The sequence below is a fragment of the Kitasatospora sp. NPDC087861 genome (assembly GCF_044742585.1).
Classification (GTDB): domain Bacteria; phylum Actinomycetota; class Actinomycetes; order Streptomycetales; family Streptomycetaceae; genus Kitasatospora.
In genome coordinates this window covers 282,455-338,526 of record NZ_JBIUUS010000005.1, presented here as the reverse complement: position 1 = coordinate 338,526, position 56,072 = coordinate 282,455, and the positions used below count along the sequence as shown (strand labels likewise).

Genomic DNA, 56,072 nt, shown 5'->3' with positions numbered 1-56,072 from the left:
TCCACCCCGAAGGGCTTCACCGTTCGACTTGCATGTGTTAAGCACGCCGCCAGCGTTCGTCCTGAGCCAGGATCAAACTCTCCGTGAATGCTTACTCGTAATCGAGTAACACCCGCGTCGAGCGGCACGGCAACCACCGGAATAGGGTGATCCCGCGCACTGCGTCCTCGCTAGTGTTTTACTTCAAAAGGAATCTCCAACCCCGATCAGACGATCGAGGCCGGGGATGTCAACATATCTGGCGTTGACTTTTGGCACGCTGTTGAGTTCTCAAGGAACGGACACTTCCTTCGGACCGCCTTCCAGCAGGCCCTCCGGGTGCTTCGTTCTTTCGTGTTTCCAGCTTATCAGATGTTTTCCGCTCCATTTTCCGGAGTTTCATTCATCGGATTTCGCTTTCCGCTTGTCCCCGCTCTCTCGCGGCGACTCCGGAACTGTACGGGGACGGACCCGCCACATGCAAATCGTCCCGCCCTGCTGTCGCAGGACGGGACGATCCGTTGTTCAGGCACCGTCAGGCGCGGCCCATCTCCTCGACGATGGCCGCCGCGAAGGCGTCGATGTCGGCCTCCGTGGTGTCGAAGGAGCACATCCAGCGCACCTCACCGGTGTGCTCGTTCCAGAAGTAGAAGCGGTAGCGCTTCTGCAGCCGCTCGCTCACCTCGCGAGGGAGGATCGCGTACACCGCGTTCGACTGGACCGGGCGGACGATCTCGACGCCGTCGATCTTCCGGACCGCCGCCTCCAGCCGGCTGGCCATCGCGTTGGCGTGGCCGGCGTTGCGCAGATAGAGGTCGCCGGAGAGCAGCGCCTCGAACTGGACGGAGAGGAAGCGCATCTTCGAGGCGAGCTGCATCGAGGTCTTGCGCAGGAACTTGATGTTGCGCACCCGCTCGGGGTTGAGCACCACCACGACCTCGCCGAACAGCAGGCCGTTCTTCGTCCCGCCGTAGGAGAGCACGTCGACGCCCACGTCCGTGGTGAAGGCGCGCAGCGGCAGGCCGAGCGAGGCGGCGGCGTTGGCCAGGCGGGAGCCGTCGACGTGGACGAGCATGCCGAGCTGGTGGGCGTGCTCGGTGATCGCGCGGATCTCGTCGGGGGTGTAGACGGTGCCGAGCTCGGTGCTCTGGGCGATGGTGACCGCGAGCGGCTGCGCGCGGTGCTCGTCGCCGAAGCCCCAGGCCTGCTGGTCGAGCAGCTCGGGGGTGAGCTTGCCGTCCGGAGTGGGGACGGTGAGCAGCTTGATGCCGCCCATCTTCTCCGGAGCGCCGCCCTCGTCCACGTGGACGTGAGCGGTCTCGGCGCAGACCACGGCGCCCCAGCGCGGGAGCAGCGCCTGGAGGGCGACCACGTTGGCGCCGGTGCCGTTGAACACCGGGTAGGCCTCGGCCTTGTCCCCGAAGTGGCGGCGGAAGACGTCCTGCAGGTGGGCCGTGTAGTCGTCCTCGCCGTACGCGACCTGGTGGCCGCCGTTGGCGAGGGCGATCGCGGCGAGGATCTCCGGGTGCACGCCGGCGTAGTTGTCGCTGGCGAAGCCCCGGACGGCGGGGTCGTGCCGCCGTGCCGCGTCCGTGCGGGTGGGGTCGGTCATCGTGCTGTCAGCCACAGGTGCTGTCCGTTCAGTTCTGCTGCGGGGCGGTCCCAGAGGCCCGCCAGGTGTCCGGCGAGGTCGGCGGTGTCGGTGAAGCCGGCGAACTTCGCCTCCGGCTTCTCGGCCCGCATTTCGGGGCTGACCAGCGCCTTGATGACCAGGATCGCAGCCGCGGCGGTGGGCTCGCCGTCGGAGGCGGTGGTCTCCTTCTTGAAGGAGTCGGCCATGGCGAGGGTCCAGGCCTCGGTGGCGGCCTTGGCGGCCGAGTAGGCGGCGCCGCCCGCGGTGGGCTTGTGGGCGGCGGCGGCGGAGATCATCGCGTAGCGGCCGGCGGGGCTGCGGACCAGGGCGGGCTGGAAGGCCAGCGAGGTGTGCTGGAGGGTGCGCACGACGGTGTCGTGCAGGAAGTCCCAGTCGTCCAGGCGGGTGTCGAAGAAGGTCTTGCTGCCGCGCCAGCCGCCGACCAGGTGGAACAGGCCGTCGACGTGGCCGTGCTCGGCCTCCAGGTGGTCGGCCCAGTCGTGGACCTCCTGCGGGTCGAGCAGGTCGATCACCTGGCCGCTGACCTTGGCTCCGCGCACGGCGACGCGGGTGGAGTCCAGCGCGGACTCGAGGCGCCGGGCGTCGATGTCGGCGCCGATCACGGTCGCGCCGTCAGCGGCGAGGCGGCGCAGCACCGCCTGGCCGGCCGGGCCGCTGGCTCCGGCGACGGCGATGACCTTGCCGGCCAGCGGGGAGTTGGAGGTCGTGGTCACGCGGCGGCTCCCTGGATACCGGCGCCGGTGATGCCGGCAGTGGCGGCGATGACGCCGTTGAGCTTCTTGGACAGGGCTTCGTAGAACATGCTCAGCGGGAACTCGTCCGGGAGCACGGCGTCACACAGGGCCTTGTTGAGGGCCTTGCCGTCGATGAGATCGAGCGGGAGCGCGTCGGGGCCCTTCGCCCAGGTGGAGGCGGGGTGCGGGGTGAGGTAGCGGGAGACCAGCTGGTAGGCGGCGATCCAGTGGGCCGGCTTGGGCCGGTCGATGCCGTCTCGGTAGAGGGTCTCGATCTCGGCGCACAGCGCGTTGGTGACCTGCGGGGCCCGGTCCCAGTCGATGCTGAGGCGGTTGTCGCGCCAGCGCAGCGCGTCGTGCTTGTGCAGGTAGGCGAAGAGCAGCTGGCCGCCGAGGCCGTCGTAGTTGCGGACCCGGTCGCCGCTGACCGGGAAGCGGAACAGGCGGTCGAAGAGGATCGCGTACTGGACGTCGCGGGCGTGGGCGTTGCCCTCGGCCTCCAGCTTCACCGCCTCCTTGAAGGTGGTGAGGTCGCAGCGGAGCTCCTCCAGGCCGTACATCCAGAACGGGCTGCGCTGCTTGATCATGAAGGGGTCGAACGGCAGGTCGCCGTGGCTGTGGGTGCGGTCGTGGACGAGGTCCCACAGGACGAAGGTCTCCTGCGCGCGTTCCTGGTCCTGGAGCAGGCCCTCGGCGTCGGCCGGAATCTCCAGGCCGAGCTGCTGGACGGCGCTGGTGGTGACGGCGCGGAAGCGGGCGGCCTCGCGGTCGCAGAAGATACCGCCCCAGGTGAAACGTTCCGGCGCCTTGCGCACGGCGACCGTCTCGGGGAAGAGGACGGCGGAGTTGGTGTCGTAGCCGGCCGTGAAGTCGGTGAAGGTGATCGGCACGAACATCGGGTTGTCGAAGCGGGTGCGCTCCAGCTCGGCCAGCCAGTCGGGCCACACGACGCGCAGCAGGACGGCTTCCAGGTTGCGGTTCGGGTTGCCGTTCTGGGTGTACATCGCGAACACGACCAGGTGCTCCAGGCCGTCCTCGCGCTGGTCCGCGGGCTGGAAGGCAAGCAGCGAGTCCAGGAAGTCGGGCTCCCGGTAGCCGGTGTCGGCCCACTTCGCCAGGTCCGCGTCGACCGCGGCCAGGTAGGCGGCGTCGTGCGGGAAGAGCGGGGCGAGCTCCTCGACCGCGGCGCGGACGGTGGCCACCAGCGGGTCGACGGTGTGCCGCTGGACGGCGGACAGGTCGATCGAACCGTCCTTGGACTGCAGCGGGCGCAGCGTCTCGACGGCCTCCTTCAGGCGCAGCCAGGCCGGGTGGCCGGCGAGGGTCGAGACCGGGGCGTCGGCCGCCGCAGCGAGCCTTGGCGAAAGATTCTGCATCGGGGACTCACTTCGACAGGAGTTATTTCAACGGAGACACCATAAGTACGAAAGGTTCTCCTGTTCAAGGGGGCTGCGACCGACGAAGCTCCCGTCGAGGCCTCGCCGAGGCCAGAGGCGCGGCTCCGACGGCCGGGTGTCCGGCATGTGGACAGGGATCTGGATGTTCTGGACAGATGCGCCGTCGGGATGCGAACCTCCCGCCATGCTCCCGGCGGTGATCACGGTGGCCGAGCGCCACATCGGCCTGTTCCGGGTGCCCTCTCGTTGTCACGCCTGCTGTCGCGTGCGCGGCCTCTGCCGCCGCTGTCGCTGATCCGGCTCGGAGGGCGCCGCGGACGCGGGCCCGTACGCCGACCATGCCGTGTGTGTTCCGGCGCCGCCACCGGGGGGAAGTGACCCGCCGGGCCCGCGGCTGGCCCCGGCCCGCGCCGTCGCCCCCACTGTCCCGCCCGGTCCTTCCTCCCTGGAGCCCTGCCATGACCTTCCGCAAGCCGTCCGCCGTACTGCCCCTCGCCGCGCTGCTGGCCGCGGCCGCCGCACTGACCGCGTGCGCGCCGCAGGACGCCAAGTCCGACGGGGCCGCCGCCTCCGGCGCGTCGGGCACGGCCGGTGCGGCCGCGGGTTGCGCGCCGGGGGCGCTGGCGACCCGGACGGCGGGGACGCTGACCGTCGGCACCGACAAGCCCGCGTACGACCCGTGGTTCTCCGAGGACAAGCCGGAGAACGGCAAGGGGTTCGAGTCCGCCGTGGCCTACGCGGTGGCGGAGAAGCTGGGCTACCCCAAGGAGAAGGTCGGCTGGGTGGTCGCGCCGTTCGGCAAGGCCACCTCGCCGGGAGTCAAGGACTTCGACTTCGACATCAACCAGGTGTCCATCAGCGACGAGCGCAGGCAGGCGGTCGACTTCTCCTCCGGCTACTACGACGTGCGCCAGGCCGTCATCGCGCTGAAGAACTCCAAGGCGGCGGGTGCGAAGAGCATCGCCGACCTGAAGGGCACCAAGCTGGGCGCCCAGGTCGGCACCACCAGCCTCGACACCGTCACCAACACCATCAAGCCGAGCGTCCAGCCGGCCGTGTTCGACTCCAACGACCTCGCGAAGGCCGCCCTGAAGAACGGCCAGGTCGAGGCGCTCGTGGTCGACCTGCCGACGGCGTTCTACATCACCGGCGCCGAGGTGCCGGAGGCGCAGGTGGTGGGCCAGTTCGAGGGGGCCTCGCAGGGCGAGCAGTTCGGCCTGGTGCTGGACAAGGGCTCGAAGCTGACCGGCTGCGTGTCGCAGGCGGTGGACGCGCTGCGCTCCGACGGCACGCTCGCGAAGCTGGAGAAGCAGTGGCTCTCCGACGCCGTCTCGGCGCCGGTGCTCAAGTGAGCGGCGACACGGCGGCCACCGGGGCGGTGGTCGTCAAGGGCGACGACGACGCTTATCGCCCGTCCGAACGGCGGCTGGCGCACGAGGCGTACCGGCGTGGCCGGGCCCGCCGGTCGGCGCTGATCGCTGCCGGGTCGACCCTGGCGACCGCCGTCGCGCTCTACCTGCTGGTCGTCAACTCCCCCGGCTGGGAGGTGACTCGGAAGACCTTCTTCAATGCCGACTACGCCCGCCAGGCGCTGCCCGAGGTACTGAAGGGGCTGCGGCTCAACCTGGAGCTGATGCTCGGGTGCGGCGCGCTGATCCTGGTGTTCGGCCTGCTGCTCGCGGTGCTGCGGACGCTGCGCGGGCCGGTGTTCCTGCCGGTTCGGCTGCTGGCCACCGTGTACGTGGACTTCTTCCTCGGGCTGCCGATGATCATCTGCCTGCTGGTGATGATCACCGGAGTGCCGGCGCTGCGGCTCAGCGGGGTGACCACCGATCCGCTGCTGCTCGGCGGGGCCGCGCTGGTGCTGACCTACTCCGCGTACGTGTCGGAGGTGTTCCGTTCCGGGATCGAGTCGGTGCACCCGAGCCAGCGGGCTGCGGCCCGCTCGCTCGGGCTCACCAACGCGCAGGCGATGCGGTACGTGGTCCTGCCGCAGGCCGTCCGGCGGGTGGTGCCGCCGCTGCTGAACAACCTGGTCAGCCTGCAGAAGGACACCGGGCTGGTCTCGATCGGCGGGGCGATCGACGCGGTGTACGCGGCGAAGATCATCGCGGCCCGGTCGTTCAACTTCACGCCCTACCTGGTGGCGGGGCTGGTGTTCATCGTGTTGACCATCCCGCTGACCCGGTTCGCCGACTGGCTGACCGCCCGGACGAACCGTCGGCAGTTCCAGGGAGGTGCGGTGTGAGCGGGCGCGGCAAGGTGGTCGCACGAGGGGAGGTGGTCGTATGAGCGGGGCCGACGTGCTCCGGCTGGAGTCGGTGCGCAAGACCTTCGGCGGGCAGGTGGTGCTGCGCGACGTGGGGTTCACGGTGCCCGAGCACTCGGTGACGGCGCTGATCGGAGCCTCCGGCTCCGGCAAGTCCACGCTGATGCGGTGCGTCAACCTGCTGGAGGGGATCGACGACGGGGCGATCTTCCTGGACGGGGCGGAGATCACCGACCCCCGCGCGGACCAGGACGCCGTCCGACGCCGGATCGGCGTGGTGTTCCAGTCGTACAACCTGTTCCCGCACATGACCGTGCTGGAGAACATCACGCTCGCCCCGCGCCGGGTGCACGGCCGCGGGCGGGCCGAGGCCGAGACGAGGGCGCTGGAGCTGCTCGACCGGCTCGGGCTGGCGGCCAAGGCGAAGGAGTACCCGGACCGGCTCTCCGGCGGACAGCAGCAGCGCGTCGCCATCGTGCGGGCGCTGGCCACCGGGCCGCGGCTACTGCTGCTCGACGAGATCACCGCGGCGCTCGACCCGGTCCTGGTCGGGGAGGTGCTCTCGGTGGTGCGCGACCTCAAGGAGCAGGGGATGACGATGGTCCTCTCCACCCACGAGATGGGGTTCGCGCGTGAGGTCGCCGACCAGGTCTGCTTCCTGGACGGCGGGGTGGTACTCGAACAGGGGCCGCCGGAGCAGGTGTTCGGCGATCCGCGGGAGGAGCGGACGCGGCGGTTCCTGAGCCGGGTCGTCGCCTCGGGGCGGCTGCAGGGCTGAGCCGGGTCGGAAGCGGGGACCTTACGACGGGGTGCGCGATCGGTGTCCGCACACCGGTGGGCACCACCGTGCGCCCCGGTGCGCGCCTGGCTGCGCCCGGGCCGCAGCGGTGATCGTGGACGGGACGACCGTCCAGACCGCGGGCGGCGGGTGTCGGTGTGGCGGGCAGCGGGCAGCGGGCGACAGGCAGAGGGGCGGGAACGGATGACGGCGAACAGATAACAGATGACGTTATCTGTCATCTGTTATCTGTTCGCCGTCATCCGTCAGCCGTCCTCCGCGCCCTGTCCGCCACCGCCCACCACATCGACGCCGGCCGCCCGCCACCCGCCGCCCCGGGAGGCCGCCGTTGCACGGATCCGCGCTGATCAACTGGCTGCTCGCCCTCCTCACCACCGCCGCCGGGGCCTACTGCCTCGCCCGGCTGCGCCACTCCCCCTGCGCCGCCGGCGCCACGCCCCACTTCGGCTCGCACCGCCTGCTCGCCCGGGAGTCCGACGCCGCCGAGGCCCTGATGGGGCTCGGCATGGCCGCGATGGCCGTGACCGGGCACGCCGTCCCGGCCACCGTCTGGGCCTTGGTGTTCGGCGTCCCGGCCGCCGCCTTCCTGCTCGCCGCCGCGCACGGCCCGGCCCGCCGGGCGCACCGGCTGCACCACGCGGTCGGCGCGAGCGCCATGACGTACATGGCACTCGCGATGACCGCCACCTCCGGCGGCCATCACCACCACGCCGCCGACGCCGGCGCGCCGCTGCTGACCGGCACCCTCCTTCTCTACTTCGGCGGGTACTCCCTCTGGGTCGGCGCCCGGCTCCTGCACACCTCCTCCGGGGCCCTGGCGGTCGGCACCACCGGGTTGCCGCAGGCCTGCCGACTCACCATGGGCATCGGCATGTTCGCCATGCTCCTGACCATGTGAGGCCCGCCACGCGGGCCAAGACCCCACCCCCCGCGTGGCGTTGGTCACTGGCCGGTCGAAAGCCGTTCCTCCGGACGTCGACAGCGCATAGGTTGGCAGGGAGCGCGTTGTCGCGTTCCGTGCGTACTCGGGGAGCCCATGCGATGACTGCCCTGATCGGCCTGCTACTGCTCGGACTGCTGCTCTCGACCGTCGCGCCCCGGCTGCTGGCCCGGGCCCGCTGGGTGGAGCGCGAACCGGTGCTGGCGCTGCTGGTGTGGCAGTGCCTCGTGGTGGCCGTGCTGCTGTGCTGCGTCCTGGGCCTGCTGCTGGCCGCCTCCGCCGCCCTGCCCGAGCTGCGCGCCCTGCTGTTCGCGGGCGCGCCGCACGGTGTCGAGGCCGCGTACGGCCTGCAGAACGCCGAGGGCTGGGGCCGGTTGTGCGCCGCGGTGCTGGCGGCGGGCGGCGTGCAGACGGTGCTGGCGATCACCCGCGAGGTCCGTACCGCCAAAGCTCTGCGCAACCGTCGTCACGCCCAACTGACGAGCCGGGCCCCGGAGTTGCCCGAGGCCATCGCGGCCGCCCGGAGCCGACGGGAGCGGCTGGTGGTGCTGGAGAACGTCCGCCCGGAGGCGTGGTCGCTGCCCGGCCCGGACTCCCGCCTGGTGGTCACCACCGGAGCCCTCCAGCAGCTGACCGACCGGGAGTTGGCCGCCGTCCTGAGCCACGAGCGCGGGCACGTCCGGGCCCGGCACCACTGGCTGAAGCAGTGCGCGCAGGCGCTCGCGTCGGGCTTCCCCGGGGTCGGCGTGTTCAGCGCCTTCCAGCGCCAGGTGGACGACCTGGTCGAGCTGGCAGCCGACGACCGGGCGGCACGTCGGCACGGTCGGCACACCACCGCCCTCGCACTGGCCGAACTCAACCTGGACCGCGGGGTGTTTGGCTCCTGCCCGCCCGGTCTCGCACAGTCCCCGCGCCGGGTGGACCGGCTGCTCGCGGGCCGCCCGCGACTGTCCGTCCCGCACCGGCTGCGACTCACCGTCGCGGCCCTCGCCGCGCCGGCCGCCGCCGTCCTGCTGGCCGCCGCCCCAGGACTGGCCTCGATGTTCTGATTCCGCCCCAACCCGGCCGCCGGCCCGGTCAAGTGACGTCGAGTCAGTTCGACGAGGAGTCGTCCAGCGGCCCGATTGGGGCACCGAGGGTCAGTTCGAGCACCTCGCGATGGAGCGGCCTGGCCTGCTCGTACCGCTCCCGCCCGGCCTCGGTCAGGGTGATCACGATGCCCCGCCGGTCGCTCTCACACATCGCCCGGGTGACCAGTCCGCCCTTCTCCAGGCGGGCGATCACCCGGGACAGCGCGCTCTGGCTCAGGTGGACGGTGTGGGCCAGATCCTGCGCCCGCAGCGCCTGACCGCCGCCCTTGCATCCCTCCACCAGGCGCTCCAGCACCTCGAACTCGCTCATGCCCAACCCGCACTTGTCACCCAGCTCGCGATCGAGCATGCAGGACGTGGCGGCGTGCCGGGCCAGCAGGTCGCGCCACTGCGCCACAAGACCGGCCTCCGCCGGGGAGTCGAGATCAGCCACACCACCACCTTAGCATATGCGCCGTAAAATTATGCGTTCACATCTTATTCATTTGCATTGAATGCACGTGCATGTACTGTCCTCCCCATGACCACCGCGACCGTCACGTCACCCGACGCCTCGTCAACCAGCGGGATGAGCTGGACACCCCGCCTCTGGGGCACCCTGATCGTGCTCTGCGCCGCCATGTTCCTGGACGCCCTGGACGTATCCATGGTCGGCGTCGCCCTCCCGTCCATCGGCTCCGAGCTCCACCTCTCCACCTCCGCCCTGCAGTGGGTGGTCTCCGGCTACGTGCTCGGCTACGGCGGCCTGCTGCTGCTCGGCGGCCGCGCCGCCGACCTGCTCGGCCGCCGCCGGGTCTTTCTGATCGCCCTGGGCGCCTTCGCCGCCGCCTCACTGGTCGGCGGCCTGGTCGACGACGGCGGCCTGCTGATCGCGGCCCGCTTCCTCAAGGGCGTCAGCGCCGCCTTCACCGCGCCGGCCGGCCTGTCGATCATCACCACGACCTTCGCCGAGGGCCCCGCCCGCAACCGGGCGCTGTCGATCTACACCACCTGCGGCGCCAGCGGCTTCTCGCTCGGTCTGGTGCTCAGCGGCCTGCTCACCTCGGTCGGCTGGCGCTGGACCTTCCTGATGCCCGTCCCGGTCGCGCTGCTCGCCCTGGTCTTCGCGATCCGGCTGCTTCCCCGCCCGACCGAGGAGCGCGCCAAGGGCGGCTACGACGTGCTGGGCGCGATCACCGGCACCACGACCGTGCTGCTGCTGGTGTTCACCGTCACCGAGGCACAGGGCGCCGGCTGGCTGAGCCTGCGCACCGTCGGATCGCTGGCCGTGGTGGTCGCGCTCGCCGCCGCCTTCCTCGTGGTCGAGAGCCGCACCGCACACCCGCTGGTCCGGCTCGGCATCTTCCGCAACGGCTCGGTCGCCCGGGCCAACGTGATCGCCTTCACGATGACCGGCGCGTACGGCGGGTTCCAGTTCGTCGTCACGCTCTACCTGCAGCACCTGCTCGGCTGGTCCGCGCTGCAGATGGCCCTCGGGCTGCTGCCGGCCGGCGCCTTCATCGCGCTCTCGGCGCCGTTCATGGGTCCGATCGTGGACCGCTTCGGCACCGGTCGGCTGCTGCCGATCGGCCTGCTGGCCCTGGTCGGCGCGTTCGCGCTGTTCCTGCGGCTGGACGAGCACAGCTCGTACCCGGTCCTGGTCCTGCCCTCGATGCTGCTGCTCGGCGTGGGCTTCGCGCTGGCCTTCCCCTCGGTGAACATCGCCGCCACCGACGGCGTGAGCGACGAGGAGCAGGGCCTGGCCTCCGGTCTGGTGAACACCGCGATCCAGGTCGGCACCGCCGTGGTCCTGGCCGGGGCGACCGCGATGATCACCGCCGGCAGTGCCGGTGGCGACAGCCCGCAGGCGCAGCTGGACGGCTACCGTCCGGCCCTGATGTTCGTCACGGCGGTCGCGCTGCTCGGTCTGCTGATCGCTGCGGTGGGTGCCCTGGTCGACCGCCGGAGCAAGTCAACTCCCGTGACGGTGCCGGACTATGATTACCCTGCGGCCGGGTCGAATGCGGCCCGGACCGAAGTCCTGACCAATCGCTGACCGTCACCGCCATCGGGGGCCGACCCCCCGGCCACCGGGCAATGGCGCCGGCTCCACCAAACCCCCGTCTTGGTGGAGCCGGCCGTCTTCGTACCGGCCGCCCGAGCGGCGCCCACCGGCGCGCGGATCCACGGTGCGGCTGCGGCTCCGCCAGTATATTGGCTCGGAGCCAATGAACGTTCGGAGCAGACACGATGGCACCTCGCGGGGATTCGGTCAATGAGGAGATGCGGCAACGCTCCCGTCGGCGCATCATGCGAGCCACCGTCGAACTGGTCGACCAGCGCGGCTACGCGGGCACCACGCTGACCGACATCGCCGAGCGGGCGGGGCTCGCGCGCGGACTGCTCTCGTACTACTTCGACGGCAAACGACTGCTGATGCAGTCCGCGACGCACCGGATGATGCACCAGTCGCTTTCCTCCGCACTCGCCGAACTGACGCCGGACGCCTCTCCGGAGGCCCGGCTGGCCCGTGCGATCGACGCGGTCCTCACCCTGGCCCTGGACCACCCCCGCGTGATGCGCTCGCACCTCGCGCTGATCCTGGACCCGGACTCCGGTGCCTTCGTCCAGGACCCGGAGCAGCAGCAACTCGGCGCCATCCTCCAGGGCCTGCTGCTCGACTGGGGCGCGCCGGACCCGGCCGCCGAGCACGCGGTGCTGCGCAGCGCGCTGATGGGCGGCTGCATCGGGGTGCTGCTGCCGGGCGCCGAGCTCCCGCTGGCGCCGATCCGGGCGGACCTGTTCCGCCGCTACAACCTGCCCTGGGAGCTGGGCCTCCCGCCGCAGCCGCTGCCGCCGGAACGCGAACGGCCGCCGGCCCGCGGTTGACGGCGGGCGGGCGGCTGCTCGGTGTCGGACGGCTGCCGGCGGATCACCGGGGCCATCCCGGCTGAGCCGTGGCCGGGCGGAGCCTCAGCGCTCCTTCAGGATCGAGGCCAGCAGGTCTATGGTGCGCTCGGGCGTGAGGCTGTCCACGCAGAGCCGCTCCATGACCTGGATGTACGCGTCGACGTCGTCCCGCTTGTCGAGGTAGAGCGCGCTGGTGAGCTGCTCCAGGTACACGACGTCCGCGAGGTCCTGCTCCGGGAAGCGCAGGATCGTGAACGCCCCGGACTCCCCCGCGTGCGCGCCGAAGCGGAACGGCATGACCTGGATCACGACGTTGGTCTGCTCAGCGACGTCGATCAGGTACTGCACCTGACCGCGCATCACCTTGGGCCCGCCGACCGGACGCCGTAGCGCGGCCTCGTCGATCACGGCCCACAGGCGCGGGCTGGCGCCCTCGGCCAGCAGCTTCTGGCGGCGCAGGCGGAGGCTGACCCGCCGCTCGACCTCCTCCTCGCTGATGACCGGCCGACTCTGGCCGAAAACCGCCCGCGCGTACTCCTCGGACTGCAGCAGTCCGGGGATGAACTGCACCTCGTAGGTGCGGATCAGTTGAGCCGCCTCCTCCAGACCGACGTAGGTCTGGAACCAACCCGGCAGCACGTCGTTGAAGCTGTGCCACCAGCCGGACTTGTTGGCCTCGCGGACGAGGCCGAGCAGGGCCTCCCGCTCCAGGCCGTCGTCCACGCCGTAGAGGCTGAGCAGGTCGGCGACGTCGCGCTCCTTGAAGCTGACGCGGCCGAGTTCCATGCGGCTGATCTTGGACTCGGAGGCGCGGATCGCGTAGCCGGCGTCCTCGCGCGTGATGCCGCGCGTCTCACGCAGGCGACGCAGCTGCGAGCCGAGGAGGATCCGGCGGACCATCGAGCCGCCGCCCGGCTGAACTGTGGTCATGCGGTCGAAACCTCCACCTAGGGCAAACAGCGCACAGTCTGCCATCAGTTGAGCGCTCACGGTGCCGATACTGACGGATGTTCCTATCAGTTCCGCACTCCGAGCACCAGGATGCACGTGCATTCGGCGCTTGCATATGCCAATAGTGCGACTGCACGTGAATCGACTCTTGCATCTGCAGTGAGCGCACACCACCATGGTGCACGTGCACCTGCACATCCCTGGCATTCCCGCGGGCTCCGCGTCGACCCCACGCGCGACTCCGTGCACCGACCCGGCGGCGTCCCCCCGCGCCACCGGGCGTTCGAGTGCGCGCGCGCTGGTCGAAGGGGCGGCCGAGCGGCCGAGCGAGTCGGAGGTGACCGGCATGACCCCGGCGGGTCCAGCCGTGTCCGCCCCCTTATGGGAGGAGCTCTTCATGAGCACCGGTACGGCTTTGGCGATTGACCCCCATGTGGTCACCTGCACGCTCGCTCCTCGCTTCGAAGCCGTCAGAACCGCGCGCGACTTCGCCCGGACCTCTCTTCAGCGCTGGGGCCTGATGGAGTTGTTCGACGACGTCGCGCTGGTGGCCTCGGAACTGGTGACCAACGCACTACGGCATGCGATCGGCGCACGGCCCGACCCCGCGGGCGGCGCCCAAGGCGGGTACGACTTTCCCATACAGCCGACCGCTGAAGGCCGACTGCCGATCCGAATAAGCCTGGTCCACCGCTCTCCCCAGGTGGTCTGCGCGGTGAGCGATCCGAGCAGCATCGGTCCGGTCGCCCGGGAGGCGGACTTCGTCGCCGAATCCGGCCGCGGACTGCACCTGGTGGAGTCCTTCAGCCGCTCCTGGGGCTGGCACCCGCTGGGCAGCGGCAAGGTGGTCTGGGCCCTGTTCGAGGCGGAGCCGGCCACCGGTTCCGAACTCGGTGGACGGCACCGGCGCTCGGCCTAGCGCCAGGCGGCGCGCGGCCGGCCGAGGAAGGCCCCGGGAGGACCACGCCCCGGGCTCCTCAGGACGGACCGGCGGGCCGGGCGCACGTGCGCGACAGGCCCCGGCGCGACTCTCAGAACGATTCCCCGGACGACTCCCGGGGCAGCCCCCGGACACGCCTCCGGGCCACCTGTCGGCCGAGCCGCAGGACGAACCACCGGACGGGCCGCCGGACGGGCCGCCGGGCCGGCCGCGGTACAGGGTCCGGACGGGTCGCCGGACGGCGCGCGGGTCCACTCGCGGCGCCCTCGCAGGGTTGACCGCGAGGTCGTGGAGCGGCCGCGGAAGAGCCGGGGTCGGAACCGGAACCGGAAAAGACAAAGGCCGTCGCGGTGTCAGCACCCACGACGGCCCCCCGATGGAAGACGGCGGCCGGTCAGACCGCCAGGTGGTCGAACTCCCCGTCCTTGGCCCCCAGCAGCAGGGCGGCGATCTCGGCCCGCGTATAGATGAGCGCCGGACCTTCCGGGAAGCGCGAGTTGCGCATCGCCACATCGCCCCCCGGCAGGGCCGCGAACTCGACGCAGTTCCCCTGGGAGTTGCTGTGCAGGCTCTTCTGCCAGACCACCCCCTTGAGGTCGGCGGCCGCCATCCCGTTGTAGGTGTCGTACGAGCCGTGCGTGTCCTGCGAGTCGTGCATAGAAATCTCCCGAAGAGCTCCGGAGTGGTCGTCCAGCGCGGCGCCCCCGGCACCCGCCGAACGAACGGACCGGCCCCGTACCGGCCCGGCACAACGCCTCACTTGACGTGATGATAGCTGCTGTGCACGTGCATCAGCACGGGACATTGCAGGTGCACGAGGCCTTTCACCGCCGCCCCGAACTCTTCACGGACCCTTCTCCTGACGGTACGTAAACGGACATAGTCGAGTGAATCGCCAGATCTCCGATAACCGGCCGTGAGCGTTTCCCCGCTGAATGTTGATCTTCCGGCGCCGGGAGTCGCACCGCCGTGACCCTCCGTCAAGCGAACCTCAAGCTGTGAGACATCTCACGCGCCACAGTCGCAACTCGACGCCCCGTCGGACACGTCATGGCAACTGGCGGTGACCATCCGAGGCCAGGGGGAGATATGTCCGAATTGCGGGCAAACCACCCGGACGGCACACCGGATGCGCGGCGCACGCACCATGACCACGCGAAACCCGAACGGCAGCCGACTGCAGGCCTGACGGGCCGATGTCCTACGATCTCCGGCATGAGCACCGCAGCCATCCCGGGCGCGCCACTGCCCGTCCGTAGTCCAGGCTCCCGTGCGCGGGGGCGCCACCGCCGCCCCGAGCGCCCCGAGATCCCGGCCGGCTCCCCGGCCCTGGTGCTCGCCGTGCCCGCGACCGCCGGGCCCGAGTCCCGCTCGGTCGTCGAGGAGCTGCTGTCGATCGTCCGCAGCGAGCAGGGCGGCGTCCAGACCGCCGTCGGCTACCTCCCCGGCAACGCCGCCGAGAGCACCGGCGGTGACGAGCACACCGTCGCCGAACTGCTGGCCATGGCCGCCGAGGCCGGCCTGCCCGCACCGGTCCTGGTACCGCTGGTACCCGGCCCGCACGGATTCCTGACCGAACTTCACGCCCTCGCCGCGGAGTACGGAGCGCCCGTCACCGACGTGCTCGGCCCGCACCCGCTGCTCGCCGAGGCCGTGCACGTGCGACTGTCCGAGGCCGGCCTGGCCCGGGCCGACCGCGCCCGGCTGTTCGCCATCGCGACCGCCGCGGACGGCGTGGTGCTCACCACCGTCGGCGGCGAGGACGCCGCCGCGGCGGCCGGCATCACCGGCGTCCTGCTGGCGGCCCGACTGGCCGTCCCGGTCGTCCCCGCCGCGCTCGACGTGCCCGGCTCGGTCGCCGCGGCCGTCAACCACCTCAAGGAGACCGGCTCCCAGCGCCCGGCGCTGGCCCCGCTGGTGATCGGGCCGGAGGCCGACTCGGAGCTGCTCGCCGCGGCCGCCGAGGAGACCGGCTGCCCGTCCGCCGCGCCGCTGGGCGCCTACCCGACGGTCGGCCAGCTGATCGCCTCCACCTACCTGGCCGCGCTGCCCGCACCCTCCCCGGAGGCCGAGGCCGCCGCAGAGGCGGAGGCGGAGGCCGCCGAGGGCACCCACGCCGGTCGCGCCGCCCACGCGGCTCACGCCGCCGCCGAGGGGCCTGCCGACCGGTAACGGACACCACGCGCACCGAGAGGGCCCGGGACGGTAGCGTTCCGGGCCCTTTCGGCTTGTCCCGTACGGGAGTTAAGGGGCGAATGAGAGTAATGTCCGTTCTGTTCGCATTTGTTCGCCGCCGCCTGGCGTACCCCCCGGCTGTCGAGGCGCACCCACACCCCCTTCCCGCGCCTATGCCCTCATGCGACCCGACGCGCCGTCACTCACTCCCTGAAGCTCAGACAGTTACGTACGCCTATAGCGACGTTGCCGAAAAACGGTCATTTCCGATCATGATGGGTTAGGGAAATGGCGCTTCTCACCAAACCGTGATGTGCATCACAGGTGTTTGCAGTTTGAACTTAAGTCTGCTTAACGTGCTCCCCGTTCGTGGCCACACGGACCCAGTTCATCCGCGACGCCGAGTCCTGCCGTCGGATGTCCTGGCAGCGCGAAAACGCATCACGGCAGGAGCGGGGGACCCACAGGTAAGTCGCCCCGGACCGCTCTTCGGAACGGTTCAGGGCTAGGGGTGAAGCCGCGCCCACAGCGCGGCCGGGCAACTCCAGCCCGAATCCGACAGCTCACCTCGCAGGCGTGGGAGAGGACCGCGTCTTCATGCTGCCCACCAACGGCACCCGTCTGTCCAGCCGCACCCGACGCGTGATCGCCGCCATCGGCGTCGCGGGCGTCGGCCTCAGCATCCCGTGCCTCACCTCCGGCACCGCCTCCGCCGCCTCCGTCGCCACCTGGGACAAGGTCGCCCAGTGCGAGAGCACCGGCAACTGGAGCATCAACACCGGCAACGGCTTCTACGGCGGCCTGCAGTTCACCTCCAGCACCTGGGCCGCCTTCGGTGGCACCGCCTACGCCCCGCAGGCCAACCGGGCCACCAAGGACCAGCAGATCGCCGTCGCCGAGAAGGTGCTCGCCTCGCAGGGCCCGGGCGCCTGGCCGGTGTGCTCCGTCCAGGCCGGCCTGACCAAGGGCGGCGCCGCGGCGTCCGTCGACACCGCGGCCGGTTCGACCACCGGCTCGACCGCCGCCAAGCCTGCCGCCAAGCCCGCTGCCCCGGCCGCCAAGCCGACGCAGGACCAGGCCCCCGCCACGAAGCCCGCTTCGAAGCCGGCCGCGCCGGCCCAGGACCAGGCACAGGCCCAGGGCAACGCCCAGGCCCAGGGCGGGGACTACACCGTCGCCGCCGGCGACTGGCTGTCCTCGATCGCCGACAAGAACAACGTCCAGGGCGGCTGGCAGCGGCTGTACGAGCTCAACCGCGGCACCCTGACCGAGGGTCCGGACACCATCTACCCGGGCCAGCGCCTGTCGTTCAAGGACGGCGGCCAGGCGGCCCAGCAGTCGGCGCAGGCCGACCAGTCCGGCTCGGGCTTCACCTGGTTCGACCGCTCGCAGAAGTCCGGCCAGACCTCCAACGGCGGTGCCGTGAACGCCAAGCCGGCCGCGCAGAGCCAGGCCCCGGCCTCGAAGCCGGCCGCCCAGGCGCAGACTCAGGCCCCCGCCCAGACCGCCACCGGCAGCATGGCCGCCGCGGTCTCCTTCGCCAAGTCGAAGGTCGGCCAGGCCTACGTCTACGGCGGCACCGGCAACGGCGGCTGGGACTGCTCCGGTCTGACCCAGGCCGCGCTGCGTGCCGCGGGCGTCTCCGTCCCGCGCGTCGCCGCCGACCAGGCCGCCGCCAGCACCCACGTCTCGCTGGACAGCCTCCAGGCGGGCGACCTGCTGTTCTGGTCCAACAACGGCAAGGACTCCGGCGTCTACCACGTCGCGATCTACATCGGCGGCGGCCAGTACGTCGAGGCCGCCAACCCGAGCTCGGGCGTGCGCCTGCAGACCGTCGCCAACTGGGCCCCGGACTTCGCCGGCCGGGTCTGAGGACGACGGGCGAGCGACAAGGAACAGGTAACAGATGACGGCTGACAGATAACAGATAACAGATTTCATCATCTGTCACCTGTCAGCCGTCGCCCGCCCCCGGGGAGAGTCTGGTCGCTCCTCCGGGGGTTCCGGCGCATCCCGCCCCCGACGACCAGGGGCCATGGTCAAAGCCCGCGCCAGCGGGCATGCTGCTGCTCCGCAGCAGAGGAGGAGTCACCATGGCCCAGGTCACCGTCACACTCGACGCGAACCTCGCAATCGACGCGATGATGCTCTCCGGCACCAAGAGCCCCCAGGACGCCGTCGAACTGGTCCTGCGCGACTACCTGGCCCGCGGCCGCCGCACCGAGACCCGGACCGGCGACGCGCTCGACGGCCGGCGGCTCCCCCAGCGCCCCTCCACGGACCACGAGGGCTGACCCGACGCACCCGCGACACGCGAAACGGGCCCCGGAGAGCAACCGCTCTCCCGGGGCCCGTTCGCCCGTCCTCCGTCTACGCTCAGCGCGCGCAAGCCCCCGTGGACCCGCGCATGACCAGCTCCGGCTGGAACATGAACTCCCCGCGCTGGGCCGCGTTTCCACCGACCTCCTCCAGCAGCGCGTCCACCGCCGCCGTGGCCATCGCCTCGACCGGCTGGCGGATCGTGGTCAGCGGCGGCTCGGTGAAGGCGATCAGCGGCGAGTCGTCGAAGCCGACCACCGACACGTCCTGCGGCACCGACAGCCCACGCTGGCGCACCGCGCGGATCGCTCCGAGCGCCATCATGTCGCTGCCGCACACGATGGCCGTGCACCCCTTGTCGAGCAGTGCGCCGGCCGCCGCGTGCCCGCCCTCCACACTGAACAGCGTGTGGTGGACGAGGTTCTCGGCCTCCTCCCCGCCCAGCCCGAGCACCTCGCGCATCGCGGCCGTGAAGCCCTCGATCTTGCGCAGCACCGGGACATACCGCCGCTGCCCGACGGCCAACCCGATCCGCTCGTGCCCGAGTTCTGCCAGGTGCTGGACGGCCATCCACATCGCGGCCCGGTCGTCCGGCGAGATGAACGGCGCGTCGATCCGCTCGCTGTAGCCGTTGATCAGCACGAACGGCACCCCGCGCCCGGTCAGCCGGGCGTAGCGGTCGTGGTCGGCGGTGGAGTCGGCGTGCAGCCCGGAGACGAAGACGATGCCCGCCACGCCCCGGTCGACCAGCATCTCGACCAGTTCGTCCTCGGTCGACCCGCCCGGGGTCTGGGTGCACAGCACCGGGGTGTACCCGTGCCGGCTGAGCACCTGCTCGATCACCTGGGCCAGTGCGGGGAAGATCGGGTTGCTCAACTCCGGCGTGATCAGCCCGATCAGGCCGGCGCTGCGCTGGCGCAGTCGGGTCGGCCGCTCGTAGCCGAGCACGTCGAGCGCCGCCAGCACGATCTGCCGGGTGGCGGCGGAGACGTTCGCCTTGCCGTTGAGTACGCGGGAGACGGTGGCTTCGCTGACCCCCGCCTGCGCCGCGATGTCTGAGAGTCGCGCCGTAGTCACGGTCCCAGAGCCTATTGCAACCACGTCAGACCGCCCACCAGCCGGTGCTGTCCGGTGCGAGCACCGTCTCGTCGCCGTCCGCCACCAGCTCCACCGAGGAGAGCAGCAGCTTTCCGGGCGCCGCTATCCGGACCGGCTCGCCCGTGGCGTTCACCGTGCAGACGAAGGAGCCGCGGCGGAACGCCAGGGTGCCCTCGGGGCCGTCCAGCCACTCGACGTCCGTCCCGGCGCCGAGATCGGCCTGGGAGCGGCGGACGGCGAGCGCGCTGCGGTACAGCTCCAGGGTGGACTCCGGGTCGCCGGTCTGCGCCTCGACGCTCAGCGCGGCCCACTCGGTCGGCTGCGGCAGCCAGGACGGCCCGCCGGCGACCGGGCCGAAGCCGTACGGGGCCTCGGTGCCGGACCACGGGATCGGGACGCGGCAGCCGTCGCGGTAGCCGTCCTGCCCGGCCTTGCGGAAGAACGACGGGTCCTGACGGACCTCGTCCGGCAGGTCGGTGACGTCCGGCAGGCCGAGTTCCTCGCCCTGGTAGATGTACGCCGAGCCGGGCAGCGCGAGCATCAGCAGGGTGGCGGCGCGGGCACGGCGCAGGCCGAGCTCGCGGTCGCCGGGGGTGCGGATCTGGGTGCCGAGGCCGGGCGGGTTGGCGAAGCGGGTGGCGTGCCGGGTGACGTCGTGGTTGGACAGCACCCAGGTGGTGGGGGCGTCGACCGGACGCATCGAGTCGAGCGAGACGTCGATCACCTCGCGCAGCGCGGCGGCGTCCCAACCGGTGCCCAGGTACTGGAAGTTGAAGGCCTGGTGCAGTTCGTCGGGGCGCACGTAGTTGGCGGTGCGCTGGACGGTCGGAGTCCACGCCTCGGCGACGCCGATCCGCTGGCCCGGGTACTCGTCGAGGATCCGGCGCCAGCTGCGGTAGATCTCGTGTACGCCGTCCTGGTCGAAGAACGGCATGACATCGTTGCCGAGTAGCTTGAGCTGGTCCGAACCGCCGAGGTCGGGCAGGCCGGGGGCCTTGACCAGGCCGTGGGCGACGTCGATGCGGAAGCCGTCGACGCCCATGTCGAGCCAGAACCGCAGGATCGAGCGGAACTCGTCGGCGACGGCCTGGTTCTCCCAGTTGAAGTCGGGCTGCTCGGGGGCGAACAGGTGCAGGTACCAGTCGCCGGGGGTGCCGTCCGGGTTCTCCGTGCGGGTCCAGGCCGGGCCGCCGAAGATGGACTCCCAGTCGTTGGGCGGCAGTTCGCCGTTCTCGCCCTTGCCCGGGCGGAAGTGGTAGCGCTCGCGCAGCGGGGACGCGGGGCCCTCGCGCAGGGCGCGCTGGAACCACTCGTGCTGGTCCGAGGAGTGGTTGGGGACGAGGTCGACGATGATCCGCAGCCCCAGCTGGTGGGCGTCCCGGATGAGCGCGTCGGCGTCCAGCAGGGTGCCGAACATCGGGTCCACGGCGCGGTAGTCGGCGACGTCGTAGCCGGCGTCCGCCTGCGGCGAGGCGTAGAACGGCGAGAGCCAGACCGCGTCCACACCGAGGTCGCGCAGGTACGGCAGGCGGCTGCGGATGCCGGGCAGGTCGCCCATGCCGTCGCCGTTGGAGTCGGCGAAGCTGCGCGGGTACACCTGGTAGATGACCGCGTCCCGCCACCAGTCTCTGGACGCCCCGCCCGTCGCAGGAGCCGGGGTGACCGCCTCGTGAGCGGTGGCGTCGGCGGCAGGCCGGGAGGTGTCGGCCAGGTTCTGGGTCATGGACGGTATCCCTTGGGGACTAGAGGAGCGAGGAGCGTTACGACTTGGAGGCACCGGCGGTCAGACCGGTGACCAGGTGGCGCTGCACCAGGTAGAAGAAGACCGAGGACGGGATCGCGATCAGCACGGCGGTCGCCGCCATGAAGTTCCACTGCGCGTCGTGCTCGCTGACGAAGGTCTGCAGGCCGACGGCCAGCGTGTACTTGCCGGAGCTGAGCATGAACGTGGAGGCGAAGGCCACCTCCGCCCAGGCGGTGAGGAAGGAGTAGAACGCGGCCACCGCCAGGCCCGGCCGGGCGAGCGGCAGGACCAGCCGCCAGAAGGTGCCGATCGGGGTGAGCCCGTCGACCCGGCCGGCCTCGTCGATCTCCACCGGGATGGTGTCGAAGTAGCCCTTCAGGAGCCAGGCGCAGTACGGCACGGTGGTGGTCGAGTAGACCAGGATCAGGCCGAGGTAGCCGTCCAGCAGGCCGAGGTCGGACAGGATCGTGTACATCGGCACGATCAGCACCGCGATCGGGAACATCTGGGTGACCAGCAGCGACCACATCAGCGGCTTGTGCCCGGGGAAGCGCATCCGGGAGACGGCGTAGCCGGTGGTGGCGGCGACCATGACGCCGAACACCGTGGTGACGCCGGAGACCAGGAAGGAGTTGCCGAACCAGGTGAAGAAGTCGGTGTCAAACAGCACGTGGTGGTAGTTCGACAGGGTCAACTTGCCGAAGATCTCGCCGGGGTGGAGGTAGTCCGTCTTGTCCGGTCCGAGCGAGATGTAGAGGATCCACAGGACCGGGAACAGGGCGACCAGGCTGGCGAGGATCAGGGCGCCGTGGGCCAGTGCCTTGCCCATCGGGCTGCTCTCGCCGCGGCGGCGGGTCTTGGCGGGCCGGGCGGCCGGTACCGGGCTCGCCGGCGGCGCGGGACGTTCGGTGGTGGTACTCATCGGGGTTACCTGCCTTCGTGGGTCAACTGGGTCCGGGGCCGCGGCCGTTGGCCTACTGGGGCCATTGGCCTTGCGGGGCCGTTGGCCTACTAGCCGTTGGCCTGCTCGTTGCGGGCGAGCCAGCGCCGGTAGAAGGCGGTGAAGACGATGAGGATGGACAGCAGGATCACGCCGTACGCGGCGGACTGCGCGTAGTCCCGGGGCTGTTGGCCGAAGCCGAGGCGGTAGGCCCAGGTGACCAGAAGCTGGGCGTCGGAGCCGCCGCTGGTACCGAACAGCAGGAAGATGACGGCGAATTGGTTGAACGTCCAGATCACGCCGAGCAGCACGACGGTCGAGGAGACGGTGCGCAGCCCGGGCAGGGTCACGTGGCGGAACCGCTGCCAGGCGGTGGCGCCGTCCATCTCGGCGGCCTCGTACAGCTCGGCCGGGATCGACTGCAGGCCGCCGAGCAGCGAGATCATCATGAACGGGACGCCGACCCAGGTGTTGACCAGGATCGCGGCCGCCTTCTGCGCCAACGGGTCGTCCAACCAGCCGGGTTCGGGCAGGTGCAGGGCGGAGAGCAGGCCGTTGACGGCGCCGCCGTCGGCGAGCATCAGGCGCCAGGAGAAGACCGTGACGAAGGTCGGCACGGCCCAGGGCAGGATAAGCAGCATCCGGTAGACGGCGCGACCGCGCAGCTTCTGGTTGAGCAGCAGGGCCAGGCCGAGACCGATGGTGTAGTGCAGGACGACGCACAGGACCGTCCAGGTGATGGTCCACACGAAGTGGGACCAGAACCGGTCGTAGGAGCCCGGGCCCCACAGGATGTCGGCGTAGTTGTGGAAGCCGACGAACTTGTAGGTCGCCGGGATGTGGTTGACGCCGATAGTCCGGGCGGAGTTGAGGCTGTTGGCGTCGGTGAGGGTGAGCCAGACGCCCTCGACGAGCGGGTAGATCACCAGAACGCCGAGGACCAGGACCACCGGGGCGATCATCGCGTAGGCGTACCAGTGCTTGGCGTAGGAGCGCTTGACGCGTTCCAGCAGGCCCGGACGCTGCTCGCGCTCCCGGCTGCCCTTGCCGGTGGCGCCCTGCACGGCGACTGACATCGAATGACACCTTCTCGGGGATTCTCGGGGGAGCCCGCCGCCTCAGGTCGGCGACTGCTGGTCCTACGGGTCCTGCCGTCCGGCCCGCCGGGGGCGGCGGGGGCGGAGTAGGTGACCGGGTCGCAGGTGACGGATGACGGACGACAGCTAACAGATAACAGATGATGAAAGTTGTCATCTGTTATCTGTTCGCTGTGATCTGTCACCCGGCACGCGCCGCCACCCCGCCCGCCCCGCCCCCGCCGTCGCGATCGCGACGGGCCGGACGGCCGGCGGCGACTACTTGGCGAAGCCCGGCAGGAGCTTGGCGTAGTCGGTGGCGACGGTGTTCAGCGCGTCCTGGGTGCCGGTGCCCTGGACGGTCTTGCCGAGGTTGGTGCCGAGCGAGGCGAACAGCGAGCTGTACTCGGGCAGCTCGGGGCGCGGCTTGGCGCTGCCGAGAATGGCCTGGAAGCCCGCGATACCGGGGTCGGCCTTGACGTCGGCGGTGAAGGCGTCCGAGCGGGTCGGCAGGGTGGAGTTCTTCTGCGCGATGAAGGCCTGGCTCTCCGCCGAGGTCATGAAGGCGGCGAACTTCTCAGCGGCGGCCTTGTGGGCCTGATCGGCACCGGCGTAGACGGAGATGTTGTGACCGCCGGTGGGCGCGCCGGCCTTACCGCTGGAGCCCGCCGGGACGGGGGCGATGCCGAGGTTCTTCTTGTCGGCGAACGCGGCGCCCTTGTAGATGTTGGTGATCTCCCAGGGCCCCTGGATGATGGCCGCGACCTTGCCGCTGTTGAAGGCGTCCATCATGTGCGCGTAGGCGTCGGTGGTGACGTCGGCCTTGACCGTGCCGGGCGCGGTGAACATCGACTTGTAGGTCTCGACGGCCTTGACGGCCTCCGGCGAGGAGACGGTGATCTTCTTGCCGGCGGCGTCGACGGTGTCGGTGCCCTCGCCGAACAGGAACGGCATCGCGTAGTAGCCGTCCGCGGCCTTCAGCCAGAAGCCGTCGACGCCGGCCTTGTCCTTGAGCGCGGCGGCGTCGGTCTTCAGCTCGTCCCAGGTCTTGGGGGCGTCGGTGATGCCGGCCTTGGCGAACAGGTCCTTGTTGTAGAGCAGGCCCAGGGTGTCGGTGACCAGCGGCACGCCGTACAGCTTGCCGTCGTACTTGGCCTGCTGGATCAGACTGGGCTGGAAGGCGGAGGTGTCGGCGGCGGCCGGGGTGCCGTCGAGCGGCTCCAGGTAGCCGGCCTTGGCGAAGGCGGCGGTCCACCCGACCTCGGAGCGGAACACGTCCGGAGCACCCTTGGCCCCCATCGCGGTCTGGAGCTTGTTCTGCGCCTGGTCGAACGGGACGTTGACGAAGTCGACCTTGACGTTCGGGTTGGCCGCCTCGAACTTCTTGACCAGTTCCTGGTAGTTCGGCGCCTCGTTGGTGGCGTTCGAGGTGTCCCAGTACGTGAGGGTGACCGGCCCGTCGGCCTTGCCGTTCGAGCTGGAGCCGCTGCTGCCACAGGCAGCCATCGAGACCGCGAGGGCCACAACGAGGGCAGAGGCCGCGATGCCACGCCGCATGAGAACTCCTTGGGAGGGTGGGGGTGCCCGAGATGTTCCGAGGCAGGCGCATAATGGCTGCCTCGTGCCGACCGCACCGTTGCTGCCGTCGGGCTCGGGAAGGAAGTTAACAGCGGCGCAATAGCGACGGAAAGTCCTTGCAGCAAGTTTCTGCAAGAAACAGCGATCGTTACGCCCGCGTGTCCTGGACGTAGCCGCACGGTAGTTGACAGCGCGACCAAATGTCCCGGTTCGACCGCTTCGAGTCGATACCGGATGGCCGACACCACCACCATGCGTGGCTGAAAGACGCTTGCAGCAGACTGGACGCATGCGTATCAGAGCCGCCACACGGGACGAACTGCCGCTGCTGTGCGAACTGGAACGGGCCGCCGGAGCGCCCTTCGCCGCGATCGGCATGCCGGAGATCGCCCACGACGAACCGCCGGCCCCGCACGAGCTGGCCCGCTACCTGGACGAGGGCGTCGCCCTGGTCGCCCTCGCCGACCGCCCCGGCCTGCCCGGCGACGCCGCCCTGCCCGACCGCCCCGGCCTGCCCGGCGACGCCGCCCTGCCCGACCGCCCCGGCCTGCCCGGCGACGCCGCCCTGCCCGCCGACCCCGGTCCGATCGCCGGCTACCTGCTCGCCGAGCCGGTGGACGGCGCCCTGCACATCGAGCAGGTGTCGGTCCACCCCGACCACGCCCGCCGGGGCATCGGCCGGGCGCTGATCGAGCACCTCGCGGCGGGCACCGACGCCCCCGCGCTCACCCTCACCACCTTCACCGACGTCCCCTGGAACGCCCCCTACTACGCCCGCTGCGGCTTCCGCCCGCTCGCCGACCACGAGGTCACCCCGGGCCTGCGGGAGATCCGCCGCAAGGAGGCCGAACACGGCCTGGACCGCTGGCCCCGCCTCTGCATGCGCCGCGACCTGTAACAGGACCTGCGCCGTGACCTGGGGCTAGACCTGGGGCGGGCCTGACAATCCCGCCAGGCCCGCGACGTTCCCGAAGCACTCAGCTGACGCCGAGCCGCAGCACCGTGGTCGAGCGGAACTCCTCCCCCGGCCGCAGCACGGTGCTCGGGAACGCCGGGTGGTGCGGGGAGTCCGGGAAGTGCTGGGTCTCCAGCGCGATCCCGGCGAACGGCCCGTAGGGGACGCCACTCGCGCCGGTGACCGCGCCCTGGAACTTGTTGGCCGTGTAGACCTGGACGCCCGGCTCGGTGGTCAGCACCTCCAGGGTGCGCCCGCTGACCGGGTCCTCCAGCAGCGCCGCCCTGGCCGCCGTGCCGTCGGCCGGCCGGGCCCGGAGCACCCAGTTGTGGTCGTAGCCGCCGGGCCCGGCCAACTGCGGGTGGTCGTCGTGCACCGACTTGCCGATCGGCGTGGCCACGGTGAAGTCGAACGGCGTGCCGGCCACCGGTTCGGTCCGCCCGTACGGGATCTGCCGCGCGTCGGCCGGGGTGTACTCGTCGGCGTCGAGGGTGAGCAGGTGCCCGAGGACGTCGCCGGCGCCCTCACCCGCAAGGTTGAAGTACGCGTGGTTGGTCAGGTTGACCACGGTCGGCTTGCTGGTGACGGCGTGGTAGGCGATCACCAGCTCGCCGGCCTGGTCCAGGGTGTAGGAGACGGTGACGTCCAGGGCGCCGGGAAAGCCCTGGTCGCCGTCCGGGCTGTGCAGCCGCAGCCGCACCCCGCCCTCGATCTGCTCGGCCTCCCACATCCGGTTCGCGAAGCCGTCCGGCCCGCCGTGGATGGTGATACCGCCGCCGGTCGGGGCGAGCGGGTGCTCCTCCCCGTCGATGGTGACCTCGGAGCCGTCGATCCGGTTGGCGTACCGGCCGACCACGGTGCCGTAGTGCCGGGCCGGGCCGAGGATCTGGGCCAGCCGGTCGGTGGAGAGCAGCAGTTGGGCGGGGCGGCCGGCACGGTCCGGCGCAGTGAGGGTGTGCAGGGTCGCGCCGAGGTTGAGCACGCTCGCCTCGTAGAGGCCGGCGGAGAGCGTCCAGCGCTCGATCGCGGCGCCCGCGCCCGAGGGGTCGAGGGGTTCGTGCCGCACGCTGGTGGCCTCGCTCGCCATGGCCTGCTCCTCACTGGCGGTCGCGGTGTGCCCCGACCGCCCGGTTCCGGGTCCGTCCCGGGGACGCCGCGGCGTCCCCCGTGTCCCTCAGCCTAGGGCCGGACAGGCCCTGGCGACGGACACCGTCGCAGGAGACGCGCGCCGTCCGCGCGCCCCCGCCCTACGCCTCCACACGCCCTCGCCTTAGGCCTCCGCGCGCCCCCGCCCTACTCCTCCTCGCACTCGTCGCCCGGCCGGGTGGCCTCGCGCGGCTGTGCCGGCAGTCCGAGGGCGGAGGCCAGGCCGTCCGGCCCGCTGCCCGCTTTGCGGTAGACGGCGGCCAACCGACGGTTGACCAGACTGAGGTGGACGCCGAGCTCGTCCGCGATCCGCTGCGGCGGCACGCCCTGCACGGCCAGGTTGGCGACCTCCCACTCGGGCTGGCTGAGCGTCTCCAGCGTCTCCCGGAAGTCGCGCAGCCCCAGCCGGTTGGGCCGCAGGCCGTAGTTGGCCAGCTCCCGCCGCGCCTGCTCGACGAGTCCCTCGGCCGAGCAGTGCTGGGCCAGCTCGATGCCCTGGTACAGGTGCTCCTGCGCGTCCTCCAGCCGCCCGACCCGGCGCAGCGCGGCGCCGAGGTCGACCAGCGCGACGGCGTGCTCGTACCCGGCCGGCGACTGCCCGAGGTACATCACGGCCTGCTCCAGCAGCTCGACCGCCTGCTGCCCGTCCTCGATCTGGGCGTTCAGCCGCAGCGCGGTGCCGATCGCCGAGGCGGTGCCGAAGGTGCGCGCGTCCTGGACGGCCTTCTGGGCGTACTCGCGGGCGCGGTCGGGCTCGTCCGCGGCGAGCGCGATGGCCAGGTGGCCGGCCCAGGGCGCCCAGACGGTGTTGTGCCAGCCGCGGGCCTCCAGTTGGGCGCCGGCCTCGGTGAGCGCGGCGGCCGCTCCGGCGTGGCGCTTCTTGGCGATCAGCAGCTTGCCGTACAGCGAGGGCGCGTCGGGCAGCACCATGGCGGTCGCGTGGTACGGCGGGTGGAAGCCGAACTCGGCCGCGAGGTCCCAGGCCTCGTCGACCCGGCCGCGGGCGAGCAGGGTGTCCACCAGGACGCCGACGGCGTCCCACGCGAGCGGCAGCTTGGGGCCGATCCGCTCGGACAGTCGAAGCGCGCGGCGCAGGAAGTCCTCGGCCTCGGCGAGCAGGCCGCGGCGGAAACGCGCCAGACCCATCAGGAAGTAGGCGAAGCCCCGGTGGGCACCGCTCCACCCGGCCACCTCGAACTGGATGATGGCGTCCGCGAACAGCCGCTCGGCCTGGGCGATGCGGTCGTTGTAGGTATAGGTGAGGCCGAGCATCGAGGGCAGTTCGAAGCCCCAGGTGCTGTTGGTCCAGCCGAGTCCCTGGGGCAACCGGCCGGAGTCGAGGACGCTGTCGGCATAGGTCAGCGCCTCGGCGGAGGGGGCGCCGCGCAGGGTGAGGTCCCAGGCGCGCATCGCGAGGACGGCCCGGTCGGCGGCGTCACGGCCGCTGAGGGTGTCGCACATGGCGCCGAGCCGCGTGGAGCGGCCGGGACCGTCCTCCTCGGACTTGCGGAAGGCGTGCCACATGAACGAGGCGGCCTGGAGCCGGAGCCTGCCGGCCGGGTCGGCGGTCTGCTCGGCCTCGTCCTGGCAGACCAGCGCGGCCTCGCGCAGTTCGCCGCTGTGGGCGAGCACCTCGGAGAGCCGGAAGGTGGCGTCCACGCGCAGCCCGGGGCGCAGCGGCCCCTCGTCGGGGTCGAGGGCGAGTTTGAGCTGGTTGACGGTGGCGCCGGGGTCGGTCAGCAGGGCGGAGCAGCCCAGTTCGTACAGCACCTCGGCGCGGATGTCGTCGGCGGGCGGCTCGTTGAGGGCGCGGTGCAGACAGCGCTGGGCGGCTTCGGGGGCGCCGATCAGCAGGTGTTCGGCGGCGGCGCGGCGCAGTTTGCGGACGGTGCGGTCGTCGCCCTCGCCGGAGAAGGTCTCGACGAGGTGGCGGGAGGCGGCGAGCAGGCCGAGTCCGGCGTTCTCGATCTCGGCGGCGGCGACGCCGTGCATGCCGGTGCGGGTGGCCTCCGGCATGGTGTTGTAGATCGAGCTGCCGATCAGCGGGTGGACGAATTCGAGGTTTCCGTTGGGGGTCTGGGTGAGCACGCGCTGCTTGCGCAGTTGCTTGATGGACTCGCGGGCGCCCTCGACACTCTGGGTGGAGATCCGGGTGGCGAGGTCGACCCGGATGTCGGTGCCGAGCATCGCGCAGGCCCAGGCGAAGCGCAGGGTGGACGCGCCGAGCCGGTCCACCCAGCTCTTGAGGGTCATTCCGGTGGCGTCGACGGCGAGTTCGCGCAGTTGCTGGGAGTTCTCCTCGACCGGTTCGAGGTCCTGGTCGCAGACCTGGTCGAGCAGGGCGACGGCTTCGAAGGGGTTGCCGTTGACGACGTTCCAGAACTCGTAGCAGAAGGCGTCCTCGGCCTTGTCTCCGAGTTCGGCGCGGATCATGTCGGTGATGGAGACCAGCGAGAGCCGGTTGAGCTCGTGCTTGCCGGTGGCGCGGCCGAGGACGTCCTTGCGGTGTTGCTGGATCTCGACCGGCCAGTCGTTCTCGTCCTCCCGGAACGCGAAGACGAGCAGGACGGGCAGTTCGCGGGAGCGGACGGCGAACTGGGTGAGCCAGGAGAGCGACTCGTGGTCGGCCCAGTGCAGGTCGTCGACGATCATCACCAGCGGCGCCCGGCGCGGCGCGAGTTGGGTGAGGACGTAGTCGAGGCCGTCCCGCACGCCCTGGGGGTCGAGGCGGCGGGCGCCGGCCTTGGGCTGCTTGAGGCCCATGGCCGGTCCGACGACCTCCTCCCAGGTGCCCATGACCTGGCGGAACTCGTCGGGCCGCAGGCTGGTGAGGGCGGGCTGGAGGAGTTGGCGCAGCACGTGGTACGGCTCGTTGAACTGTCGTTCGCTGCCGCGGGCGAACAGCACGGTGGCGCCGTCGCGGAGTTTGGCGATCCGTCGGACCTCGTGCAGCAGGCTGGTCTTGCCGATGCCGGGGCGGCCGGAGAAGGCCAGCAGTTCGCCGATCTCGGTGCCGCCGGCCGCGAATGCGCGGCAGAGCTTGTCGACGGCCGCCTCGACGGAGCGCAGTTCGGCGTCGCGGTCGCGCAGCCGGACCCTTGGCGAGGTGCTGTCGCCGTCCCGGCTGGAACCGGATCCCGTCCGAAGTTCGTTTCCCTGCTCGGTCACCGTCGCGCCTCCGCCTCGCCGCTCGCGTCATTGCTCACGTCACTGCTCGCATCACTGCTCGTGGACCTGAGGTTAGCGCTGCGTGGCACTCGTTGTGGGGCATTCGCGCAGGCTGGGGCGGACGGTGAGGGTTCGGACGGTTTACCAAGGGCAATTGCCCTATACACCTAACGTCCGATCATTGCATCAGATAACCTACGGCCCGCGAGGCGGAGATGATCTTGCGTCACCACCCTCACCCCGGAAGCCTCGCTGCGTCAACTCCCCCCATACCCAGCACCCGAACCACTGGCACCCCCACCCTCCGCTGCACCGGGAGTCCGATGTCTGACGACACCTCACTTCAGATCCCGTTCCCGCACCGCCGCAGTCCGCACGGCCCGCGCGCCGGCGCACTGCACCGCGACTGGCTGGTGCGCCACCCGCTGCTCCCCGATGCCGACCACCCGGGCTACGCCCACTGGGAGGTGGCCGACCTCGCCGCCCTCGGCTACCCGGACGCCGGCCCGGACGAACTCGCCCTCGCCGCGGACCTGATGGGCTTCTACTTCCTCTTCGACGACCAGTTCGACGGCCCGCTCGGCCGCCGGCCCACCGAGGTCGCCCCCATCTGCGAACGGCTGATCGCCGTCCTGCACGGCGCCCGACCCGACCAGGACTCACCGGTCGAGACCGCCTTCGCCGACCTCTGGGACCGCAGCATGCACGGCATGCCCGCCCGCTGGCAGGCCCGCGCCGCGTACAACTGGGAGTGGTACCTGGCCAGTCATCCCGCCGAGGCGGCCGGCCGGATCTCCGCCCGACCACCCGACCGGGAGGCCTACCTGGTGCTCAGACGGGGCACCGCGGCGATGGAGACCATCTTCGACATGGTCGAACGCCTCGGCCAGTTCGAAGTGCCCGCCGCCGTCCTGCACCACCCGGTCCTGCGTCAACTGCGGCAGCTGGCAGCCGACATACCGTCGCTCAGCAACGACGTCCGGTCGTTCCCGCTGGAGGCCCCGCGCGGCGACGTCAACAACCTGGTGATGATCGTCCAGCGCGAGCGCCGCTGCTCGGCCGAGGAGGCCTGCGCGGTGGTGCTGGAGGAGGCGCAGCTGATGATCGGGCGCTGCGGGGAGCTGCACGGCAGACTGCCGGACGTCTACCGGGAGTTGGGCCTGTCCCGGATCGAGCGGACGATCGCCCAGCGGTACGCGGACGGACTGGTCACCTGGCTCGCCGGCTACCTGTGCTGGGAGTCCCGCACCGGCCGGTACCACGCGGTCTGACGGCTCGCCGGGCCCGGCGGGCGCGCACCCCCCCACACGTCGTCCGGAACGCGCACCCTCCGTGCGGGGCGGACGTACGGGCCGTAGCCGCACCCGCGTTCGGCGGCTATCGTGCTCGACGGCAGGCGCCCCGGCGGGCGCCCGCCCCGAATTGCGTGTCCGCACCCTCCCGCCGGGCCGCCCCGAGCCGGGCGGTCCGGCGCGCCGCCCCCGCCGCGCGGCCCGGGCGGCGCCCGACGTCGCGAGGAGACACCAGAGCATGACGGTCTACCAGCCCCCCGGCACCCCCGGCAGCATCGTCGCCTACCGCTCCCGGTACGAGCACTGGATCGGCGGCGGCTGGACGCCGCCGGTGCGCGGCGAGTACTTCGGCGACCCGACCCCGGTCACCGGTGAGGTGTTCACCGAGGTCGCCCGCGGCACCGCCGAGGACATCGAGGCCGCGCTGGACGCGGCCCACGCCGCCGCCCCCGCCTGGGGCCGCACCCCGCCCGCCGAGCGGGCCCAGGCACTGCTGCGGATCGCCGACCGGATGGAGGCGAACCTGGAGCCGCTGGCCGTCGCGGAGAGCTGGGAGAACGGCAAGCCGGTGCGCGAGACGCTGGCCGCCGACCTCCCGCTCGCCATCGACCACCTGCGCTACTTCGCCGGCGCGCTGCGCGCCCAGGAGGGCGGCCTCTCCCAGCTGGACGAGGACACCGTGGCCTACCACTTCCACGAGCCGCTGGGCGTGGTCGGCCAGATCATCCCGTGGAACTTCCCGATCCTGATGGCGGTCTGGAAGCTCGCCCCGGCGCTCGCGGCCGGCAACGCGGTGGTGCTCAAGCCCGCCGAGCAGACCCCGGCCTCGGTGCTGCTGTGGGCCGAGCTGACCGCCGACCTGCTGCCGCCCGGCGTGCTCAACATCGTCACCGGCTTCGGCGAGGAGGCCGGCGCCCCGCTGGCCGCCAGCAACCGCGTCCGCAAGATCGCCTTCACCGGCGAGACCACCACCGGCCGGCTGATCGCCCGCGCCGCCAGCGACAACCTGATCCCGGTCTCACTGGAGCTGGGCGGGAAGAGCCCCAACCTGTTCTTCGCGGACGTCGCCGCCGCACCGGACGCCTTCTACGACAAGGCCGTCGAGGGCTTCGCGATGTTCGCCCTCAACCAGGGCGAGGTCTGCACCTGTCCCAGCCGGGCGCTGATCCAGTCCACGGTCTACGAGCGGCTGCTCGCCGACGGCCTGGCGCGGGTGCGCGCGATGCGCCAGGGCGACCCGCTGGACACCGAGACCCAGGTCGGCGCCCAGGCCAGTGCGGAGCAGCTGAAGAAGATCCTCTCCTACTTCGAGATCGGCCAGGCCGAGGGCGCCAAGTTGCTGGCCGGCGGAGAGCGGGCCGACCTCGGCGGCGCCCTGGCCGGCGGCTACTACGTGACGCCGACGGTCTTCGAGGGCGTCAACAGCATGCGGGTCTTCCAGGAGGAGATCTTCGGCCCGGTCGTCTCGGTCACCCGCTTCGAGGACTTCGCCGAGGCGGTCGCCCTCGCCAACGACACCCAGTACGGGCTCGGCGCGGGCGTGTGGACCCGGGACCTCAACACCGCCCACCGCGCCGGACGCGCCATCCAGGCCGGCCGGGTGTGGACCAACTGCTACCACGCCTACCCGGCCCACGCGGCCTTCGGCGGCTACAAGAACTCCGGCATCGGCCGGGAGAACCACAAGGCGCTGCTGGAGCACTACCAGCAGACCAAGAACCTGCTGGTCAGCTACTCCCCCGACGCGGTCGGCTTCTTCTAGCCGCTCCCGTCCCGGCCACGCCCCCGCCGGCCGGCCGCGCTCCGGTTCACCGCCGTCTCGCGCCGTCGGGGCCCTGCGGGGAAACGCGGAGCGGGAGACCGGTTCCGGCCTCCCGCTCCGCCGCCACTCCCCGTGGCCCGCGTCGAGCGCCCGTCCGGACGCCCTTCGCCGTACAACCCCCGATCGGGCAAATCGCCTGTTTCGGGATCTAAGCACATGAATCCGCGATTTTCTCGACGCGCCGCCGACATGCCCGGGCACACCCGACGAACGCCTTAAACAGGACTCCCCGCCTCCTCACCTCCGGAGTCCCGATGACCATCGCCCCCGCCAAGCTCTCCGACCCCGTCGTGCGCACCTTCGTCACCGCGATCAACGCCGGCGACCGCGCGGCCTTCCTCGACACGCTCACCCCGAGCGCGACCATGTCCGACGACGGCTCCGACCGCGACCTCGTCCAGTGGATCGACAAGGAGATCTTCGGGGTCCGCGGCCGGATGGACGTCCAGACGGAGGCGAACGGCGGCCACTCCCTGGTCGCCAACTTCACCAACGACACCTGGGGCGAGATGCGCACCGCCTGGCGCTTCACCGTCGAGCACGGGAAGATCGCCCGCTTCGAGACCGGCCAGGCCTGACCTCAGGCGCGCGTCAGCACGGGACAGGGGCCTGACCGCCGGCGCGCGTCCGGAACAGGGGCCTGCCCTCAGGCGGAGAGCCCCAGGCACCCCCGCACCGCGCGGATCAGGTTGCGCGAGCGGATATCGCCGGTGACGCCCGGCTGCATGCCGTTGGTGACGTAGCCGAAGCCCAGCCCGAGCTCCGGGTCGGCGAAGCCCAGCGAGCCGCCCCGGCCCGGGTGGCCGAAGCTCGCCGGGGAGGCCATCGGCGCGGTCGGGCCGTGCCGCCAGAAACCCAGGCCGAAGGTGGAATTGACGATCAGCACCCGGTCCGGCCCGTGCACCGCCGGCCCGACCGCGCGGGTCAGCACCTCGGGCCCGAGCAGCGGCGGCAGCAGGGCTCCGGAGCCGTCCGGACGGTCGGCGGCGCCGATCAGCGCCGCGTAGAACCGGGCCAGCGAGCGGGCCGTACCGATGCCGCCCGCGCCGGGGATCTCGGCAGCCTGCACCGCCGGGTCGTTGAGGTCCACCCCGGGGCGGACCGAGGCGAAGGAGCGCGCCGTCAGCGAGGTCGGGTCCTGGTAGGCCTCCCGGACGGACTGCTTGGGCCGCAGCCGCAGCCCGCTCGGCCCGGTCCGGGCCGCCTCCGGGGCGGGCAGGTCGACCAGCCGGCCGACCCGCGGCGCGGCACCGGCCGGCAGCCCTATCCACAGGTCCAGTCCGAGCGGCCGGGCGACCTCCTCGGCGAAGAACTGGCCGACCGTGCGCCCGCTCACCCGCCGCACCACCTCACCGACCAACCAGCCGAAGGTGTACGGGTGGTAGCCGTGCGCCGTGCCGGGCTCCCAGGCGGGCGCCTGCGCGGCCACCGCCGCCGCCGCGCGCTCCCAGGTCAGCACGTCCTCCAGGCGCAGCGGCACGTCCAGCGCGGGCACCCCGGCCTGGTGCGACAGCAGCCAGCGCACCGGCACCCCGCCCTTGCCCGCCGCCGCGAACTCGGGCCAGTACGAGGCCACCGGCGCGTCCAGGTCGAGCAGGCCGCGCTCGGCCAGCAGCAGCGCGGTGGTCGCGGTCAGGCCCTTGGTGACCGAGCGCAGCACCTGGGCGGTGTCCGCCGTCCACGGCACCGCCGGCGCGGGTCGTCCGCCGACCTCGGGCCGGGCGTCGCCGCCCCACAGGTCGACCACCTTGCGGCCGCGCACGTACAGCGCGAAGGCCGCGCCCAGTTCGCCGTACTCGTGGAAGTTCCGCGCGAAGGCCTCCCGTACGGGCTCGAACCCCTCGGCCGTCTCGCCCCAGATCTCCACCACCGCGTGCCGCCCTCAGCCTGTCGGTTCCGCTCGTCCGTTCGCGCCCGCGTTCGAAGCGGGCCCGGAAACCCTAACCTGTCGGTCATGACCAACCCTGCCGAAGAGCTGCTGGACGTCGTCGACGAGCACGACCGGGTGATCGGGACCGCGGTGCGCGGGGAGGTGTACCGACGGGGGCTCACCCACCGGTGCGTCTTCATCCTGGTCCGCGACCCGGCCGGGCGGATCTTCGTCCACCGCCGCACCGACACCAAGCTGTTCGCCCCCGGCGCGTACGACATGTTCGTCGGCGGCGTGGTCGGCTCCGGCGAGACGTACGCCGCGGCCGCCGTCCGCGAGGCCGAGGAGGAACTCGGCGTGCACGGGATCGCGCCGCGCCCGCTGTTCAAGTTCCTCTTCCAGCAGGACCGGCTCTCCTGGTGGTGCGACATGTACGAGGCCCGGTGGGACGGCCCGGTCTCGCCGCAGGAGTCCGAGGTCGCCTGGCACGCCTGGCTCACCCCCGCCGAACTCGCCGACCGCCTCACCCGCGACGACTTCGTCCCCGACGGCCGCGAGGCCTACCGCCGCTACCTGGACCTCCACGCCTCATAGGCCCCGTGGCAGGCGCCGGATAGGGTGGCGCGCATGGCCTCCCGTACGCCGTCGCCGACGACCGCCCGCGCTGCCCGGAACCCCGCACCGGACCGGGCGGCGGGCCAGGCCCCGGACCGGGCCGCGGCGGGTGAGCGGCCGCGCCGGCGGCTCAGTGTGGACGAGCGGCGCGAGCAGCTGATCGCCGTCGCGCTGGAGCTGTTCAGCCGGCGCCCACCGGAGGAGGTGTCGATCGACGACATCGCCGCCGCCGCGGGCGCCTCCCGGCCGCTGGTGTACCACTACTTCCCCGGCAAGCAGGCGCTGTACGAGGAGTCGCTGCGACGGGCCGGGCGGGAGCTCTCGGCGCGGTTCGAGGAGCCCGCCGACGGGCCGCTGTCCGAGCGGCTGTACCGGGTGATGGGCCGCTACCTGGACTTCGTGCAGAGCCACGGGCCCGGCTTCGCGGCGCTGCTGCGCGGCGGCTCGGTGGCGGCCAGCGCGGGCACCTCGGCGGTGATCGACGAGGTGCGCCGGGCCGCCCACGACCAGATCCTCTCCCACCTCGCGTTCCCCTCGCCGAGCCCCGGGCTGCGGCTGACCGTCCGGGCCTGGATCGCCAACGCCGAGATCACCTCGCTGGAGTGGCTGGCCGAGCGCTCGGTGCCGCTGGAGGAACTGCAGTTGCACCTGGTGCAGGAGTTCGTCGCCGCCCTCACCCTCACCGCCGCCCGGGAGCCCGCGCTCGCCGCCGAACTCGGTTCCTTCTTCGCGGACGAGCGACCGGACGGCCCAACCGGGCGCCTGGTGCGGGACCTCGCCGGGCTGTTCGCCGTCCCCGGGATCACCGAGGCGGTCACCGCGCTCGCCGTCGCGGCGGTCGGCGAATCGTCCCCGCAGGCCACGGAGGAACCGGCCGAGGCCGGCGCCGAGTGATCCGCCGGTTCGGCCCCGACACCGGGCTCTGATAGGAATGAGCAGGGATCCGACGGCCCGCCACCACGGGCGCGCGCGGACCCACCCGAACCAGCGACCGCAGACGCAGCAGAGCGGGGGGCTCATCAGTTGACCCAGGACGTCCAGTTCAGCGCGGAGGCCAACCCCTTCGCAGCGGCGGAGCAGGTCTGTGCGACCCTCGGCACGCTCACCGACGCCCTCTTCGACGAGCGCACCTCCCGCCACCCGGCAGCTTCGCTCAGCGCCCTGCGACCGGCCGAACACCCCGCCGCCGAGGCGCTGTTCGGCCTTCCGCTGGCGCCCAACGGCCCGGTGCACTCGGCCGTGGACCGGCTCGGCACGGTGATCACCGCCGGCACGGCCCGCCCCGGCACCGGCGCCCGGGTCGCCGACCGGGTGACCGCCGCCCTGCAGGCCCGCTACGGCGGCGGGGCGGTGCGCGGCGCGATCGCCGACCGGGGCACCACCTCGGCCGCGCTGTTCCAACTGCCGGTCACCGGCGAGTTCGCCGACCCCAAGCTGCGCCCGCCGTTCGCCCCGGCACTGGCCGCGCTGGCCGCCGGGCAGCACACCCGCCATCCGGTCGAACTGGCCACCGGCGCGGGCGCCGAGGTCCGGCTGGTGGTCCCGCCCGGCTTCCACCCGCTGACCTCCCCGGGCGGTCCGGCCGGGGTCTGCGCCCGCACGGTGCCCGCTCCGGCGCGCGGGGCGGACGGCGTCGGCCCGGCCACCGCCGCGGCCGCCGAGGAACTGACGGGACATCTGGCCGAGGTCGCCGAGGAACTGTTCAGCGGCACCGGGCCGGAACCGCGCCGCGACTTCGCGGTCATCTCCGCCACCCTCGCCGACCTGGTCCACGACGCCGGCGCGGTCTACGCGGGCGTCTGCGCCCTGGACGTGGACGGCCGGGCCTCCGACGCCGCCCTCGTCGTCTCGCTCGCCCGGCACCCGCTGCCGATCACCGCGCTCGCCACCGAACTGGCCACCGTCCGGCGGCACGCCGAGGTGTGGACGGTCCTGCTGCCGGCCGGGCCGGCCGCCGTCCTGGTCGAGGGGCGGACCGTCCCGGTGCCCGGACCGCTGTCCGCCGACGGGCAGCGGCGCTGGGTGGTCACCTCGGCGGTCGAGGCCTTCGTCCCGCTGCCGGACGGCGCCACCGTGCTCTGCGTCCAGCTGTCCACGGCGCAGCCGGAGGACTGGGAGCTGTACACGCAGGCGTTCGCGGAGCTGCTGAAGAGCGTCCAGTTCGGCTGGGACGGGGAGGCTGCCGGCGCCGTGCCGGTGGCCGTGCCGGTGACCACCGCTGCCGCTCCCGTCGAGAAGACGCCGGAGCAGCCGGAGGAGGTGCCGGTGAACCTGCACGGCGCGCCGGAGGACGTCCCGCCCGCGGACTTCCGTCCGTCCGCGTCGGTCGCGGAGGCGGCGGTCGACGCCGAGCCGGAGGCCGGGGCCCCGCGGAAGGGCACGCCGGTCATGGTGCCCCCGCCTGACTTCAACCCCTTCGCCCCGGAAAGCCTCCCGTCCGCCCCGGGCACCGACCCGGCCACCCCGGCCGCCGACCCGTTCGGCACGGTGACGGCGGACAAGCCGGACCCGTTCGGCACCACGCTCGCGGCGCAGGGCCCGGCCGTCCCGCCGCCGCCCTCCACCCCGCCGGTCGTGCCCGCGCCGGCCGCCTCCACGGAGGACGCCCCGCGGAAGGGCACGCCGGTCATGGTGCCCCCGCCTGACTTCAACCCCTTCGCCCCGGAAAGCCTCCCGTCCGCCCCGGGTGCCGACCCGGAGGAAGAAGCGGCGACGGATTCGGGCCCGGAGACCAGCCCCTTCGGCTGAGCCGCGCCCTGGCGGGCAGACGGCGGCGAACAACCGACGGCGAACAGATAACAGCTGACAGATAACAGATTTCAGATTCTGTTATCTGTCAGTTGTCAGCCGTCGGTCCGCCCCCGCCGTCACCCCGCACGCCCCGCCCCACCCGCGCCCCGCCGCTCGATCACCGCGCCGGCCCCGTCCAGCATCCGCGCCATCCCGAACTCGAACAGCGCGTCCAGGCCCAGGTCGATCTCCGGCGCCCGGTTCATCACGTTGAACATCGGGAACCGCTCCGGGTCCGCCATCAGCCGATCGCGGTCGTCACCGTCCAGGTGCTCCATCCTCGCCCGCACCCCAGGCGCCACAGCACCGCACCAGTACACCACCCACGCCGAGACCAACAGCCGCCCGGCCCACCCGGCCAACTGGCGCAGAGCCATCACGAGTTGGCGACAACAGGAGCCGCGTGCCAAAGAGCCACAGACAACGGCCAGGCGCGGCAGGCCAGTTGGCGCGCCCCTCGCGCAATCAGCCCGCGCGCCGCGCCAGGTGGACCACGTCCGGCACACCCCGGCTGACCGGGATCTCGTGCGTGACGACGCCCGAGAAGCCCGCCGCACGCAGCGCCTCCTCGAACTCCGCGGAGGGCTGCGCGCTCCACACCGCCAGCACCCCGCGCGGCTGAAGCCGCTGCCAGAGCACGGCGAGCCCGTCGGCGCCGTACAACCCGGCGTTGGAGTCGGTCACGGTCCAGTCCGGGCCGTTGTCGATGTCCAGGCACAGCGCGTGGTAGCGCTCGCCGTCGGCCGCCGCCAGGTACTCCAGCAGGTCGGTGTGGAGGATCCGGACCCGCTCGTCCTCCAGCGCGCCGTCGGAGAAGGCGCCGAGCGGCCCGTTCCGGTGCCAGTCGATGATGGCGCCCTCGCGCTCGACGATGGCGATCCGCCCCCAGCGCGGCTCGGCCACCGCGTACGCCAGCGAGAAGCCGACGCCGAGGCCCCCGATCAGCACCGAGGGTCGCCCGACGGGGCTGCCGGTACGGTCCAGCTCGTCCAACGCCGCCTGGATCAGCAGGCGTTCGGAGCGGCCGTCGGCGGTGTCCATCAGAAAACACCCGTTGGCGATGATCTCGAAGTGCCGACCACGCTGGCGCAGGACCACCTCGCCGAACGGGCCGTCCCGCCGGTCGAGCGTGACGACGGCCTCGTGAGCGTCCCGTTCGGGCAGTGCGGTGGACATGCGTGTTCCTCAGCGGACTCGGGGGCAGGAGCCGTCCCGGCGGACGAGTACCCGCCCGACAATAGCCGAGTCCGCCCCCGCGCCCGTCACATCGTGACCAGCACCCCCGCGTACGAGACGCCCGCGACGACGACCCAGGAGCCGAGCCCGAGCAGGGCGAGCCGCCCGCCGGTGCGGACCATGGTGGGCAGGTGCACGGCGCTGCCGAGGCCGAACAGCGCGGCGGCCAGCAGCAGTTCCTGGGCGTCCCCGGCGAGCGTGAGCGCCCGCTCCGGCAGCACCCCGGTGGTCCGCAGGACGATCATCGCGAGGAACCCCGCCACGAACAGCGGGACGATCGGCGGGCGACGGCCGATCTTGACCGTGCTCTGGGAGCCACCGGTGTCCGCCGTGTCCGGCCCGGCGGCGTTCCCCCCGTCCCACCGCGCCCTGCGCCGCACCCCGACCGCCACCCCGGCGACCAGCGGCGCCAGCAGCACCACCCGCATCAGCTTGACCAGGACGGCCTCGCGCAGCGCGCCCGTCCCGCCGGTCTGCGCGGTGGCGACCACCTGCCCGACGTCGTGCACGCTCGCGCCGACCCACCGCCCGAACTCCACCTCGCCGAGCCCGAGCGGGTGCTGGAGCAGCGGCAGTACGGCGATCGCGAGCGTCCCGCACAGGGTGACCAGCGCGACCGAGGAGGCGACGTCCTCCTCCTCGCTGCCGGCCGCCTGGCTGACCGCACCGATCGCCGAGGCCCCGCAGATCGAGTACCCGGTGGCGACCAGCAGCGGCTGGTCCCCGGGCAGGCCGAGCCGACGGCCCAGCCAGAGCGTGCCGGCGAAGGTGGCCGCGACCACCGCGAGCACCATGGCGACGGTGGCCCAGCCGAGGCCGAGCACGTCGTCCAGGCTGAGTTTGAGCCCGAGCAGGACGATCCCGAGCCGCATCAGCCGCTTGCCGGCCGTGGACAGCCCGGGCCGTGCCACCCCGCGTACCACCGGGCGCAGCCCGGGCAGGTGCGCGGCCGCCATGCCGAGCACGACGGCGGCGGTGAGCTTGGGCACGGCGGGCACGGCCGCGTGGACGCCGATCGCGGCGGCCACCCCGGCGGCGGCGAGCAGCAGGCCGGGGGCGTCCCCGCCGAGCGGGGGCAGTGAGCGGGTGCGCGTGGCGCGCTCCCGGAGGGTCAGTGCCACGCCGCCCTCACTGCTGCTGGTCGGCGGGCAGCCGGTAGACCCGCCGGATGCTGGTGCCGAGCCGCGAGACGTCCGCGCCGTACACGTGGATGGAGATGGCGGTGCTGCTACAGGCGTTGCGCACCAGGTGGATGTCGCCGGGCGGGGCGAAGGCGGCGACGGTGCCGGCCGGGCCGGCCACGTGCTCGGTCTCGACCAGCCGGGCGGTGCGGCCGTCGGAGACCAGCCGGTAGCGGGTCTCGCTCTCCTGGCCGCGGTGGACACCGGCCACGCACCAGGAGACGTGGTCGTGGATCGGGGTCTGCTGGCCGGGCAGCCAGACCAGGGCGACGACGGAGAAGCTGCCGTCCTCCTCGGCGTGCAGGACGTGCTGGCGGTAGCGCTGCGGGTCGCCCTCGCACTGGGCGGGGGTGAGCAGCGCGTCAGGCCCGTCGGGGTCGGCGTGCAGGTGCGGCGCGAGGCGTTCGCCGACCAGGTAGGCGGTGAGTTCCGGGGGCAGTCCGCGGTCCACGACGGCACGGATCTCGCCGATCAGGGCGGCCATCCGCTCGGTGAGTCGGTCGCTGCCGACCGTGGCTGAGGGTGTCATGCCAGCAGGTTCGGACGCATACACCTATCACGTCCAACGATGGTTCTTAAGACCTCCCCCAAATCCAGCTTATGAATCGACCGCACTCAGCCGCAGCACCCGCAGCCACCCACCGGAGCCCCCGGCCATCCGCCGCACCGGCCCCTCAGCACCCGACCCGGCTCGCCGCCGCCTGCCGCAGGTGGTCCAGCACCAGCCCGGTGGCCGGGATCCGCCGGTGCTCGCTCAGCACGTACGCGCTCACCTGCCGGCGCAGGTGCGGCTCGACGGCCCGCCCGGTGACCTTGCGGTGGCACATGAAGGAGAGCACCAGCGCGGGCATCAGCGCGATCCCGACCCCGGCGGCGACCAGGCTCTGTACCGCGAGGTTGTCGTCCGTCGAGAACACGATGTCCGGCGCGAAGCCCTCCTCCGCACAGACGTGCAGCAGATTGGCCCGGCAGCGCGGACACCCGGCGATCCAGCGCTCGCCGTCGAGGTCGGAGAGCCGCACGGCGTGCCGGCGGCCGAGCGGGTGCCCGACGGGCAGCAGCACGGTGAGCAGGTCCTCCATCAGCGGGATCTCGTCCAGCCCGTCCGGCACCTCGGTCGCGGCGCCCGGGTAGCGGAAGGCCAGCGCGATGTCGCACTCCCCGCGCAGCAGTCGCTGGACGGAGTCCGGCGGCTCGGCCTCCAGCAGTTCGACCCGCACACCGGGGTGTTCGGCGAGCAGCCGGGCCATCGCCTCGGGTATCAGGGTGGCGTTGGCGCTGGGGAAGGCGCAGACCCGGACCCGCCCGGCGCGCAGCCGGGCGAGCGCGGCGAGCTGCTGCTGGGCGGCGGAGAGGCTGCCGAGGATCACTTCGGCGTGCCGGGACAGCGCCTCGCCGGCCTCGGTGAGCCGCAGTCCGCGCCCGGCCCGGGTGAACAGCGCGACGCCGACGGTGCGTTCGAGCGCCTTCATCTGCTGGGTGATGGCGGGCTGGGTGTAGCCGAGTTCGCGGGCGGCGGCCGAGTAGGAGCCGGCCCTCACGACCTCGTGGAACGTCCTGATGTGCCGCGAGTCGAACACCGGCTCCATTGCCCCTCCACCCGGTCGTCGTCGTCCAGCCTCCGCAATCATAAGAGGAAATTTGAGGTACCGGCCCCATCCCCATCCGCACCTATGGTTCAGGATCGAACCAGCCTTCTCACTGCTGCGCGGACGGCGGCAGCCCCATCGCCACCCCGGCCTCGACCACCGGCGCCCCGCCCCGCACGCTCGGGCTGCGCCGGCTGCGGCGCTCCACCCAGCGGGCGAGCCAGGAGAGCAGCAGGCACATGCCGATGTAGATCGGCGCGATCACGATCACCACCGGGATGAAGGGCAGGTCGTAGTCGAGGTTGGTGGCGATCAGCTTGCCCGCGTGCAGGAACTCCTCGTACGTGATCAGGAAGCCGAGCGAGGTGTCCTTGAGCGCGACCACCAGCTGGCTGATGATGGCCGGCAGCATCGCCCGGTTGGCCTGCGGCACCAGCACGTACGTCATCACCTGGGTCTTGCGCATGCCGAGCGCGTAGGCCGCCTCGCGCTGTCCCTTGGGCACCGCGAGCACGCCGGCCCGGAAGACCTCGGCCAGCACCGAGCCGTTGTACAGCACCAGCCCGGTCACCAGCGCCCACAGCGGCTGCACCTTGAGCGCCACGAAGACGAAGAAGATCATCACCAGCAGCGGCATGGCCCGGAAGAACTCCACCACCAGCGTGGAGAGCCAGCGCACCACCCGGTGGTCGGACAGCCGGCCGGCCGCGAACAGCGCGCCGAACGGCAGCGCGAACAGCACCGTCCAGCCGAAGGCCTTCAGGGTGTTGCCGAGCCCGCGCAGCAGCAGGTCCTGGACGCCCCGGTACTCGAAGGGCATCCACTTCTGGTACGTGAACTGGTGGGTGTGGAACAGCATGTAGACGATCCAGCCGATCAGCGCCGCGATCAGCAGCAGCGCGATCCCCCCGTACAGCCGGTGCCGGGCGAGCGCCTTCGGACCGGGGACGTCGTACAGCGCCGAGGCTTGAACGGTCATCGCGACACCGCCACTCGTCGTTCCAGCAGGTTGAAGACGGCGCTGATGGCCAGGGTGATGATCAGGTAGCCGACGGCGATCCAGACGAAGGTCCAGATGATGCTGTAGCCGAGCTCGTTGATGGTCCGGTAGGTGCCGAGCAGTTCGGTGACGCTGAACGAGCCGGCGATCGCCGTGTTCTTCGCCAGCGCGATCATCACACTGCCGATCGGCGCGACCACCGACCGGTACGCCTGCGGCAGCACCACCACGCTCATCGTCTGCCCGAAGCTCATGCCCAGGCTGCGCGCCGCCTCGCCCTGCCCCGCCGGCACGGTGTTGATGCCGGAGCGCATCGACTCGCAGACGAAGGCCGAGGTGTAGCAGCCAAGCGCGGCCACCGCGAAGGTGAAGAACGGCAGCGTGATGTCGAAGCGCGGCAGGCCCAGCACCACGATGAAGAACAGCAGGGTCAGCGGCGTGTTGCGCAGCAGCGTCACCCACGCCGTCCCGAACGCCCGTAGCGGCCGGACGGGCGAGACCCTGAAGCCCGCGATCAGCACCCCCAGCACCAGCGACAGCACGGCGCTCACCGCGAAGAGCGCGAGCGTGCCGAGGAAGCCGTCCCAGTAGGTCGACCAGTTGTCGGTCAGCGTTTTCACGGCGCGGCCCTCTCAGTACCGGTCGATCGGCGGCGGCGTCGGTGCGGGCTCCCCCGAGAGGCCGAGGGTCGCCTCGTAGGCCTTCTTCCAGTCGCCGTTCTGCTCGTTCCGCGCCAGCGCGTCGTCGATCGCGTACCGCAGCACGGTGTCGTTCTTCGGCGTCCCGATCCCGTACGGCTCCTGGGAGAACAGCGGGCCGACCACCTTGAGCTCGTCCGGCGCCTTGGCCGCGTAGCCCAGCAGGATCGCGTTGTCCGTGGTGACGGCGTCGACCTGGCCGGTGATCAGGTTGTCCACGCAGGCCGAGTAGGTGTCGTAGCCGATCAGGCGCGCCTTCGGGTACTGCGACCGGATGCGCTGGTACGGCGTCGAGCCGGCCGCCGAGCAGACCTTCTTGCCGTCCAGGTCCTGCGGGCCGTGGATGCTGGTGTTGTTCTTGCGCACCAGCAGCGACTGCCCGGCGATGAAGTAGGGCCCGGCGAAGCCGACCAGCTTCTTCCGGTTGTCGTTGATGGTGTAGGTGCCGACGTAGAAGTCCACCTGACCGTTCTGCAGCGCGGTCTCGCGGTTGGCCGAGGCGATGGTCTTGAACTGGATCCGGTCCGGCCCGAAGCCGAGGTCGGCGCCGACCATCTTGGCGATCTCGATGTCGAAGCCGGAGTACTCGCCGGTGGCCGGGTTCTTCTCGCCCAGGTACGGCTGGTCCTCCTTGGCGCCGACCACCAGGTAGCCCCGGCTCCGGGCGGCGTCCAGGGTCGGCGAGCCGGTGATCGAGGCGGCGTCCCGTACCTGGTAGCTGGGCAGCGCGCTCGCTTGCGGGCCCTTGGGCGGCGGGGTGCCGGCCTTGCCGCAGCCGGCGGCCAGCGCGGCGAGCAGCAGGACGGCGGCGAGCAGCGTCCGGCCCGGGGCGGCGGGCGTGGTCTTCCTCGTCACGGCGCCGCCTCAGTGCTTCAGGATCTTGGACAGGAAGTCCCGGGCGCGCTCGCTCTCCGGGGCGCTGAAGAAGTCCTCCGGGGCGCGGTCCTCGACGATCCGGCCGTCGGCCATGAAGACCACCCGGTTGGCGGAGGCCCGGGCGAAGCCCATCTCGTGGGTGACCACGACCATCGTCATGCCCTCGCGCGCGAGCTGGCGCATGACGTCCAGCACCTCGTTGATCATCTCGGGGTCGAGCGCCGAGGTGGGCTCGTCGAACAGCAGCGCCTTCGGGTCCATCGCCAGCGCCCGGGCGATCGCCACCCGCTGCTGCTGGCCGCCGGAGAGCTGGGCCGGGTACTTGTCGGCCTGCGCCGCCAGCCCGACCCGCTCCAGCAGTGCGCGGGACTTGGTGTCCGCCTCCGCCCGCGGCCGGCCGCGGACCTTGATCTGCGCGAGCGAGACGTTCTGCAGCACGGTCTTGTGCGCGAACAGGTTGAAGGACTGGAACACCATGCCGACCTCGGCGCGCAGCCGGGCCAGCCCCTTGCCCTCCTCGGGCAGCGGCTCGCCGTCGATCAGGATGGTGCCGTCCTCGATCGGCTCCAGTCGGTTGATCGCCCGGCACAGCGTGGACTTGCCGGAGCCGGAGGGCCCGATGACCACGACGACCTCGCCGCGGCCGACGGTCAGTTCGATGTCCTGCAGGACGTGCAGGTCGCCGAAGTGCTTGTTGACACCGCGCACCTCGATCAGCGGTGTGAAGGCCGCGGGCCCTGCCTGGGCCGGCCCGGGAGCGCTGGTCACCGGCCGCGTCGCCCCTTCAGCAGCCAGCCCAGCGCACCGCCGGCGAGCAGCGTGGCCAGCAGTGCGATCCAGAGCGGCGCGGTGACGGTGAAGACCCAGAACTGGATCTTCACCTCGTCGAGGTTCGCGAACAGGAACCACACGGCGAGGACGCCGAGGACGCCGATCCCGATGTACCGGGTGGGGATCCCACCGATCTCGCTGCGTTTGGAGCCGGCCGAGCCGTCCGAAATCTTGGTCACCGGAGCAGTCTGCGGGCCGGGGCGCCGATTTGCCCGGTTACGCGCCCTTACGGGTCAGGGAGTAACCCGCACGGGGCAATCCGACCCCGTGCGGGTTTGGAGCCCGCCCCTCTGAGGTCCGCCCGGCCGATCCCTGCCCGATAGACCTGGGCAGGCCCGGACGGCACCGGCCCGCTACCGCTCGTCCCGCCAGGAGCGCCAGAGCGCCGCGTACGGGCCGCCGGCCGCCACCAGCTCCGGGTGGCTGCCGTACTCGCTGATCCGCCCGCCCTCGACCACCGCGATCACGTCCGCGTCGTGCGCGGTGTGCAGCCGGTGGGCGATGGCGATCACCGTGCGGCCCTCCAGCACCCGGGCGAGCGAGCGCTCCAGGTGCCGGGCGGCGCGCGGATCCAGCAACGAGGTGGCCTCGTCCAGCACCAGGGTGTGCGGGTCGGCCAGCACCAGGCGGGCCAGGGCCAGTTGCTGGGCCTGCGGCGGGGTGAGCACGGTGCCGCCGGAGCCGACCTCGGTGTCGAGGCCGTGCGGCAGCGCGTCCACCCAGCCGCCGGCGTCCACCGCGTCCAGCGCGGACCGCAGTTCGGTGTCCTCCGCCATCGGCGCCGCCAGCCGCAGGTTGTCCCGCAGGGTGCCGACGAACACGTGGTGCTCCTGGTTCACCAGGGCGACCTCGGCCCGCACCCGCTCGGCCGGCATCCGCGCCAACGCCGCGCCGCCGAGCGTCACGCTGCCGCGCCCGGGGGCGTAGATCCCGGCCAGCAGCCGCCCCAGCGTGGACTTGCCCGCGCCGGACGGCCCGACCAGCGCGACCCGGCTGCCCGGCGCGACGTCCAGGCTGATGCCGTGCAGGACGTCCGCGCCCTCGCGGTAGCCGAACCGGACCTCCCGGGCCTCGACCCGGCGGCCGTCCGGGCTGGCGCTCTCGTCGCCCTCGTGCTCGGGCACCTCACGGACGCCGACCAGCCGGGCCAGCGAGGCCTGGCCGATCTGCAGCTCGTCGTACCAGCGCAGGATCAGGTCGACCGGGCCGGTCAGCATCTGCGCGTAGAGCACCCCGGTGGTCAACTGGCCGACGGTGATCCAGCCCTGGAGGGTGAACAGCCCGCCGAGCACCAGGGTGGCCAGCACCGCCGAGGAGTAGACCGCGTCGATGGTCGGGAACCAGACCGAGCGCAGCCACAGGGTGTAGCGCTCCCAGGCGAGCCATTCGCGCAGCTTGCGGTCCGTCAGCCCGATCCGCTGGTCGCCCAGGCGCAGCGTCTCGACCGTCCGCCCGGCGTCCACCGTCTCGGCCAGCACGGTGTTCACCGCGGCGTACCCGGACGACTCGTTGCGGTAGGACTCCGGCGCGCGCCGGAAGTACCAGCGGGAGCTGACCAGCAGCAGCGGCAGCCCGATCAGCGAGGTGAGCGCGAGCAGCGGCGAGGTGACCAGCAGGGCGCCGATCACCAGCAGCAACGACACGACGGCGACGGCGAGTTCGGGCACCGCCTCGCGCACCGACTTGTCCAGCCGGTCGACGTCGGTGGTGCCCCGGGAGACCAGGTCCCCGGTGCCGGCCCGCTCCAGCACTCCGGTGGGCAGCGCGACCGAGCGGACCAGGAAGTCCTCACGCAGGTCGGCCAGCACCCGTTCGCCGAGGACCGCTCCGCGCATCCGGGACCAGCCGGTGAAGGCGGACTGCACCACCAGCGCCAGCAGGTACCAGCCGACCGCGACCGCGATGGCGCCCTCGGCGGTGCCGGTCGCCAGCGACTCGACCAGGCTGCCGAGCACCCAGGGCCCGACCAGCCCGGCCACGGTGGCCACCGAGTGCAGTGCCACCACCGAGGAGAACCCTGCGCGGTGGCGCCGGGCGAGCAGGCGCAGGTACGCGCGCACGGCGGCCGGGGAGCCGACCGGCAGGGTGGTGGTCGGCCCCTGCTCCTGATGGACGGGGGGCTTCATGACGTGCTCCTCAGCTGCGTGGAAAGACAGGCAGGACAGGCAGGACGGGCGGGACGGGCAGGGCGGACACCGCGCGCGCCCCTTCGGCCGCTCATACGGCCTCCCCCACCGGCGCCGGCTCCTCGTCGCGGGTGACCACGGCCCGGTAGGCGGGCTCGGTCCGCATCAGGTCGCGGTGCCGCCCCGCGACGGCCGCCCGGCCCTCGCGCAGCAGCACCACCCGGTCCGCCTGGTCGAGCAGCAGCGGGCTGGTCGCGAACACCACGGTGGTGCGCCCGGCCCGGGTGTCCCGCAACCCGGTCGCGATCCTCGACTCGGTGTGGGCGTCCACCGCGCTGGTCGGCTCGTCCAGCACGAGGACGGGCGGGTCGGCCACCAGCGCACGGGCCAGCGCGAGCCGCTGGCGCTGCCCGCCGGACAGCGAGCGCCCGCGCTCGGTGATCCGGGCGCGCATCGCGTCGCCTCCGCAGCTCGGTGAGCCGTCCACCAGGGCCTCCAGCACGTCGTCGGACCGGGCGGCGGCCAGCGCCTCGGCCACCGAGACCCGCCCCGAGGACGGGATGTCGAACAGCCCGGCCAGGGTGCCGGAGAGCAGCACCGGCTCCTTGTCGTGCACCAGCACCGCCGCCCTGGCCTCGGCCAGCGGCACCGTGTCCAGTTCGGTCCCGCCGAGCCGGACGGAGGGCTGTTCCTGCTCGCCCTCGGCCACCGGGACGTGCCCACCGAGCCGCTCGGCGAGCGCCCCGGCGAAGTCCGGGTCCCCGCAGACGACCGCGGTCAGCTCGCCGGCCCGCGCGGTCAGCCCGGTCGCCGGGTCGAACAGGTCGGCGTGCCCGGGCCGGGTCAGCGAGGCCTCGGCCACGCCATTGGTCCGTTCGAGTGAGAGCACCCGGACGGCGCGCCCGGCGGAGACCCGGGCGACGCTCCAGGCGTGCGCGGCCTCGCCCAGGATCCGCAGCGGCGCCGCGAGGAACGCGGTGGCGCCGTACACGGCGATCAGGGTGCCGACGGCGAGCTCGCCGGCGGCCGCCTGCCGGGCGCCGTACCAGGTGACCCCGACCACGAACAGGCCCGGCAGCAGCACCTGTTGGGCCTGCATCAGCGACCACAGCCGGGCCGAACGGACGGCCGCGGCCCGGACCTTCTGGGAGGCCACCCGGTACCGCTCCAGGAAGAGCTCCTCGCCGCCGATGCCGCGCAGCACCCGCAGCCCGGCCACCGTGTCGGCGGCCAGCTCGGTGGCCTTGCCGCCGAGCGTGCGCTGCTGCTCGTACCGGCGCTCGAACGGCCCGATCAGCGGCCAGACGGCGGCCGCCAGCACCGGGACGCCGAGCAGCACCCCGATCCCGAGCACCGGTTCGACCACCAGCACGGCCACGCTCACGGCCAGCCAGACGATCACCGCGGCCCGGACCCGGGCGACGAGTTCGACGTACCAGCCGATCCGTTCGACGTCCCCGCTGCCGACCGCGACGACTTCCCCGGTGGCGATCCGGCGGGACAGCCCGGCACCCAGCCGCGAGGCCTGTTGGGCCACCAACTGCCGCACGTGGCAAGCGGCGTGGATCCAGTTCCAGACGGCCTGGCGGTGCAGCATCACGGCACCGAGCGCGGCCAGCGCGGCGAGCGCCACCGCGAGGGCGCCGGCCCGCCAGATCCCGGCGGCCTCGCCGTCGACGGCGGCCTGCACGCCCCACCCGAGCGGTATCGGCAGCGCCGCCTGGCCGCCCATCTCCAGCAGCGCCCAGCAGGTGGCGACCACCTGCCCGCGCCGTTGGCCGCGCTGCAGCCAGCGCAGGAAGGCCAGGGGTGAGGAGAGATCAGGACTGCCGGGGTCGGCCAGCGGCAGGGGGGTGAGCGGCATGACACTCCGATGCGGGAGGGTGCGGGAGGGTGCGGGAGGGTGCGGGAGGGTGCGGATGATGCGAAGGGGAGACGGCCATGAGGCGCAGGCCCGGGCGGCGCGGCGGACCCGGCTCACTCGAAAGGCGGCGGGTACCGCGCGCGGCGGCTCGATCCGGCGCCGCCGACGCGTCCGGGGCGTCGGGCCGGACGGCCCGACGGGACGGCCAGGCTGACGGACTGCCGGACGGGACGGGGAGGGCACGAACGGCCGGTATCTCAGGAGGTCATGGCCGCGAGCCTGCCAACCCCGATGTGATCCGCGCAACAGGTTTTTTCGACACCCGGCCACCGATCCCCGCCCGGGAGGGCCGCCGACCCCCCGCAAGATTCCCCCGAACGGCGGGAACAATCCCGCCCGGGCGCCAGTTGCCCCCTTCTGGAATCACACGGACAACCAGGAGGGCACCCCTTCCCGTGAGCAACATCCCCAGCGTCACCCTGAACGACGGCGCGCAGATCCCGCAGCTCGGCTTCGGCGTGTGGCAGGTCCCGGACGACGAGGCCACGGCCGCCGTCCGCAACGCGATCGAGGCGGGCTACCGCTCCATCGACACCGCCGCCATCTACGAGAACGAGGCCGGCACCGGCCAGGCGATCGCCGAGGCACTGGCCGGCGGTGTGGCCCGCGAGGACCTCTACATCACCACCAAGCTGTGGAACTCGGGCACCCGCGACTGGACCGGCGAGCAGGGCCGCGACGCCGTCCTGCGCGAGTTCGACGCGTCGCTGGCCAAGCTCGGCCTCGACTACATCGACCTCTACCTGATCCACTGGCCGCGCCCGATGCACGGCAGCTACCTGAACGTCTGGAAGGCGTTCGAGCAGCTGCGCGCGGACGGCCGGGTCAAGTCGGTCGGCGTCTCCAACTTCGGGCCCGAGCAGCTCACCCGACTGCTCGACGAGACCTCGGTCGTCCCGGTGCTGAACCAGGTCGAGCTGCACCCGTACTTCCCGCAGACCGAGCTGCGCGCCTTCCACGCCCAGCACGGCATCGCCACCGAGGCCTGGAGCCCGCTGGGCCAGGGCAAGGAGCTGCTCTCCGAGCCGGCGCTGGCGAAGATCGCCGAGAAGCACGGCCGCACGGTCGCCCAGGTCGTGCTCCGCTGGCACCTGCAGAGCGGCGTGATCGCGATCCCGAAGTCGGTCACCCCCGCCCGCATCCGGGAGAACCTGGACGTCGCCGGCTTCGAGCTGGACGCCGAGGACCTCGCCGCGATCGCCGATGTCGCCACCGGCACGCGGATCGGTCCGGACCCGCAGGAGTTCGACTGGAACTGACGGCACCTGCCGTCCGACTTCTCTGACGAGCGGTCATATCGAAAGACCGCCCACCCCGACCAGGGGTGGGCGGTCTTCGGCGTACCGCGATTCACCAACGCCAACTGCCGTACGTGTTCAGCACATCAGACCCTCGACGCGCCGAGCCCTCGGCATGCCGAGCACCCAGCACGCCAGGCCCTCGGCACATCGGGCCGTCAGCGCATCAGGCCGTCAACGCCGGGTCTTCCGTACGTTGGCGAATCGTTTTGGCTGGAGCTCAAAGGGATCCGGCTAGAACCGCGCCGCCTTACCGATGAGCGCCAGCGCGGGCCCGTGCTCACCCTCGTCCAGCGGGGCCAGCAGCAGCCGCTGTACCTCCGCCACTCCGGCCGCCGAGCGGTGCAGCAGGTCCTGCCCCGCCGGCGACAGCGACAGCAGGTTGCGGCGGCCGTCCGAGGGGTCGCGCCGGCGCTGCACCAGACCGCGGCGCACCAGCCTGCTCACCATCTCGGCCATCGTCGCCTTGTCCAGCGACGCCAGCTCACCGACCGTGCGCTGGTCGGCGCCCGGCTCCAGCTCCAGCGCGTCCAGCACCGCGTACTGCGGCGCCGTCAGCTCCGCGCCGACGTGCTCGGACCAGAGTTTCGTGTGCACCTGTTGGCTCACTCTGATCAGGTATCCGATCGCCCGCTGCGCGTCCAGTATCGGCCGCGCGTCGGTGAAGACGGCGACCGCGGCGGGCTCCAGCCTGGCTATCTTGGCCATCACCCGCACGATCTCCACCTGCTCCTCCGCGGTGAGCGGCTCGAACAGGGTGCGCTGCACGCGGACCACACCGCCGGTGGCCTCACGCACCGCCTGGGCACCGCTCTGCGAGAGGGCGAGCAGTTTGCGCCGGCCGTCGGCCGGGTCACGCCTTCGCAGCACCAGGCCGCGGCGGACCAGCCGCGCGACCATCTCCGCCATCGTCGCCTTGTCCAGCGAGGCCCGCTCGCCGACCGTCCGCTGGTCGGCACCCGGCTCCAGGGCCAGGACCAGCAGTACGGCGAACTGCGGAGCCGTGAGATCGGCTCCGACATGTTCCGACCACAGCCTGGTGTGAACCTGCTGTGCAACGCGAATCAGGTGTCCGGGCGACTGCTGCAGTCGCGCGGACACGCGGGTCGTCGGGATCTCCCCCAGCACCATGTATCCGTCCCGATGTCACACCCGGTGTGTGTGGGACACCCGGGTGGGGCAGTAACGGCGAGTGGGCGTCCAGCTATGAGGGAGGGCGCTCCAGCCGTGCAGCCGGTGGCTGCTGGCGGACACTATACAAACGGCGGGCCCTTGCTGGCAGGCAGGGGCGGATAGTAGACGCAGGTTCGGCAACATTGGCATATTTACGCGCCCGCCACGCCTTCACGGTAACCCGTTCTCAGCAGAAAGCCGACCGGTCGGTCCTTACCGACCGTCACCCGCCGCGCTCCGACCCTGGTCGGCCCACCTACTCGCGGGTAGGGTGTGGCCACCCTCCCCGGGGCGCTCCCCGCGGAGACAACCCCGAGAGAGACGAGAGCGAGCATGACCGAGCAGAGCACCGCCACCCGGGTCGCCGTCGTCACCGGCGCCGCGCGCGGTCTGGGCGCCGCCACCGCCGTGCGACTGGCCGCCGACGGCTACGCCGTGGCCGTCCTCGACCTGGACGAGGCCGCCGGGAAGGACACCGTCGACCGGATCACCGCGGCCGGCGGCCGGGCCCTGGCCGTGGGCGCCGACGTCTCGGACGCCGACCAGGTCCAGGCCGCCGTCGACCGCGTGGCCACCGAGCTCGGCACCCCGGTCGTCCTGGTCAACAACGCGGGCGTCCTGCGCGACAACCTGCTCTTCAAGATGTCCGAGTCCGACTGGGACACGGTCATGAACGTGCACCTGCGCGGGGCCTTCCTGATGACCCGCGCGGTGCAGAAGCACATGGTGGACGCCGGTTTCGGCCGCATCGTCAACCTGTCCTCCTCGTCCGCCCAGGGCAACCGCGGCCAGGCCAACTACTCGGCCGCCAAGGCCGGGCTGCAGGGCTTCACCAAGACTTTGGCCATCGAGCTGGGCAAGTTCGGCATCACCGCCAACGCCGTCGCCCCCGGCTTCATCGCCACCGACATGACCGCGGCCACCGCGGCCCGGGTCGGCATGGACTTCGAAGACTTCAAGCGGGCTGCGGCCTCACAGATCCCGGTCCAGCGGGTCGGTCTGCCCGAGGATGTCGCCCACACCATCTCGTTCCTGGCGAGCGAGGGCGCCGGGTTCGTCTCCGGACAGGTGATCTACGTCGCGGGCGGCCCCCTCGACTGAGCACCGAACCTACACAGGGTTACCACGGGGTGGGAAGCCGGCCGAGCCGGCCTCCCGCCCCGTTTTCTTTACCGGCACTTTTGCAGAATCATTCGAACACCACACTGGCATTCGATCAGAGAATCCCGGAAATCACTCCCCCGGCCGGACCACGTCCCACCAATTGTCGATTTCCCGGGAAAATGACAATTCCCTCCGAAATAGCCCCGGTCGGGTGGGTAAGGTCACCCCCGTGCAAGCCCCGAGTACCCCCGCGCCCTTTCCGAACCAGGGGCCGGAGCCGCTCACCACCACCCACCGCGAGCGCCCGAGCCCCACGCAGGACCACCGCCCCACGCAGGACCACCGCCGTGAGCCCGGCTGGCCGCCGATGAGCCGCCGGCAGGCCGCCCTGCTCACCGTGACCTGCGTCGCCTACCTGCTGGTCGTGGCCGGTGTCCTGCTCAACACCGCCCTGGTCGACCTGGACTGGTCGGTCCGCCTGCTCCGCCCCTACGAACGCTGGCCCCGCCTGGAGCCGCTGCTCGACACCTGGGTGGTCGCCGGGCAGCGCGGCCCCTCCGCCATCGCCGCCTTCGTCTGGCTCGGCTGGCGCGCCCACCGGCTGGGGCGGCTGCGCCCGCTGCTGGTGATGGCCGTCGCCCTGCTGCTGCTCAACGTCACGGTCGGCGCGGTCAAGATCGTCACCGGTCGGCTCGGCCCGCACTACGCCCAGTACGTCGGCTCCCCCGAGCTCTTCTCCGGCGGCACCATCTTCCCGTCCGGCCACACCGCCAACGCGGTCGTCACCTGGGGCCTGCTCGCCTACCTCGCGGTCCGCTGGCGGCGCACCGGCGCGGTAATCGCCGCCGCCACCGCCTGCTCGATCGGCCTGACCACCGTCTACCTGGGCACCCACTGGGTGACCGACGTGCTGGCCGGCTGGGCCGCCGGGCTGCTGGTGCTGCTCTCGCTGCCCCTGCTGGAACCGCTGGTCGTCGCCGCCGAACAGCGGCTGGTCCGACGACGGGTCCACTGAGCCCGCCCGCCGCGGCCACCGGGCGGGCGCTACCCCTCCCAGCTGCGCTCGACCACACCGTCGCGCACCGCGAGGTTGAGCCGGCCCTCCCGGTGGTCCATGGTCATCATCGCCCCCGGCTCCAGCACCCGGACGAACGCCCAACCGTGCCGCCGGGCCAGCTCCCGGGCCCGCTCGATCCGCAGCCCCGCATAGCCCTCTGCGTCCGCCGCCGCGTCCGACCCCGTCATCGCGCCTCTCCCCCACCCGCTCCCTCGGACGTACGCTGGAATCGTAGCCCCCACCCGCGCGGCACGGAGGTGAACGGCCATGCGCGCCACCACCCCGCGGCGGCGGTGGCGCAGCGGCACCGAGCCGTCCACCGCCCGCAGCGATCTCAAGCTCCGCTTCCTGCTCTCGCTCACCTTCACACCGCTGTTCGCGCTCGCGACGGCGGGCTTCGCGATCTGGGCGGCCGCCTCCCCCGCGTACGGCGCCCCCAGCCGGGGGACCCTCACCGGCTTCGCCGTCGCCTGCGGTCTGCTCACCCTGTTCGCCGCCGTCGACCTCGTCGTGGTCATCCGGCGCCGCCGGACCGAGCTCTGACGCGGTGTCTCCCACGGAGTGGGAAGTCGGCCGGACCGACTCCCCACTCCGGCAGTACTCCGACAGCACGCCGCCGACGCTCCCGCACCGCGCCGCCGGCCCTCCCGACCACCCGGTCAGCCGGGGTTCGGCACCGACACTCAGCGGCTGCCGACCGCCTGCTTCACCAGCGTCCGCCCGAAGTCCCACATCAGCCCGCTCCCCCGGTGCGCGTCGTCCATGATGTCGGTGAAGGCCTCGATGAAGCGGTCCACGTCGCGCTCCGTGATGATCAGCGGCGGGATCAGCTTGATCACCTCCAGGTGGTCGCCGGACACCTGGGTCAGGATCCGGTGCCGCTGGAGCAGCGGGACGACCACCATCTGGGCGAACAGCCCCTTGCGCGCGGCCTGCAGGGCCGTCCACCCGGTGCGCAGCTTGAGCGACTTGGGCCGGCCGAACTCGATGCCGATCATCAGCCCCCGGCCGCGCACCTCGGCGAGCAACTCGTACCGGTCGACCAGCGCGGCGAGCCGCTCACGGAAGTGGTCGCCGACCTGGCGCGCGTTCTCCACCACCTTCTCGTCGCGCATCACCTCCAGGGTCGCCAGTCCGGCCGCCATCGCCTGGGCGTTGGCGCCGAAGCTGGCCGAGTGCACCAGCACCCGGTCCATCGAGGAGTACACCTTCTCGAAGATCCAGCCCTTGCCGAGCGTCGCCCCGACCGGCACGTACCCGCCGGAGAGGGCCTTGGCCGCGCAGACCAGGTCGGGCAGCACCCCGTCCTCGTGCTGGTAGGCGAAGAACTCGCCGGTGCGCCCGATCCCGGTCTGCACCTCGTCGCAGATCAGCAGCGCCTTGTGCTCGTGCAGCAGGACCTGCGCCGCGCGCAGCCAGCCGGACGGCGGCGCCTGGACGCCCTTGCCCTGGATCGGCTCGACGATCAGGGCCGCGACGTCGCCGCGCTTCAACTCCTTGGCCAGCGCGCCGAGGTCGCCGAGCGGGATGGCGGTGTCCGGCAGCAGCGGGTCGAAGCCCTTGCGGAAGCCGCTCTCCCCGTTGACCGAGAGCGAGCCGGTGGTCAGCCCGTGGAAGGCGTGGTCGGCGTAGAGGATCCGCCGGCGGCCGGTGGCGTACCGGGCGAACTTGAGCGCGGTCTCCACCGCCTCGGTGCCGCTGTTGCCGAAGAACACCCGGTCCAGCCCGGGCGCGTACGCGAGCAGCCG

The 56,072-nt window shown here is 72.1% G+C and carries 51 protein-coding genes, 1 rRNA gene and 1 riboswitch (1 of these 53 cut by a window edge); of the genes, 22 read left to right on the top strand and 30 right to left on the bottom strand.

Annotation, left to right across the window (positions count from 1 at the left end):
• From ACIOJE_RS10925 to ACIOJE_RS10910, 4 genes are all read right to left on the bottom strand, one after another.
• Positions 1-88 (bottom strand): 16S ribosomal RNA (locus tag ACIOJE_RS10925); the annotation flags it as partial.
• 426 nt (positions 89-514) lie between these two features.
• The gene (locus ACIOJE_RS10920; RefSeq protein WP_400775143.1) at positions 515-1,591 is read right to left on the bottom strand and encodes a threonine aldolase family protein; all 1,077 of its coding nucleotides are present in this window, start codon (positions 1,589-1,591) and stop codon (positions 515-517) included.
• Positions 1,588-2,346 carry an SDR family NAD(P)-dependent oxidoreductase gene (locus ACIOJE_RS10915; RefSeq protein WP_400775106.1) on the bottom strand — a complete coding sequence of 253 codons (759 nt, stop codon included), beginning with the start codon at positions 2,344-2,346 and terminating at the stop codon, positions 1,588-1,590. Before ACIOJE_RS10915 ends, ACIOJE_RS10920 begins: the two co-directional genes overlap by 4 nt.
• Positions 2,343-3,743, bottom strand: a complete 1,401-nt coding sequence (locus tag ACIOJE_RS10910; RefSeq protein ID WP_280679733.1) for a DUF6421 family protein — start codon at positions 3,741-3,743, stop codon at positions 2,343-2,345. Before ACIOJE_RS10910 ends, ACIOJE_RS10915 begins: the two co-directional genes overlap by 4 nt.
• Positions 3,744-4,222: 479 nt before the next feature.
• On the opposite strand from ACIOJE_RS10910, the gene ACIOJE_RS10905 reads away from it, so the two are divergent.
• The 5 genes from ACIOJE_RS10905 (at position 4,223) to ACIOJE_RS10885 (ending at position 8,821) form a co-directional block, all read left to right on the top strand.
• The gene (locus ACIOJE_RS10905) at positions 4,223-5,116 is read left to right on the top strand and encodes an ABC transporter substrate-binding protein (protein ID WP_280679730.1); all 894 of its coding nucleotides are present in this window, start codon (positions 4,223-4,225) and stop codon (positions 5,114-5,116) included.
• On the top strand, positions 5,113-6,012 hold the full coding sequence (locus tag ACIOJE_RS10900; RefSeq protein ID WP_400775102.1) for an amino acid ABC transporter permease: 900 nt from the start codon (positions 5,113-5,115) through the stop codon (positions 6,010-6,012). Before ACIOJE_RS10905 ends, ACIOJE_RS10900 begins: the two co-directional genes overlap by 4 nt.
• Positions 6,013-6,052: 40 nt before the next feature.
• Positions 6,053-6,811, top strand: a complete 759-nt coding sequence (locus ACIOJE_RS10895; protein ID WP_280679726.1) for an amino acid ABC transporter ATP-binding protein — start codon at positions 6,053-6,055, stop codon at positions 6,809-6,811.
• Positions 6,812-7,160: 349 nt separating this feature from the next.
• Positions 7,161-7,730, top strand: a complete 570-nt coding sequence (locus tag ACIOJE_RS10890) for a DUF5134 domain-containing protein (protein ID WP_400775099.1) — start codon at positions 7,161-7,163, stop codon at positions 7,728-7,730.
• Between the two features lie 143 nt (positions 7,731-7,873).
• On the top strand, positions 7,874-8,821 hold the full coding sequence (locus tag ACIOJE_RS10885; RefSeq protein WP_400775098.1) for a M56 family metallopeptidase: 948 nt from the start codon (positions 7,874-7,876) through the stop codon (positions 8,819-8,821).
• Between the two features lie 43 nt (positions 8,822-8,864).
• On the opposite strand, the gene ACIOJE_RS10880 is transcribed toward ACIOJE_RS10885, so the two are convergent.
• Complete coding sequence (locus tag ACIOJE_RS10880; protein WP_400775095.1) at positions 8,865-9,296, bottom strand: MarR family winged helix-turn-helix transcriptional regulator; 432 nt, start codon at positions 9,294-9,296, stop codon at positions 8,865-8,867.
• Positions 9,297-9,383: 87 nt separating this feature from the next.
• On the opposite strand from ACIOJE_RS10880, the gene ACIOJE_RS10875 reads away from it, so the two are divergent.
• Complete coding sequence (locus ACIOJE_RS10875; RefSeq protein WP_400775092.1) at positions 9,384-10,898, top strand: MFS transporter; 1,515 nt, start codon at positions 9,384-9,386, stop codon at positions 10,896-10,898.
• A 254-nt stretch (positions 10,899-11,152) separates the two neighbouring features.
• The gene (locus ACIOJE_RS10870) at positions 11,153-11,731 is read left to right on the top strand and encodes a TetR/AcrR family transcriptional regulator (RefSeq protein ID WP_280679716.1); all 579 of its coding nucleotides are present in this window, start codon (positions 11,153-11,155) and stop codon (positions 11,729-11,731) included.
• Positions 11,732-11,815: 84 nt separating this feature from the next.
• Here ACIOJE_RS10870 and ACIOJE_RS10865 read toward each other — a convergent pair whose 3' ends face one another.
• Positions 11,816-12,682, bottom strand: a complete 867-nt coding sequence (locus tag ACIOJE_RS10865; protein ID WP_280679714.1) for a helix-turn-helix transcriptional regulator — start codon at positions 12,680-12,682, stop codon at positions 11,816-11,818.
• A 418-nt stretch (positions 12,683-13,100) separates the two neighbouring features.
• Between ACIOJE_RS10865 and ACIOJE_RS10860 the strand changes: the two genes are divergently transcribed.
• The gene (locus ACIOJE_RS10860; RefSeq protein WP_280679712.1) at positions 13,101-13,622 is read left to right on the top strand and encodes an ATP-binding protein; all 522 of its coding nucleotides are present in this window, start codon (positions 13,101-13,103) and stop codon (positions 13,620-13,622) included.
• A gap of 415 nt (positions 13,623-14,037) precedes the next feature.
• Here ACIOJE_RS10860 and ACIOJE_RS10855 read toward each other — a convergent pair whose 3' ends face one another.
• Positions 14,038-14,301, bottom strand: coding sequence for a DUF397 domain-containing protein (locus ACIOJE_RS10855; RefSeq protein WP_280679710.1), 264 nt, complete (start codon positions 14,299-14,301; stop codon positions 14,038-14,040).
• A gap of 557 nt (positions 14,302-14,858) precedes the next feature.
• Between ACIOJE_RS10855 and ACIOJE_RS10850 the strand changes: the two genes are divergently transcribed.
• From ACIOJE_RS10850 to ACIOJE_RS10840, 3 genes are all read left to right on the top strand, one after another.
• Positions 14,859-15,815 (top strand): hypothetical protein, encoded by a 957-nt coding sequence (locus ACIOJE_RS10850; protein WP_280679708.1) that lies wholly within the window; start codon positions 14,859-14,861, stop codon positions 15,813-15,815.
• A gap of 430 nt (positions 15,816-16,245) precedes the next feature.
• Positions 16,246-16,408: riboswitch (cyclic di-AMP (ydaO/yuaA leader) on the top strand.
• Positions 16,395-17,690 (top strand): transglycosylase family protein, encoded by a 1,296-nt coding sequence (locus ACIOJE_RS10845; RefSeq protein ID WP_400775088.1) that lies wholly within the window; start codon positions 16,395-16,397, stop codon positions 17,688-17,690. Its footprint overlaps the riboswitch before it by 14 nt.
• Before the next feature lie 221 nt (positions 17,691-17,911).
• Positions 17,912-18,112, top strand: coding sequence for a hypothetical protein (locus tag ACIOJE_RS10840; protein WP_280679704.1), 201 nt, complete (start codon positions 17,912-17,914; stop codon positions 18,110-18,112).
• A gap of 82 nt (positions 18,113-18,194) precedes the next feature.
• Here ACIOJE_RS10840 and ACIOJE_RS10835 read toward each other — a convergent pair whose 3' ends face one another.
• The 5 genes from ACIOJE_RS10835 to ACIOJE_RS10815 form a co-directional block, all read right to left on the bottom strand.
• The gene (locus ACIOJE_RS10835) at positions 18,195-19,214 is read right to left on the bottom strand and encodes a LacI family DNA-binding transcriptional regulator (RefSeq protein WP_400775086.1); all 1,020 of its coding nucleotides are present in this window, start codon (positions 19,212-19,214) and stop codon (positions 18,195-18,197) included.
• A gap of 25 nt (positions 19,215-19,239) precedes the next feature.
• Positions 19,240-20,958: a glycoside hydrolase family 13 protein gene (locus ACIOJE_RS10830; RefSeq protein ID WP_400775083.1), complete on the bottom strand. Its 1,719-nt coding sequence runs from the start codon at positions 20,956-20,958 to the stop codon at positions 19,240-19,242.
• Between the two features lie 37 nt (positions 20,959-20,995).
• Positions 20,996-21,901, bottom strand: coding sequence for a sugar ABC transporter permease (locus tag ACIOJE_RS10825; protein WP_400775081.1), 906 nt, complete (start codon positions 21,899-21,901; stop codon positions 20,996-20,998).
• An 89-nt stretch (positions 21,902-21,990) separates the two neighbouring features.
• Positions 21,991-22,995, bottom strand: coding sequence for a sugar ABC transporter permease (locus ACIOJE_RS10820; protein ID WP_280679696.1), 1,005 nt, complete (start codon positions 22,993-22,995; stop codon positions 21,991-21,993).
• Between the two features lie 279 nt (positions 22,996-23,274).
• Entirely contained in the window at positions 23,275-24,552 is a 1,278-nt protein-coding gene (locus ACIOJE_RS10815) for an extracellular solute-binding protein (protein ID WP_400775078.1), read from the bottom strand.
• A 310-nt stretch (positions 24,553-24,862) separates the two neighbouring features.
• Here ACIOJE_RS10815 and ACIOJE_RS10810 point away from each other — a divergent pair, with 310 nt between their 5' ends.
• Positions 24,863-25,471, top strand: a complete 609-nt coding sequence (locus ACIOJE_RS10810) for a GNAT family N-acetyltransferase (RefSeq protein WP_400775076.1) — start codon at positions 24,863-24,865, stop codon at positions 25,469-25,471.
• 79 nt (positions 25,472-25,550) lie between these two features.
• On the opposite strand, the gene ACIOJE_RS10805 is transcribed toward ACIOJE_RS10810, so the two are convergent.
• Entirely contained in the window at positions 25,551-26,615 is a 1,065-nt protein-coding gene (locus tag ACIOJE_RS10805) for an aldose epimerase family protein (RefSeq protein ID WP_400775075.1), read from the bottom strand.
• A 206-nt stretch (positions 26,616-26,821) separates the two neighbouring features.
• Positions 26,822-29,842, bottom strand: coding sequence for an ATP-binding protein (locus ACIOJE_RS10800; protein WP_400775073.1), 3,021 nt, complete (start codon positions 29,840-29,842; stop codon positions 26,822-26,824).
• Positions 29,843-30,165: 323 nt separating this feature from the next.
• Between ACIOJE_RS10800 and ACIOJE_RS10795 the strand changes: the two genes are divergently transcribed.
• The 3 genes from ACIOJE_RS10795 to ACIOJE_RS10785 all read left to right on the top strand — a co-directional run bounded on the left by ACIOJE_RS10795 (position 30,166) and on the right by ACIOJE_RS10785 (position 33,534).
• On the top strand, positions 30,166-31,113 hold the full coding sequence (locus ACIOJE_RS10795) for a terpene cyclase (RefSeq protein ID WP_400775070.1): 948 nt from the start codon (positions 30,166-30,168) through the stop codon (positions 31,111-31,113).
• 259 nt (positions 31,114-31,372) lie between these two features.
• On the top strand, positions 31,373-32,896 hold the full coding sequence (locus tag ACIOJE_RS10790; protein ID WP_280679679.1) for an aldehyde dehydrogenase family protein: 1,524 nt from the start codon (positions 31,373-31,375) through the stop codon (positions 32,894-32,896).
• A 314-nt stretch (positions 32,897-33,210) separates the two neighbouring features.
• Positions 33,211-33,534 (top strand): nuclear transport factor 2 family protein, encoded by a 324-nt coding sequence (locus ACIOJE_RS10785; RefSeq protein ID WP_280679677.1) that lies wholly within the window; start codon positions 33,211-33,213, stop codon positions 33,532-33,534.
• A gap of 68 nt (positions 33,535-33,602) precedes the next feature.
• On the opposite strand, the gene ACIOJE_RS10780 is transcribed toward ACIOJE_RS10785, so the two are convergent.
• Positions 33,603-34,826, bottom strand: a complete 1,224-nt coding sequence (locus ACIOJE_RS10780) for a serine hydrolase domain-containing protein (protein ID WP_280679675.1) — start codon at positions 34,824-34,826, stop codon at positions 33,603-33,605.
• Between the two features lie 84 nt (positions 34,827-34,910).
• Between ACIOJE_RS10780 and ACIOJE_RS10775 the strand changes: the two genes are divergently transcribed.
• The 3 genes from ACIOJE_RS10775 (at position 34,911) to ACIOJE_RS10765 (ending at position 38,189) form a co-directional block, all read left to right on the top strand.
• Positions 34,911-35,420, top strand: a complete 510-nt coding sequence (locus tag ACIOJE_RS10775; protein ID WP_280679673.1) for an NUDIX hydrolase — start codon at positions 34,911-34,913, stop codon at positions 35,418-35,420.
• 33 nt (positions 35,421-35,453) lie between these two features.
• Positions 35,454-36,335, top strand: coding sequence for a TetR/AcrR family transcriptional regulator (locus ACIOJE_RS10770; RefSeq protein WP_400775065.1), 882 nt, complete (start codon positions 35,454-35,456; stop codon positions 36,333-36,335).
• Positions 36,336-36,464: 129 nt separating this feature from the next.
• Positions 36,465-38,189 (top strand): hypothetical protein, encoded by a 1,725-nt coding sequence (locus ACIOJE_RS10765; protein ID WP_400775064.1) that lies wholly within the window; start codon positions 36,465-36,467, stop codon positions 38,187-38,189.
• 119 nt (positions 38,190-38,308) lie between these two features.
• Here ACIOJE_RS10765 and ACIOJE_RS10760 read toward each other — a convergent pair whose 3' ends face one another.
• From ACIOJE_RS10760 to ACIOJE_RS10705, 12 genes are all read right to left on the bottom strand, one after another.
• The gene (locus ACIOJE_RS10760) at positions 38,309-38,509 is read right to left on the bottom strand and encodes a hypothetical protein (RefSeq protein WP_400775061.1); all 201 of its coding nucleotides are present in this window, start codon (positions 38,507-38,509) and stop codon (positions 38,309-38,311) included.
• Positions 38,510-38,696: 187 nt separating this feature from the next.
• Entirely contained in the window at positions 38,697-39,407 is a 711-nt protein-coding gene (locus ACIOJE_RS10755; protein WP_400775059.1) for a spermidine synthase, read from the bottom strand.
• Positions 39,408-39,493: 86 nt separating this feature from the next.
• Positions 39,494-40,582, bottom strand: coding sequence for a YeiH family protein (locus ACIOJE_RS10750; RefSeq protein ID WP_400775141.1), 1,089 nt, complete (start codon positions 40,580-40,582; stop codon positions 39,494-39,496).
• A 13-nt stretch (positions 40,583-40,595) separates the two neighbouring features.
• Positions 40,596-41,177: a cysteine dioxygenase family protein gene (locus tag ACIOJE_RS10745; protein WP_280679663.1), complete on the bottom strand. Its 582-nt coding sequence runs from the start codon at positions 41,175-41,177 to the stop codon at positions 40,596-40,598.
• Between the two features lie 145 nt (positions 41,178-41,322).
• Positions 41,323-42,228, bottom strand: coding sequence for a LysR family transcriptional regulator (locus tag ACIOJE_RS10740; RefSeq protein ID WP_280679764.1), 906 nt, complete (start codon positions 42,226-42,228; stop codon positions 41,323-41,325).
• 118 nt (positions 42,229-42,346) lie between these two features.
• Positions 42,347-43,216, bottom strand: a complete 870-nt coding sequence (locus ACIOJE_RS10735) for an amino acid ABC transporter permease (RefSeq protein WP_400775056.1) — start codon at positions 43,214-43,216, stop codon at positions 42,347-42,349.
• Complete coding sequence (locus tag ACIOJE_RS10730; RefSeq protein WP_400775054.1) at positions 43,213-43,857, bottom strand: amino acid ABC transporter permease; 645 nt, start codon at positions 43,855-43,857, stop codon at positions 43,213-43,215. The genes ACIOJE_RS10735 and ACIOJE_RS10730 overlap by 4 nt, the downstream gene beginning before the upstream one ends.
• Before the next feature lie 12 nt (positions 43,858-43,869).
• Entirely contained in the window at positions 43,870-44,790 is a 921-nt protein-coding gene (locus ACIOJE_RS10725) for a glutamate ABC transporter substrate-binding protein (protein WP_400775051.1), read from the bottom strand.
• 9 nt (positions 44,791-44,799) lie between these two features.
• A complete protein-coding gene (locus ACIOJE_RS10720; protein WP_280679762.1) occupies positions 44,800-45,528 on the bottom strand; it encodes an amino acid ABC transporter ATP-binding protein in 729 nt (242 codons plus the stop codon).
• 47 nt (positions 45,529-45,575) lie between these two features.
• The gene (locus ACIOJE_RS10715) at positions 45,576-45,821 is read right to left on the bottom strand and encodes a LapA family protein (protein ID WP_400775048.1); all 246 of its coding nucleotides are present in this window, start codon (positions 45,819-45,821) and stop codon (positions 45,576-45,578) included.
• Positions 45,822-45,995: 174 nt separating this feature from the next.
• Positions 45,996-47,768 (bottom strand): ABC transporter ATP-binding protein, encoded by a 1,773-nt coding sequence (locus ACIOJE_RS10710; RefSeq protein WP_400775046.1) that lies wholly within the window; start codon positions 47,766-47,768, stop codon positions 45,996-45,998.
• 91 nt (positions 47,769-47,859) lie between these two features.
• Positions 47,860-49,632: an ABC transporter transmembrane domain-containing protein gene (locus ACIOJE_RS10705; protein ID WP_400775043.1), complete on the bottom strand. Its 1,773-nt coding sequence runs from the start codon at positions 49,630-49,632 to the stop codon at positions 47,860-47,862.
• 455 nt (positions 49,633-50,087) lie between these two features.
• On the opposite strand from ACIOJE_RS10705, the gene ACIOJE_RS10700 reads away from it, so the two are divergent.
• Positions 50,088-50,951, top strand: coding sequence for an aldo/keto reductase (locus ACIOJE_RS10700; protein ID WP_400775040.1), 864 nt, complete (start codon positions 50,088-50,090; stop codon positions 50,949-50,951).
• 273 nt (positions 50,952-51,224) lie between these two features.
• Here ACIOJE_RS10700 and ACIOJE_RS10695 read toward each other — a convergent pair whose 3' ends face one another.
• The gene (locus tag ACIOJE_RS10695; RefSeq protein ID WP_280679648.1) at positions 51,225-52,121 is read right to left on the bottom strand and encodes a MarR family winged helix-turn-helix transcriptional regulator; all 897 of its coding nucleotides are present in this window, start codon (positions 52,119-52,121) and stop codon (positions 51,225-51,227) included.
• A gap of 375 nt (positions 52,122-52,496) precedes the next feature.
• Between ACIOJE_RS10695 and fabG the strand changes: the two genes are divergently transcribed.
• Positions 52,497-53,264 carry a 3-oxoacyl-ACP reductase FabG gene (fabG, locus tag ACIOJE_RS10690; protein WP_280679646.1) on the top strand — a complete coding sequence of 256 codons (768 nt, stop codon included), beginning with the start codon at positions 52,497-52,499 and terminating at the stop codon, positions 53,262-53,264.
• A gap of 232 nt (positions 53,265-53,496) precedes the next feature.
• Complete coding sequence (locus ACIOJE_RS10685; RefSeq protein ID WP_400775037.1) at positions 53,497-54,282, top strand: phosphatase PAP2 family protein; 786 nt, start codon at positions 53,497-53,499, stop codon at positions 54,280-54,282.
• Between the two features lie 29 nt (positions 54,283-54,311).
• Here ACIOJE_RS10685 and ACIOJE_RS10680 read toward each other — a convergent pair whose 3' ends face one another.
• Complete coding sequence (locus ACIOJE_RS10680) at positions 54,312-54,512, bottom strand: I78 family peptidase inhibitor (protein ID WP_280679644.1); 201 nt, start codon at positions 54,510-54,512, stop codon at positions 54,312-54,314.
• Between the two features lie 79 nt (positions 54,513-54,591).
• Here ACIOJE_RS10680 and ACIOJE_RS10675 point away from each other — a divergent pair, with 79 nt between their 5' ends.
• Positions 54,592-54,867 (top strand): DUF6343 family protein, encoded by a 276-nt coding sequence (locus ACIOJE_RS10675; protein WP_280679642.1) that lies wholly within the window; start codon positions 54,592-54,594, stop codon positions 54,865-54,867.
• 140 nt (positions 54,868-55,007) lie between these two features.
• On the opposite strand, the gene ACIOJE_RS10670 is transcribed toward ACIOJE_RS10675, so the two are convergent.
• On the bottom strand, positions 55,008-56,072 hold the 3' portion of the coding sequence (locus tag ACIOJE_RS10670) for an aspartate aminotransferase family protein (protein ID WP_400775034.1). The gene runs 342 nt beyond the window's last position; the window shows 1,065 of its 1,407 coding nt (coding positions 343-1,407); its start codon lies beyond the right edge, outside the window — the gene reads right to left on this strand; it ends in the stop codon at positions 55,008-55,010.

Bases quoted from the DNA above. Each gene is read 5' to 3' on its own strand.
- ACIOJE_RS10920 (WP_400775143.1), bottom strand. From the start codon at position 1,591: ATGACCGACCCCACCCGCACGGACGCGGCACGGCGGCACGACCCCGCC.
- ACIOJE_RS10910 (WP_280679733.1), bottom strand. From the start codon at position 3,743: ATGCAGAATCTTTCGCCAAGGCTCGCTGCGGCGGCCGACGCCCCGGTC.
- ACIOJE_RS10905 (WP_280679730.1), top strand. From the start codon at position 4,223: ATGACCTTCCGCAAGCCGTCCGCCGTACTGCCCCTCGCCGCGCTGCTG.
- ACIOJE_RS10895 (WP_280679726.1), top strand. From the start codon at position 6,053: ATGAGCGGGGCCGACGTGCTCCGGCTGGAGTCGGTGCGCAAGACCTTC.
- ACIOJE_RS10885 (WP_400775098.1), top strand. From the start codon at position 7,874: ATGACTGCCCTGATCGGCCTGCTACTGCTCGGACTGCTGCTCTCGACC.
- ACIOJE_RS10875 (WP_400775092.1), top strand. From the start codon at position 9,384: ATGACCACCGCGACCGTCACGTCACCCGACGCCTCGTCAACCAGCGGG.
- ACIOJE_RS10870 (WP_280679716.1), top strand. From the start codon at position 11,153: ATGCGAGCCACCGTCGAACTGGTCGACCAGCGCGGCTACGCGGGCACC.
- ACIOJE_RS10865 (WP_280679714.1), bottom strand. From the start codon at position 12,682: ATGACCACAGTTCAGCCGGGCGGCGGCTCGATGGTCCGCCGGATCCTC.
- ACIOJE_RS10860 (WP_280679712.1), top strand. From the start codon at position 13,101: ATGAGCACCGGTACGGCTTTGGCGATTGACCCCCATGTGGTCACCTGC.
- ACIOJE_RS10855 (WP_280679710.1), bottom strand. From the start codon at position 14,301: ATGCACGACTCGCAGGACACGCACGGCTCGTACGACACCTACAACGGG.
- ACIOJE_RS10850 (WP_280679708.1), top strand. From the start codon at position 14,859: ATGAGCACCGCAGCCATCCCGGGCGCGCCACTGCCCGTCCGTAGTCCA.
- ACIOJE_RS10840 (WP_280679704.1), top strand. From the start codon at position 17,912: ATGGCCCAGGTCACCGTCACACTCGACGCGAACCTCGCAATCGACGCG.
- ACIOJE_RS10830 (WP_400775083.1), bottom strand. From the start codon at position 20,958: ATGACCCAGAACCTGGCCGACACCTCCCGGCCTGCCGCCGACGCCACC.
- ACIOJE_RS10825 (WP_400775081.1), bottom strand. From the start codon at position 21,901: ATGAGTACCACCACCGAACGTCCCGCGCCGCCGGCGAGCCCGGTACCG.
- ACIOJE_RS10820 (WP_280679696.1), bottom strand. From the start codon at position 22,995: ATGTCAGTCGCCGTGCAGGGCGCCACCGGCAAGGGCAGCCGGGAGCGC.
- ACIOJE_RS10815 (WP_400775078.1), bottom strand. From the start codon at position 24,552: ATGCGGCGTGGCATCGCGGCCTCTGCCCTCGTTGTGGCCCTCGCGGTC.
- ACIOJE_RS10810 (WP_400775076.1), top strand. From the start codon at position 24,863: ATGCGTATCAGAGCCGCCACACGGGACGAACTGCCGCTGCTGTGCGAA.
- ACIOJE_RS10805 (WP_400775075.1), bottom strand. From the start codon at position 26,615: ATGGCGAGCGAGGCCACCAGCGTGCGGCACGAACCCCTCGACCCCTCG.
- ACIOJE_RS10795 (WP_400775070.1), top strand. From the start codon at position 30,166: ATGTCTGACGACACCTCACTTCAGATCCCGTTCCCGCACCGCCGCAGT.
- ACIOJE_RS10790 (WP_280679679.1), top strand. From the start codon at position 31,373: ATGACGGTCTACCAGCCCCCCGGCACCCCCGGCAGCATCGTCGCCTAC.
- ACIOJE_RS10785 (WP_280679677.1), top strand. From the start codon at position 33,211: ATGACCATCGCCCCCGCCAAGCTCTCCGACCCCGTCGTGCGCACCTTC.
- ACIOJE_RS10775 (WP_280679673.1), top strand. From the start codon at position 34,911: ATGACCAACCCTGCCGAAGAGCTGCTGGACGTCGTCGACGAGCACGAC.
- ACIOJE_RS10770 (WP_400775065.1), top strand. From the start codon at position 35,454: ATGGCCTCCCGTACGCCGTCGCCGACGACCGCCCGCGCTGCCCGGAAC.
- ACIOJE_RS10760 (WP_400775061.1), bottom strand. From the start codon at position 38,509: ATGGAGCACCTGGACGGTGACGACCGCGATCGGCTGATGGCGGACCCG.
- ACIOJE_RS10755 (WP_400775059.1), bottom strand. From the start codon at position 39,407: ATGTCCACCGCACTGCCCGAACGGGACGCTCACGAGGCCGTCGTCACG.
- ACIOJE_RS10745 (WP_280679663.1), bottom strand. From the start codon at position 41,177: ATGACACCCTCAGCCACGGTCGGCAGCGACCGACTCACCGAGCGGATG.
- ACIOJE_RS10735 (WP_400775056.1), bottom strand. From the start codon at position 43,216: ATGACCGTTCAAGCCTCGGCGCTGTACGACGTCCCCGGTCCGAAGGCG.
- ACIOJE_RS10710 (WP_400775046.1), bottom strand. From the start codon at position 47,768: ATGAAGCCCCCCGTCCATCAGGAGCAGGGGCCGACCACCACCCTGCCG.
- ACIOJE_RS10705 (WP_400775043.1), bottom strand. From the start codon at position 49,632: ATGCCGCTCACCCCCCTGCCGCTGGCCGACCCCGGCAGTCCTGATCTC.
- ACIOJE_RS10695 (WP_280679648.1), bottom strand. From the start codon at position 52,121: ATGGTGCTGGGGGAGATCCCGACGACCCGCGTGTCCGCGCGACTGCAG.
- fabG (WP_280679646.1), top strand. From the start codon at position 52,497: ATGACCGAGCAGAGCACCGCCACCCGGGTCGCCGTCGTCACCGGCGCC.
- ACIOJE_RS10680 (WP_280679644.1), bottom strand. From the start codon at position 54,512: ATGACGGGGTCGGACGCGGCGGCGGACGCAGAGGGCTATGCGGGGCTG.
- ACIOJE_RS10675 (WP_280679642.1), top strand. From the start codon at position 54,592: ATGCGCGCCACCACCCCGCGGCGGCGGTGGCGCAGCGGCACCGAGCCG.